This is a genomic window from Clostridium sediminicola, from assembly GCF_050402865.1.
Taxonomy (GTDB): Bacteria; Bacillota; Clostridia; order Clostridiales; family Clostridiaceae; genus Clostridium_AF; species Clostridium_AF sediminicola.
In genome coordinates, this window is sequence record NZ_BAABMF010000001.1 from 115343 (window position 1) to 173013 (window position 57671).

The window sequence follows — 57671 nt, forward strand, 5'->3', positions numbered from 1 at the left end:
CCATCCTCCTACTATTTGTAATAATACAAAAAATTCTCCACTTTCTAAAAAATGAAACATACTAACTAGTTGTGTTTGAATTATTTTTGGATATAAAATATCAACAGACCTATTTGGACCAAATGTAGTTATTAACCCATGCATAGATACAATTTCCATTTGAATAACTATCAGTAGAGCAATTATAATATTTTTTTTTAGTAAATATTTATCTTCAACATAATCTAAAAATGGAAATGTTATAAATATTGTACTATAGAGTGCAAGGGCTTTTATAACTGATAAAATGAAGTTTTTATCTATTCCATTAGCCATTATTGGATAAATATATTTAAAATCTTTATATTTAATTGTTAAAAACGCTAGATTGATTCCTGCAATAAAAATAAAAGTTAATCCTACAATACAAGTGATAATTAAAGCATTCATATTCTTTTTTATTGCAAATAAAGTTGTCAAAAAGAAGAATAATAAATTATACCAAACGGGAGTATTAATTAGGAGGTGATTTTTTACTGAACTACCTTCTACTGACGAACATTCAATAAGCGCTATAAATAAGGTTATTATATAAAAAACTATAAATATAAACCCAATTTTATTACCTAAGGCTCCTTTATAAATTTTTATTAGATTAAAATTATTTGTTTTTAAACATATTTCTACTAGGTATAGAAAATACAGAAAAAAGAAAATTGATGCTACTGCTACAGCAATCCAAGCATCTCTTCCACTTAACATCACAATTAAATTTGGATAAGTTTTTAGTGATACTATAGAAGTACCAAAAATTAGAAACATAAAATGCTTTGAGTTAATATTTTGCAAGAAATCACCTCAATTAGAAAATATTCATAGAGATATTATTTACCAATAACTGAATAATATCCTTTTAACAAAGAAATAATAAATTTAGGTGATAAATATGAATGGGTATATTTTAGATTCTATCAAGAATTCTCTTGAGGGAAGTTTTGATGTTAAATTTCGTGAGTTAGCTATTGAAAGTAATAAAGTAAATTTAATATATATTGATGATTTGACTGATTCAAAATATATTAGTGAGTATATTGTTGAACCCATATTACGAAATAGGAATATTTCAAAGTCTAATGAAATTATAAATAGTGTATTGAATGCGTGCACTATTGGCGATATTTCGGATGATAAAGACGCAATTGCACATATACTTGTGGGGGATGTAGTTATATTATTCGAAAATTCTTCTAGGGCATTATTTGTTGATGCAAAAGGTTTTGTTCGAAGGGGAATTGGGGTTCCAGTTACAGAAGCAAGTTTAAAAGGACCTCAAGAGGGATTTAATGAGGTCTTATTAGATAATATTTCTCTAATAAGAAGAAAAATTCATAATGAAAATCTAAAATTTGAAAATATGATTGTTGGAAAACAGACTAATACTAATGTAACAATTTGTTATTTAAACGGGACTACTCCAGATAAATTAGTTAATTATATTAGAGAAAAAATCAATAACCTTGATATAAACTTTATTTTAGATATTAATTATATTGAAGAAGAGTTTGAGAATAGAAATACATCTTTTAGTACTTTAGGATATAGTGAAAAACCTGATGTTATTTCATCAAAAATTCTTGAGGGGAAAATAGCTATTATTGTTGATGGATCAGCAAGTGTATTATATGCACCTTTCTTTTTTATTGAAAACTTTCAAGTGTCTGATGATTATTATTCAAATAGAGTAACGGCAAATATAACTAGGTGTCAAAGATTACTGGCATTATTTTTAGCTGTATTTACACCAGGGTTATATATTGCACTTACAACACATCATTTTGCTCTTATACCTACGAAATTTGTTTTTAGGTTAAGTTCGTCAAGGGTTGGAGTACCATTTCCAACATTTGTTGAAGTAATATTAATGCTTGGTTTTTTTCAGTTGTTGAGGGAGGCGGGTGTTAGATTGCCCCAACCAACAGGTCAAGCATTAAGTATCGTAGGTGCTTTGATTCTTGGAGATGCAGCTGTTGGGGCAGGGTTAGCTTCACAAAGTACTATAGTTGTTGTTTCGATTTCATCGATTGCTACTTTCCTTATACCAAATTTATATATTTCAGTTATGTTATGGAGTGTTTTAATGGTTATTTTAGCTTCATTTATGGGATTACCTGGATTTTACTTTGGATTTTTTATATTGATACAGCACTTATCCTCTTTAGATAGTTGTGGGTATCCATATTTATTTCCACTAGGTACATTAAGTTCATTCAGTATGAAAGATTTGCTTATGAGAAGAGATTTAAAAGAAATTTCAAATAGTATTTTTGAAAAGGATGATCAGGGTGAAGCCTAAAAAAATCGTTATTGTAATATTATTAATAATTACTTCAATAGTCAATACATCTTGCTTTAGTTATAGAGATATTGATAATGCAATCTTTGCTACAATGTTATTAATAGATATTGATGAGTATAACAATCCAGTACTTTATATTGAAACTTATAAACCAGTTGGTGGAGATGCATCAGAGACACAAAGTGGTAAGAGATTAATATTTAAGGGAGAAGGCAAAACTCTTTTTGAAGCTTTGAGAACGGTTTCTTTGGCTACAAGTTATAAAATAAATTTTACACAAAACAGAATTATAATATTTACTGAAAAGGCAGCTGAAAGTGGATTAGATAGATTTGTGGATTTTTTAGATAGAGATCAAGAGTTGTTAATAAGAGCTTTCGTATGTATAACTAAAGAAGATGCTCAAAAATTAATTGAAACTGAATTTAAGGAAAATAAATATATTGGAGTATTTATTATTAAAATGATAGACAACATTGGAAGTTCTTCCAGGGGAGTGGAGTTAAGTCTTAATAATTATATGAAACAAAGAGTGACAGGAGACAAAACCAGTGTAATACCGTTAATTCAAACAAAAAAAGAAAAAGTAGGAGAAAATAAATTAGAAATAGTTGGTGGTGCAGCTGTAAAAGAAGATAAGATGGTAGGAGTAATAGAGAGAACTCAAGGTCAAGGATTTAATTTTTTGCTTGATAATATTGAGAGTGGTACTCTAGAACCTGAAAATCCAGAAGTGCCTGGCAAATTTTTGTCTTTAGAAATATTGAAGAGTAAAACAAATTCGAAAATAGAATATGACGGAAAAAAAGTTAAGCTTTACAAAAAAATAAAAGTTAATACGGCACTAGGTGAAGTTCAGGGCAAATTTGATACTAATGAATCAAATATAAATAATATAAGAGAAATGACTGAGAAAAATATTGAAAAAGCTTGCAGGGATGTATTTGATAGCTACAAAGAAAAAGGAATTGATATTTTTGATATAACAGAAGAGTTTGAAAGAAAGTATCCTCACGATAAAGTAGAAGATGTTATTAAAATAACAGAATTGAATTTAGATGTTAATGTTAATGTTAATTTTTACAATGAGACCAAAGGTTTTAAATAAATAGTAATGTTTTTTCATTACTATTTATTTTTTTCTTCAAAAATACAATCAAAATATTTTAATTGTATTTCGGGACTATTTTGTTTATTAGTATTATAGGATACATTTCTAAAATGATTTTTTAATTTCAAAGAAATTTCTTCATCTTTTGATATAATATAATCCACTAAATCATTTATCATACTAGCAGACGCATCAACAGCTGATTGGAATAAGTCGAGAAAAGAATCTCTACTCCATTCAGTTAAAGAACAAGGATGAGACCACTTCTTATGGTTAAGATTTAAGTAATCTTTATCATAATTTATTTTATGTGGGTAAATTGCATAAGAGTAAATTAAATCTTTTTTTGTTATACAAGCAAAAGTTTTTAAAGTGATTTTTTTAATACAAAAAGGGTCATGTAATAATTTTAGTACTTTATACATATCTTTTACCGAAGTATCAATAATAGAACTACTTATTTCTATATTATAGACATCTTTAATAGTTTTTTTGTAATAAGAGGGTATTATACCAGGAAGTTTATTATTGATATCGTATTTAACCAAATTATGAATTTTTTCTTTTGAAGATAACTTACCTTTATATTTTTTTAGAATAAAAGAATCTAGTATTATTTCAAATTGTTTATGGTAATTTGAATATTTTTTTGTTTCTTTTGAACCATCACTTATTCCAGAAAAATAGTAAATAAATGGATGTGTAAATCGATCCAAGTTATAATGACAGATTAAACCCATAATATAAGTGAAAAGTTGAAAAAACTCATCTGAATTTTCTTGTTGAGTTAAGTACATAGCACTTAAGTACAAAAAATCCCCTGTTTTTTTATTATGTAGAAGATTTCCTAAAGAATTGAATTCATCTTTTTTCACCCAAGGCCATACTTTATAATACAAAAAAATATCTGGACCCTGGCAACCTATATTTAATAGCAAGGGATGTTTTGCTATTTCAGTTTTAAAAGTAGTATTATTTATTTTTTCAAGAGTTTTTTCACCACACAGTATGTGAGCTATTACATCAGACAAAATTTCACCTCATTTAAAATTGATATATAAATCATTATATATAGTATATATATAGTTTAGTATTTTTTTTATAATTTGTTAAGAAAAATATTAATATTTTTTAGAAGTGTTTTCTTTTAATGTTATTTTTAGTTTAAAAAATATTAATTAATTACAGAGATCAGTTTATTGTGATATTATAATATTAGTGTGGAGCAATTATAAAATTAGTGATTATAAAGAAAAGGGGTGTATTAATGACAAAAAAAGAGAAAAGTTGGATTTTGTATGATTGGGCCAATTCTGCTTTTGCTATGGCAATTTTAAGTGTTATTTTACCGATTTTTTACAAAGATGTTGTCGCAAAAGATTTGCCAACACATTTATCTACTACTTACTGGAGTTACGGTAATGCTATTGCTACTGCGTTAGTAGCATTTTTAGCACCAGTATTGGGGACTATTGCAGCTTATAAAGGATTCAAAAAGAAATTTTTTACTTTCTTTTTAGTTTTAGGCGTTATATTTACTTCTTTATTCTTTTTTGTTAATGAAGGAAATTGGTTTTTATGTATTGTTATTTATATATTTGCTATTTTAGGTTTTTCAGGATCTAATGTTTTTTATGATTCATTTTTAGTTGATGTAACTACAGAAGATAGGATGGATTGGGTTTCATCATTAGGATTTGGATTTGGCTATATCGGAAGTACTATACCATTTATAATAAGTATTATATTTATTATGAAACCTGAATTAATAGGGGTAACAACCCTGCAAGCAACAAAGTTATCATTTTTAATTACTGCAGTATGGTGGTTTATATTTTCTATACCTATGCTTAAAAATGTTAAACAAGTTTATTTCATTGAACCAGAAGGACATGTTATTAAACATAGTTTCGCTACATTATATGAAACATTTTTAAATATTACTAAGTATAAAACTATATTTATGTTTTTGTTGGCTTACTTCTTTTATATAGATGGGGTATCTACTATAATAAAAATGGCTACAATTTATGGAAGAGATGTAGGAATAAAATCTAACGATTTGATGCTAATTTTATTAGCTATCCAATTTGTAGCTTTTCCATTTGCTATTTTATTTGGCAAGTTAGCTAAAAAATATTCAGCAAAAAAAATGATTTTAGTAGGCATTTGTGTATATATTTTTATTACTATATATGCGTATTTTATGACAACAACAATTCAATTCTGGATTTTAGGAATTTTGGTAGGAACATCCCAAGGTGGAATACAAGCTTTGAGTCGTTCGTATTTTGGAAAAATAATTCCTAAAGAGAAAGCAAGTGAATTCTTTGGGTTCTATAATATATTTGGAAAATTTGCTTCAATAATGGGACCTCTTTTAATGGGTTTTGTTACTTATATAACAGGCAATTCAAGATTTGGTATTGTTAGTATAATTATATTATTTATAATTGGTGGAGGACTATTTCTTAAAGTGCCAGAACAAGCTGTGAAGCAATAATTATAAATTGCGAACAAGTTCATGATACCTTTCGTAAACGAAAGCTTTTAATTAAATAAAAGATAAAAAAAATTCCTTTTGCATAGCAAAAGTTCATTGTTCAATCATCGAAGATGATAAAGGTTTAGTTAAAGATTTTCTGCAAGAAAATCATCATTAACTTGTCACTAATTTCTTAGTTTTTTTTATTTCTACAAAGAATAACATGGGAAACATAAATAGTTTTTAAAAAGTATGAAAAAGTAGGGGGATAGAAACATATGATAAAGTGTATACTATTTGATTTTGATGGGACATTAATCGATACAAATGAGGCGGTTATTGAGAGTCTTAAGGATTCTATAGAAAGTTTTACAGGTAGGGTGGTTGATTTTAAAGAGTTGATCCCTATTCTTGGTAAACCAATAGTAGAACAAATGAAATATTTTTCTGAAGAAATGTGCAGTGATATGGTTGAACATTATAGAACTGGATATAGGAGTAGAGAAGAGGAAAAGACTTTTATTTTTGAAAATATTGAAGAAATGTTACGGGTTTTAAAAAGTAAAGGATATAAAATAGGTATTACTTCAAATAAAAGTAGACGAGGCATAAATTATGGATTGAATAGATTTAATCTTGTTAGTTATATTGACTTTATAATAAGTGTAGATGATGTTGAAAAGAAAAAGCCTCATCCTGAATGTATTAATAAGGTTATTAAAGAGAATGGTTATTCTATTGATGAATTAATAATAATAGGGGATAGTCCACATGACATTAATTGTGGTATTAATGCAGGAATAAAAACTGCATTAGTATCTTGGACTTTGTTTCCTATGAAAGAATTTAAAAGTGCTTCCCCTGATTATGTTCTCAAAGACCCATTAGAACTTGTTGAAGTTATAGAAAAAGAAAATACAGTGAGAACAAAAGAATCCAGTTGATAATTGGATTCTTTTTTATGAAAAAAATCATTTAATATAGGAGTGAAGTTTAATTTATGCATATGCAATTGTATATTTAAATATATATAAATGTACTAATAATTAAAAGCTAAAGGACATTATTTTGATGAAATTCAAGAAAAAATTAACATGTATTATCATATTTTTGATTTTGTATACAGTTATTGCTGAAAAATATGATCTATATTATATGGATTCAGAGGAAAAGAATTTAGAAATGAAAGGGACTCTTGCAGGGTCAAATACTGAAGTTAAAAAAGTTGAATTAATAAAGGTAGGGTGGGAATTTATAACTGAAGAAAAAGATACTGAAGGTGAAGGAAAGGAGATTAATACAAAGTTAAGTTTAATATTAAATGGAAACAAAGAAGAAAAAATACTTATTGGAACATATCCTGGAGAAGGATTTGAGATTAATGATCCCAAATTATATGTTCTACCACAAGATTCAGTATTAACTTGTGAAATATTTTCACATGGTTTATATAATGACTTTTCTGTTACTTTTGATAATGAAAATATAATAATTAAAAGAAGAACATCTGACAAATTTAATGAAAATGGCGAAAATGAAACTGGCGAATTAGATGATTATGGGTTTAGTATATTTAAGAAAATACATTATGATCATGATTTTATAATCATAAAATTGAAAGTATAAGGCAGCTATATGGCTGCCTTATTTGAATTAGGAAGAATAATACTTATTTTGGTTCCTGAATTTATTTTACTTTGAACATTAATAGAACCTTTATGCTGAGTAATTATCCATTTAACTATTGCGAGTCCTAGGCCATTACCTGTTGAGTTTTTGGAACGAGATTTATCAGTTGTATAAAATCTATCAAAAATATGAGAAATATCTTCTTTTGAAATTCCAATACCTGTATCAATAATCTCAATTAATATTTTATCTTCTTGAATTAAAGAATTTAGTGTTATTTTTCCTCCTTCAGGAGTGAATTTGAGACTATTTTCAATAAAAATTCTTATAGCTTGTTTTATTAATTTTTTATCACCATAAAAAATTATTCTATGGTTTTTTTCATTTAATATAAGATGAGATGAGTCAATAAGTTTAGTTTCTTTTATCACTTCATCTATCAAATCATGTAAAGGGAAATTAGATTTATTAATATTTTGAGTATGCTTATCTGCTCTAGCTAAAAAAAGCAATTTTTCAATCAGATCCTTCATGCTCTCTGATTCGGATTTTATAGCTAAAATTGATTCATCCAATACTGCAGGATCATTTTTGCCCCATCTATCCAAAAGATTTATATACCCTTGAATTACAGCTATAGGGGTTCTCAATTCATGGGAAGCATCAGAAACAAATTGGTTCTGTTGCTCGTAGGATTTCTCTAACCTATCAAGCATTTCATTAAATGTTTTAGCAAGCTCCTTTAATTCATCTTTAGTACCGGCAACATTTATTCTAGTATCTAAATGGTTTATAGAAATATCTTTCACAGTTTTGTTCATATCCTCAATTGGAAGGAGAATTTTTTTGCTAATATTAGAACCGATTTTTAGTGTTATTAGGAAACCTATAGAATTTACAGCTATCAGCAAAACTAAATATTGATTCTTTATAGATAAATTATTAGATAGTAACAATTTGTCTATAAGATTCAATTTAAAAACAGTTAATATAATTGCACTTGATACAAACATTATAACTGAAAAAATGAAAGCGTATATTATTGTAAATTTAAAAGTTATAGAAAAATAAAATCTGTTTTCTATTTTCTTAAATGCAATTCTAAGGAGTTTAGCTAATGAACACGATAATCTCACAAAATATGCAAAAATATTGAAGCATATTTTCACTATTGAAATTATTATTTTAAAAATCTTAGGTATATTATTCATCTTTTATTGTATAACCTACCCCTCTTACAGTATATATGAATTTTTTGTTAGATAATTTATTGATTTTGCTTCTTAAATATCGTATATAAACATCAACTATATTTGTGTCACCACAGTAATCATATCCCCAAACATGTGATATGATTTTTTCCCTTGATAACACTAAATTTTTGTTTTCAATAAGATATTTAAGTAATTCAAATTCTGTTTTTGTTAATTCAATATTAATGTGGTCATATGAAACAGTATACTTATTTAAATTCATTTCTAACTTTTCAATAATATATATATTTTCAGGTAGCTTAGATATTTTTTTGTGTCGTAAGGTAGCTCTAATTCTCGCGAGCAATTCTTCTATTGCAAAAGGCTTAGTAATATAATCATCTGCACCATAATCTAGACCTGTTACTTTGTCAGATATCTCATCTTTAGCAGTTAAAAGAATAACAGGGATGTCAGAATTCTGTCTTAACCTCCTCAATACTTCTAATCCACTTAATGAAGGTAGCATTATATCTAATAATATTAAGTCAAAATCATTATTTAGTATAAGACTCAATGCTTCTCTACCATCACATACTATAGTTGGATTATAACCCTCATATTTTAGTTCTAGTTCAACAAATCGAGCCAGTTTTAGTTCATCTTCAACAATTAATATTTTTTTTGGCATTATCTCACCTCAGATATATTATAAATAAAAACTATGGGACTTTCCAGTTATTAGATAAATTTTAATGTAATATTAAGAAAAAGCAATGCTCAAAAATTGAGCATTGCTTTTTAAAGCTCGATATTATTTATAATTTCCTCTTTTAATGGGGGGATTTTTCCATCTACTCCTTTTACAAACCAGTCCATTGATTGTAATTGTTCATATGTGGCTGTCTTCTCTTTATTAATTCTGAGAGCTCCTTCTTGATCATATATTGGCCCTGTAAAGGGATGGAAATCTTTTTTTATAATTGTCTTTCTAAAAAACTCCATAAAGACTTTTGTTCTTTCTGGCACATATTTTGATGAGTACACTATGTCCACTATACCTGAATCAATACCAAGCCAGTAATTAACTATATCCGAATTATTAGAAAAGAACTCAGAGAAGTTTGTGGAAGAGGAGTTTAGTAATAAACTAATAAATTTATCATAAAACATTTCCCAATTCAAGATCAAATTAGCATAATGAGAGAAAGCATAACTTTCATCTCGTTTTCTATTACCATCTAAATTACATAAACCAAATTGTAAAGTATCATCTCCAGAAACAGGCAATGTATTGTAGAAAACCAAATCAACATTTTTATCACTAAAGTATTTTTTTACATCATCCTTAATGGATAAGTAATTTTGATCAAGTGTCCATTTTACAACAACTTTAGCATTAGGATTAAGTAACTGAACACCTAGAGCAAAAGCATTTATTTCGGTAATGTTTTCTTTGATAGGATGACCAACTACATATCCAATATTATTAGAATTTGTTAAAATTCCTGCTAATAGACCGATTAAAAATTTTGACTCGTAAATTCTTGCATAGTACATAATAACATGTTTAAATGACGGAGAATTTGAACAATTTAAAAATTTTACATTAGGAAATTCTAGTGCAGCCTTTAAAGTAGCATTTTTAAAAGTAGGATGTGTAGTAATTATAATGTCATTCTTTTCTTTAACTAATTTTTTTATATATTCATATGCTTCTAAAGAAGAAGGGACATTTTCGATGTATGATGTAGTAATTCTGTCCTTATAAATTTCTGCAACATATCTTCTAGCACTATCATGAGCATATGTCCACCCATTGTTTCTTACATTATTTTGATATATAAATCCAATTTTATATTTCTTTTTTGATGATACCAAAGAAGTTAGAGTAGTCATAACATTTTTTTTAGGTTCAAGAATAGGTTCTGAGTAAACTTTTTTTTGATTTACAAGAGAGATGCTTGAAAGTTCACTTACGAAGTCTCTCATAAATTTATCTTTATCATATTCATTAAACTCTTGCGGAATACCATATAGCTTTAAATATTTCAAGATAGCGTCACCAGTTGTAATAGAAAGTATGTCCCCGCCAGCATTTTTGTAAGCACGTCTAAAATTTGCATACACATAATTCTCAAAGTGTTTGTATTTATCATCATAAATTTTTAATCTAGGATGATATTGATTAAAGAGAGAGAGAAGTTCATCAAAATTTTCTGGTTTTGAAAACCATATCCAACGTAAACCTGTTTTTTTTGTGAAATTTAAATATTTATAGTATTTTTTTATTATTGGATTATTTTCATCATATTTAGGTACTAATCTAGTTACATATCCATAAATAGAATAAGCTTCAATTGATTTTAAAACACTTACTCTTTTATTACCTTCAACTACATAATACCAATTTAAATATTCGTATACCTTTATAGGATCTCTAATTCCTTCTTTTAAATGGCTCGCATATAGGGTAACCCATTTTTGATTGAATTCAGTACCTTCATCAAGCAATGGCATAAAGTTGTCAGAAAAGGCCTTAGCTCTTGAATAAGTATAGGTTCCTTTGATTTTGTATAAAGGGACTTCAAACAAACCTGCATAAATTTCAGTTTCAATATTTTTTCTATCTAAAATTTGATCTAAAGAGGTTAAATATCCAGATTCCCCGTTGGAAACTCTTTCTGAAAATCTTGCTTTTGCTTTTCTATTAGCTTTTGCATAATAGATATCATATTCAGTATTAGTCATAAAATTTCCTCCACGAAATTAGTTACATAATGTTATAGTTAAAGTATAGCATTCTAAATGCAATAATCAAATAAAAGTTCAATTATTCTATGTCTAATAATATCTTAAATTAGATTATTATGATAAAATATGAATTAGCAATTATAATAATTACTGGAAGGGTGTTTTAATGGATAAAATTAGGGGATTTGAAAAAATTAGTTTAGATCAGTTTCAAAAAGACTTTAAAAAATATGATTTCGATAATATTGATAATGAATATAGTAGTATTATTTTCCCTAAAAGAGCTACATTAAAATCGGCAGGCTATGATATATATACACTATTTGATATAGAACTTGAGCCTACTGAAGAAATAATAGTTCCTACAGGAATAAAGGCTTATATGCTAGATGATGAGTGGCTATCTATTAGAGTTAGAAGTGGTCACGGTTTTAAATTTAATATTAGAATTAAGAATCAAGTAGGTGTAGTTGATTCTGATTATTATAACAATACAAAGAATGAGGGACATATTTTTATTGCTCTGAAAAATGAAGGAGAAGATAAATTTAGTCTAAAAAAAGGAGAGGCTGTAGCTCAAGCTATTTTTCATAAATATTTGCTTGCTGATGATGATAATGTAGTTAATCAAGTTAGAAAAGGAGGCTTTGGTTCTACATCTATGAAGGGTGAGGATATATGAAAGTTTTGTTGATAGGGGACGTAGAATCAAAATATGTATGGGATTTTTTTGATAAGAAGAATTTTAAAGACATTGATTTTATTGTTTCCTGTGGTGATTTAAAAGCTACGTACTTATCATTTTTAGTGACGATGATAAACAGACCTTTATTTTATGTTCCGGGGAATCATGATAAAAGATATCTGGTTAAGCCACCTGAAGGCTGTACAAATATACATAATAAGTTAATTGAGTATAAAGGAATTAAAATTTATGGATTTGGTGGAAGTAATTGGTATTCTGGAGGACCTTTTCAATTTAAAGAAAATCAAGTAAAAAAAGCTATTAACAAAAATAGATTTAAGTTTTATAGAAATGGTGGTATAGATATTTTTGTATCCCATGCGCCAGCTTTCGGGCTTGGAGATGGGGAAGACAAATGCCATACCGGATTTAAAACTTTTAACAAGGTCTTGGATAAGTATAAACCTAAATATCATTTTCATGGCCATCAACACTTAAATTATGGTCGTGAAGAAAGAATAAGGGTTTATGAAGAAACAACTATTGTTAATGCATTTAGTTATTATATATTAGAATACTAATATATAGATAAACTATTTTATAGATTTATCGAAGGGCATACAATGGTATTTGCAGCAGTGTAATGATAGATATATCTATCATTACACTGTTATAATTGACTTGTCACTTGTCACTTGTCACTTGTCACTTGTCACTTGTCACTTGTCACTTGTCACTTTAAAGATATTTATCTTTCCTATTCAGTTCTCTTGTAACAATTGCGTCTAAAATATCTGCTGTGTCATACATAAGGTCGGTACAACCGTTTTCTTCAGTTCTATAGTTTTCTTTTAAAGGCTCACAGTTTCTATGGCCTAACTTCATTTCAAATTCATTTATAAACTCAACAGTTAAATCTTTAATATAATCACTTTCATGAGCACCTTTGTCAACGAATAAAATTCCTAATACTGCTAATGAACCTGTGATACATCCGCATGCCTCGTTACAATACATTCCACCGCTAAAAGGAGCCATTGCTCTTAAAGTATCTTTTGATAAATCCATATTATACTCTTCATTAGCAGAAGAAAGCATAGTTTCAGAACAGCTCAAATCGTATAATTCTTTATTTCTGTACTTTTCCATTGTTTTTCTCAACATTTGTTTCACTCCTCACGTTTTTATTATATTATATAAGTTCTTTGTTTTAAAGGAATTATTCTATATTAATGATTATATACTTGAAAAGTTAAATCTTAGCTCGCATAATAATATATGAAGTATTTTGAGGAGGTCTAATATGATTGATGAGAAATTTAATGAAAAATCAGAGACTTATTAAAGCGGCATCTGTTGCAATGAAAACATTAGATACATTTTTAGATGGCTCAGGGTTCATAATAATTTTAACAGATAAAGAAGGATGTATATTAAACATAATAGGAGATTCAACTATATTAGAAGAAGCCAATAAGATAGAAATGATTGTAGGAACTTATATGAATAAAGAATGTATTGGTGCAAATTCTATAGAAACAGCTATAAAAGAAGATGCTCCTATACAAATTTCAGCTATAGAACATTTTATTACAGAAGAACATAAGTGGACATGTTCTGCGGCTCCAATTCATGATGAATTTGATTCTATTATTGGAACTTTGAATTTAACTGGTGAAAAGGAGAAAGTTCATTCTCATACTTTAGGACTAGTTATAGCAGCAGTAAATTCGATTGAGGGAAGTTTGATAATCCGAAAAGCAAATAGTAAAATCATTGAGGCATATGACTACTTAAATACTATGATTGATTCAATAAAAGATGGAATCTATGTTGTGGGTAAGGATGGTAGGATAAAAACTATTAATAAGGCTGCTTGTTCAATATTTGGAGTTAGAGAAGAGTTTATTTTGAATAAAAAAGTAGACGATATTTTGCCAAATTGGAAAAATATTTTAAAAACATTGGAAAAAGGCGATTCTTATGAAGATAGAGAGGCAAATTTAAATGGATATATAAAAGGAGTATATCATTTATCAGTAACACCTATTATCTCAGATAAAAAATTGATTGGTATTGTAGTTATACTTAAGGAAATTGACAATGTAATTAATCTGGTTAATAAGTATTCTGGGTTTAGCGCAAAATACACTTTTGAGGACATAGTTTGTGAAAGCAATGAAATGAAGGAAGTAATTGAATTTGCAAAAGTAATTGCAAAAAGTCCGTCTACAGTTTTGATTAATGGTGAAAGCGGTACTGGTAAAGAATTAATGGCCCAATCAATTCATAATCATAGTGATAGAAAGAGTAGAAGTTTTATTGCAGTGAATTGTGGAGCTATTCCTAAAAGTTTAGTGGAAAGTGAGCTTTTTGGATATGTTGATGGTGCATTTACTGGTGCTAGAAAGGGAGGCTGTCCAGGAAAATTTGAATTAGCACATAGAGGCACACTATTTTTAGACGAAATTGGAGAAATGTCTTTAGATATGCAAGTAAAATTACTGAGAGTGTTACAAGAAGGGAAAATTACTCGCGTAGGAGGAGAAAAAACTATTGATATTGATGTAAGGATCATTGCAGCAACGCATAGAGACTTACAAGAAGAGGTAAAAAGAGGTACTTTTAGAGAAGATTTATATTATAGGTTAAAAGTAATACCAATAAAAATTCCTCCACTACGAGATAGAAAAGAAGATATATCAATCTTAATAAGGTATTATTTGAGGAATAAAGCCATGAAATTGAATAAACAAATACCTAGAATAGATGATAATTTGAAAGAAAGCATGTTGAATTACCATTGGCCAGGAAACATAAGAGAACTCGAAAATTATGTTGAAAATCTCGTGAATTTCAATGGAAATTCGTCATACTCTCTTTATACTAAGGAAATTAATAAAAAGAAAGATAAATCAAGGATTGAATGTGAATATATTGACGAAATGTTTTCTTTAGAAGAAGTAGAAAAGGTTCATATTGAAAAATGTTTAAAAAAATTTAATAGAAACATATCAAAAGTAGCGAAAATATTAAAAATAAGTAGAAATACTTTATACAAGAAAATTGAGAAATACAAAATTGAATTTGAGTTATAAGAAGTAAGCTTTGCTAACTTTGCGAACAGTTCATTGTAAAAGGGTGTTAAAAAACAGGACAGTGTCCTGAAAGTGAACACATTTCCGGTGTGATTTATGTTCACTTTTAGGACACTTGTTTTATTATCAACAGAAAACGTTAAAATATAAAGGTTTATTGAGTGTTAAAAAAATTGGCATAGTATTTGCTTATATAATAAATATCAGCTAAAAGAAATTACTAACTCATTAAACACATTAAATATATTTCTTGATAGAAATTCTCATTTGAGAGTTTCTATCTTTTTTTTTGAAAAAGAAGCAAAATAAATTAGAAGTTCTTAGTGAAGTGGAGCGACTTTCTAGCTATATATACCTTTGTTCATTGTATATTCATGTAAAATAATATATAATATATATGCCAGAATTTGATAGGGGGGAGGATATGGCATTCAAAATTCTTATCGCAATAGATTTGATTATAATAGTTTTAAGTGTTTATTTTATGAGGCATTATTTGAAACTGATAAAGGAAAATAAATTGGTTAAAATAAGGAAACTGTATTCAGAAAAAGAGTATGATCTTGCTCTTAATATTATAGAGAGTGAAATTGAAAAAGATGAAAATAACTATCTTTTATTTAATGAAAAAGGTAATTTGTATTTTTCAAAAGGTGTTTATGATAGTGCAGTAAAGGCTTATGAAGTAGCAATAAATATGAATTCTGAAGATAGTATATTATATTTAAATAAAGCACGAACTCATTTGAAAATGAAACAATATACCCATGCACTTAATTGTTGTGATAAATGTTTGTCATTGAACCCAAATTATACGGATTGTCTACTAATAAAAGCTACTTCACTATATAAACTGGAAAGATATGAAAAAGCTTTGAATATTTATAATGATCTTGAGGAGGAAAATGAAGCTTTTAATAAAAAAAGTATGGATAAAGCACTTACTCTTTTTAAGATTAAAAATTATGAAGAATCAATTAAATACTTTGAAATATATTTAAAAGCAAACCCAAAAAATATTATAGCTTATAATTATATAGCTGAAAATTATCATCAATTAAAAAATTATAAAAAAGAAGTGGAAACTTATGAAATAATTATTAAACTACAGTCAAATCTTGATTGGGTTTATTACAATAAAGCAAGTGCACTATGCTATTTGGGAGAATTTGAAAATGCTATAAATGACTTTGATAGGGCTATTGAAGTAAATCCAAAATATGACAAAGCATATTATAGTAAAAGTAGAATACTAGCCTTTTGTAGAGCTAAAGATGAAGCATTCAAATCTCTAAAAATGGCAATTAAATTGAATCCAGAATACAAGAAAATTGCTTGGGAAGACGAAGTTTTGAATAATTTAAAATTGTTTAATGAGTTTATAGAGATAACGCAATGAGGATAAATTGCGAACTATAGCATAGATATAAATATTGTTTTAAAAATAAAGTAAATAATAAAGGGGACGTTATTATGAGTAAGTATTGGAGTGAATTAACAAAAAAATTGGAACCTTATGTTCCAGGAGAGCAACCAAAGGATAAGAAGTATGTAAAGTTAAATACAAATGAAAATCCTTTTCCACCATCACCAAAAGTAAAAGAAGTTTTGGAAAATATGGATTATGATGATTTAAAACTGTACCCTGATCCAAATGCTGATTTATTGAAAGATTCTATTTCTAAATTTTTTGATGTTAATAGAAAGCAAGTTTTTGTTGGAAATGGATCTGATGAAGTTTTAGCTTTTGCATTTATGGCTTTTTTTAATCCTGAAAAACCAATTTTATTTTCTGATATAAGTTATAGTTTTTACGAAGTGTATGCTAATATCTTCAATATTCAGTATAATGGAGTAGAATTGAATGATAATTTTGAAATCCCGGTAGAAGAATTTTATAAAGAAAATGGTGGAATAATTATACCTAATCCTAATGCACCTACAGGTATTGCATTAACATTAGAACAAATAGAGGAAATCCTAAAAAATAATATGGATAATGTAGTAATAATCGATGAAGCATATGTGGATTTTGGAGCGGAAACTGCAATTGGACTTGTAGAAAAGTATCCTAATCTATTAGTGGTTCAAACGTTATCAAAATCTAGATCTTTAGCGGGGATGAGAGTAGGTTTTGCTATAGGTAACGAAGAATTAATAGAAGGTTTGGAAAGAGTAAAAAATTCAGTGAATTCTTATACAATAGATAGAGTAGCAATGGTTGTTGCAAAAGAAGCTATCGAAGACAAAGAATATTTTACATATACGTGTAATAAAATAATCAGTACAAGAGAAAATACCATTAAAGAGTTGAAAAAAATGAATTTTAAAATATGTAATTCTATGGCTAACTTCATTTTTATTTCTCATGATAGAGTAAAAGCAAAGGATTTATTCGTTGAATTGAAAAAAGAAGGAGTATTAGTTAGATATTTTAATAAGAAAAGAATTGATAATTACTTAAGAGTTACAATAGGATCAGAAAATGATATGGAAGTATTTATTGAAAAGATTCAATTGTGTTTAGCAAAATTATAACTTTGTCCATATAATAATATATAACTAATTTTTGGACTGATTTGTATGAAAGATATACTTAAATATTTTTTAATGACTTCAACAGGTATATATTTTGTTTATTTCATCTATGTAGTCCTTGATAAAGGGATAAGAGTCAAAGGCGATAATAGTTGCTCTGAAAGTTTTCTTCTAAATAAAAGTAAATCTAAACAAGAGTCTGATATAAATTTAAGAAAAAACAATAAATAGCAAAAACATCCTATAAAAGTGATTATTAAGAATAATTTTATAGGATGTTTTTTGCATCTAAAGAGAAATACTTGTAAAATCTAAAAAAATTAGATAGAATAAAAAGGACAAAAGATAACAAGAACGTAGGTTCCTTGAAATTAAATGTATTTATTGATTTATATTTTTATTGTTTTTTAAGTGGAGGGTATATATGATTGATAATAATATTAATAAAAATACTTATGATGTAACTGATTTGACCTCATTGGAAAAATTAGAGCCAGTAAGGATAAGACCTGGTATGTATATAGGCTCGACTGGCGTAAAGGGGTTACATCATTGCATATGGGAAATATTAGATAATTCTATTGATGAAATATCTAATGGATACGGTGATAAAATTTGTATTATCCTTAATAAAGATAATAGTGCTACTATTTTAGATAATGGAAGAGGAATTCCTACAGGGATTCATCCTATAAAGAAGAAATCAGGAGTTGAGATGGTATTTACCGAGCTTCATACTGGTGGTAAGTTTAATAATAAAAATTATAAAACTTCTGGTGGATTACATGGGGTAGGAGCAGCAGTTGTAAATGCTTTATCAAAATGGCTCATAGTTGAAGTAAAACAAAAAAAGCAAATATACAGACAACGATTTGAGTATGCATATGATAAAGAAGTTCGTAAAGATATGCCTGGAACACCTATTACAGGCTTAGAAGTAGTCGGCAAAACAAAAGAAACGGGAACAAAGATTACTTTTATGCCTGACGATGAAATATTTAGTACGGTAAAGTTTAAAGATGAATTAATTGATGAAAGATTACAAGAATTAGCATTCCAAAATAAGGGAATTAAACTTCAATTTATTGATGATAGAAAAGACGAGCCCGTTGTAAAAGAATATCTTTCAGAAAGAGGCTTATTGGATTTTATTGAATATTTAAATGAGAGTAAGTCTGTAATCCATAAGGAACCAATTCTATTCACAGGGGAAAAAGAGTTAAATAATTTAAAAGTCTCTGGTGAAATATGTATACAGTTTACTGATTCAACTTCAGAAAACATAGCAAGTTATGTAAACAATATACCTACTACTGAAGCTGGTACTCATGAAACAGGATTTAAGATTGGAATGACTAGAGCTTTTAAAGAGTGGGGTAAAAAATTAAATTTGGTTAAAGAGAAAGATAAAGGTTTTGAAGGTGATGATTTAAGAGAAGGGATGACTGCTATTTTAAAAGTAAAAATCAGTAATCCAATCTTTGAAGGTCAAACAAAGACAAAACTAGGCAATACCGAAGCTAATACTTTGATGAATGAATTAGCTTATTGTAAATTATCTGAATGGATTGAAGATAATAAAGAAGTTGCTTCAAGTATTATTAATAATGCTATTTCTGCTGCAGCTAGAAGAGAAAAAATAAAAAAAATCAATGATGCAGAAAAAAAGAAAGTAGGAAAAGGAACGGCTCCATTAGCAGGAAAGATTTCAGTTTGTACACTTAAAAAATCAGAATTCTGTGAGTTTATAGTGGTGGAGGGTGATTCTGCCGGAGGAAGTGCTAAGCAAGCTCGAGACAGAAGATTCCAGACTATTATGCCTTCAAAAGGTAAAATAATGAATACTGAGAAGCAAAAACTTGAAAATGTTATAGCTAGTGAAGAATTAAGATTATTCAATGCTGCCATAGGAACTGGTGTATTGGATAACTATAATGAAAAAGAATTAAAGTATGATAAAATTATTATTTTAAGTGATGCCGATGTGGATGGATATCACATAAGAACTTTATGGATGACTTACATTTATAGATATATGAAACCTTTAATAACAAATGGGCATCTATATATTGCATTACCGCCTTTATATAAGGTTTATAAAAAGCAAAGAAATGGTGAAAAAATTATATATGCATATAGTGATATGGAACTTGAAAAGGCAAAAAAAGAAATAGGTAAAGGTGCATTAATTCAAAGATATAAAGGTCTTGGAGAGATGAATCCAGATCAATTATGGGAAACAACTTTGAATCCAGAATCAAGAACACTACAAAAGGTTACAATTGATGATGCAGCAAAAGCTGAAAAAATGGTGTCACTTCTTATGGGTGAAGTAGTAGAACCTAGAAGAAACTATATGTATAAATATGCGGAATTTTAAGGAGTCTAAATATGGCAAAAAAAAATTATAAAATACCAGTAGATAAAAACATTGTAAATATTCCAATTTCTGAAGCAATGCCGGACAATTATTTACCCTATGCAGTTGAAGTTGCAAAAGAAAGAGCATTGCCTGATGTAAGAGATGGAATGAAACCTGTACATCGAAGAATTCTATATGGAGCATACAAACTAAAAGCTTTTCCAGATAAACCATATTATAAATCAGCTAGAATTGTTGGAGATATTCTTGGTAAATACCATCCTCATGGCGATACATCGGTTTATGATGCAATGGTAATTTTAGCACAGAACTTCACTACGAGAGCGCCGTTAATTGATGGTCATGGTAACTGGGGAAGTATTGATGGGGATAATGCTGCTGCAATGCGTTATACAGAAGCTAGACTCACAGATTTATCTATGGAAATGCTCCGTGATATAGATATGGATACAGTTGATATGGTAGATAACTATTCTGATACAGAAAAGGAACCTAGAGTATTACCAGCTAGATTTCCTAATTTATTAGTCAACGGTTCTTTTGGAATAGCAGTAGGTCTTGCTACAAATATACCACCACACAATTTAGGTGAGGTTATTGATGGGGCTATAGCATATATCGAAAACAATAATATTACTACTAAGGATTTAATGAATTACATAAAAGGACCTGATTTACCAACTGGAGGTATCTTAATAGGTGCAAATGCACTACATAAAGCATATTCAACAGGGGAAGGTAAAGTAACACTAAGAGCAAAAACTTCTATTGAAACTTTAGACAATGGAAGATTAGCTATAGTAATAACAGAGTTCCCATATAGACGTAACAAAGCAAAGCTATTACAATCCATCTCTGAAATGACAGCTGACAAAAGACACTCTAAGATTTTAGAACCTATTACAGATATAAGAGATGAATCTGATAGAAATGGAATAAGAGCAGTTATAGAGTTCAAAAAATCTGTTGATAAAGATATTGTTGATATAATACTTAAATACTTATTCAAAAAAACTGAATTACAAAATAATTTAAGTTTTAATATGGTAGCAATTTCAGATGAAAAACCTATGACGTTGAACTTAAAAGATATAATTTCAAGTTATGTAAATCATCAAAAAGAGGTTGTTACTAGAAGAACTACAAAAGAACTTATGGTTGCAAAAAAAAGACATCATATTGTTGAAGGATTTATTAAGGCTATTGATGTTATGGACAGAATAATTGCTCTCATCAGAGCTTCGAAGTCAAAAAGTGATTCTGAAAATAATATTATTAAAGAATTTGGTTTTTCAAAAGAACAAGCTCAGGCTATAGTTGAGTTAATGTTATATAAATTAAGTGGACTTGAAATAAAGGCCTTTGAAAAAGAATATAAAGAATTATCAACTAAAATAAGAAGATTAGAAAAAATTCTTAATAGCGAAAAAGAATTATTTAAAGTTATAAAGAAAGAATTAACAGAAATAAAGAACAAATATGCTGATAGCAGAAGAACAAAGATTGTTGAAAATGATGAAGAAGCAAAAATTGAAATTGATGAAATAATAATAGAAGAAGATATAGTAATTACATGCTCTAATGATGGTTTTATAAAGAGGATATCCGAAAAATCTTATAAAAGATCAAATACTAATATAGAAGAAATTGAATATAGAGAAGGAGATTATAATAAATTTTTATTTGAATCAAATACTAAAAATAATATTATAATATTCACTGATGCAGGAAACTTATATAAATTAACTGCTATAAATATTCCAGAGAGAAAGTGGAAAGATAAAGGTGAGAGGTTAGATACATTAATAAAATCTTTGGATTTATCAAATGAAACAATCATTGGAATATTTAATATTGACGACTTTGATAAAAAGAAATATTTCACATTTATCACGGATAAAGGTCACATAAAAACAACAATGTTATCTGAATTTAAAACTAACTATACAAAACTTTTAGCTTTAAAAATGAAAGCAGATGAACATTTGCTTCATATAAAACAATTCGATGTTACTGATGAATACAAATATTTAAAAGTAACAACTAATAACGAATTAGAATTTACAGTGGAGCTACCATCGCCAGAATTTACGGCTAGAAATATAATAGGAAGTAATCTGTTTAATTTACCGCACAATGACAATGTCAAATTTGTTCAGTATACTGAAGAATATGATTACAAAACATTTGTTGTAAATTATAATAGTGAATTATTGAAAGTAAGTAGTAAAAAGCCTTTGAAGGGTATGAAATCTTTAGTAACCAATACTAATAGTAAACTTCTTTTTATAACTAGTATAGGGAATGTATATAAAATTCCAGCATTTCTTATACAAAATATAAACAAAGAAGGTAAAAACATAGAAATAATTTTAGATGGTTATGATAAAAATAAAGAAAAAATAGTAAATGTAATATCTGTTTTGGATTTTGAAAAAAGCGATAGTTTATATTTCCTTACAAAGAAAGGGTTGATCAAAAGAACTGCTTTAAAAGAGTTCTTAACTACTAGTTCTTCAGTTAAAGGATATAAGCTAAAATCAGAAAATGACGAGATAATAAGTATTTTATGTAGCAATGATGAAGATGCTAACAATGTAATAATTCTTACAAGAAATTCCTTTGGTATAAATTTTAAGCTTAATACTGTGAATTTTATGGGAAAAAATGCATCAGGTGTTACGGCTATAAGTTTGAAAGAGGATGATGAAGTAATATTTGTAAAAGAGATTTTTGTAGCGAATGATGAAGATGAGCTTAAATTAGGAGATGATTTTGACAAGAATCTAACATTGTACTCTGCAAACAACAGTGTTAAAGTATTGCATATAGATGAGTTGAAAGAGCAAAATAGAGCAGGCAGAGGTAAGAAGTTAATGCAAATTTCAATAGGTGACTATATTGTAAAAGTTCAATAAAGGAGATTATAATGGAAAATTTAAAAGAAATTATGATGGATAATCCAATAATTGCAGCAGTGAGAAATGATGATGATTTAAAAAAAGCAATTAACAGTAGTTCTAAAATTGTTTTTGTACTTTATGGAAATATAATGAGCATATCTTCCATATGCAAGATATTAAGCGATAATGATAAGATGGTTTTTGTTCATTTGGATTTAATTGATGGTTTAAAAGCTGATTTATCAGGTATTCAATTTATTAAAAAGTATTCCAAACCTTATGGAGTAATAAGTACAAAGACCACTATTATGAAGCACGCAAAGCATGAGGGGTTAGCTACTATACTCAGGATTTTCGCAATAGATTCATTATCTCTTAAAACAGGGATTAAAAATATAAATGATACGAAACCTAACGCTGTTGAAATAATGCCAGGAGTTGCAAATAAAATTATTGAACAATTAAAAGAAAGAGTAAATGCACCTGTTATTGCAGGAGGTCTTATTCAAACGAAGAAAGATATAATAGATTCATTATCTGCTGGAGCTATTGCTGTTTCTACAAATAAATCAATGCTTTGGAAATATTAAAAATAAATAGAGAAAAAAAGCTGAATTTATTTGATTAATATTTGAATTTATTGTATTATATTAATATAGTTTGATAATAAATATATATATTGGCAGAGATTAGAGAGCCATTTTAAAGATTTTCCACGACGGTTAATTTTTAGAATGGTTTTTTTGCATTAATATATTCAAGGGGGTTTTTTTCATGGCAAAGTACATAATGTCGTTGGACCAAGGAACAACAAGTTCTAGATGTATTTTATTTGATAAGGAAGGGCAAATAGTAACTGTAGCACAAAAAGAGTTTACACAAATATATCCCAAAGCTGGTTGGGTAGAACATGATCCTAAGGAAATTTGGGAAACTCAATTAGGTGTTGTAAAAGAAGCATTAAAAAAAATAGATGCAAAAGCTGAAGATATTGCTAGTATCGGTATCACAAATCAAAGAGAAACAACAGTAGTTTGGAATAAAAATACTGGAGAACCTGTATATAATGCAATTGTTTGGCAATGTAGAAGAACAGCTGAATATTGCGATGAATTAAGAGATAGAGGATTAGCTGATTCAGTTAGAAATAAAACAGGATTAGTTTTAGATGCTTATTTCTCTGGAACAAAAATCAACTGGATTTTAGAAAACGTTGATGGTGCAAGAGAAGAAGCAGAAAAAGGAAATTTAATTTTTGGTAATATTGATACATGGTTAATTTGGAACCTAACCGGGGGAAAAGTTCATGTAACCGATTATACTAATGCATCAAGAACTATGATATTCAACATACATGATTTGAAATGGGATGAAGAATTATATGGAGCATTGAATATTCCAGTTTCTATGCTGCCAGAAGTTAAACCATCCAGCTATGTATTTGGTGAAACTGATTCTGAACTATTTGGTGGACCTATTAAAATTTCAGGTGTAGCTGGAGATCAGCAGGCAGCTCTATTTGGCCAAGCATGTTTCAAGGCAGGTATGGCAAAAAACACTTATGGTACTGGTTGTTTCTTATTGATGAATACTGGTAATAAAGCTGTAGCATCAAAAAAAGGGCTAGTAACAACTATTGCTGCATCTACATCTGATGAAGTTCAATACGCTCTTGAGGGTAGTATTTTCATAGGTGGTGCAGTTATACAATGGTTAAGAGATGAAGTTCAATTATTAGAAAGTGCTTCAGAATCAGAAAAATATTGTGAAGCTGTTGAAGATTCCAATGGAGTTTATTTGGTGCCGGCTTTTGTTGGACTTGGAGCACCATATTGGGATTCTTATGCTAGAGGAACTATAGTAGGCTTAACAAGAGGAGCAAAAAAAGAACATATCGTCAGAGCAGCAGTTGAATCTATGGCATACCAAACAAATGATGTATTAAATGCAATGGCTGAAGATTCAGGAATAGAACTTGAAGCTCTTAAAGTTGATGGAGGAGCTACTGCAAATAATTTCTTGATGCAATTCCAATCATCAATACTTGGAAAACCTGTTCAAAGACCAGAAGTAGTTGAAACAACAGCACTTGGTGCTGCATATCTTGCTGGTTTAGCAGTTGGATATTGGGAAAGCAAAGAAGAAGTTACAAACAATTGGGCTGTAGATAGAACCTTTACTCCTGAAATGGATAAAGCAGAAAGTGAGGAATTACTAAAAGGTTGGCATAAAGCAGTTAACTCATCCATGGGATGGTTAAAATAAGAAAGTCAAAAGAAATCTCAGTTATATGAGATTTCTTTTTTGATTATTTTTTCATATAACTTATAATTTGGTTAAACCACAAAAAGTAAGTTGAACTAAAATCAACCACAATATCTACCGCAGATTGATTCGTTCTGACGCTATATATTGCAGATTAAACATTTCTGACAATTCATATTGCAGATTAAACATTTCTGATAATTCATATTGCAGATTGAACATTTCTGACAATTCATATTGTAGTTGAAGTTCAACTAAATTACTTTTTGTGGAATAACCATAATTTATGGTAGAATATATCAAAAGAAAAGATTTGAGGAGAATAAAAAATGATGGAGTTTACATTGAAAAATGGAATGAAAATTATATATATTAAAAGAGAGTCTAATATTACTTCTATGTGCTTCGGTTTAGAAGCAGGGGCTTTTGCTGAGAAAGAAGATGAAATAGGGATAGCTCATGCACTAGAACATCTTCTTTATAAAGAAACGGAAACTATGACTGAAGATGATATAAATAAAAGAATGTCAAGAATTTTTGGAATGACAAATGCAATGACAAATTTTCCTTATGTAATATATTATGGTAGCTGTCTAAAAGAGGATACTGAAGAAGCATTTTTAATTTTTTCTGAAGTACTTAGAAAACCTACTTTAAGAAAAGAACACCTTTATGATGAAGTAAAAGTTATAAATGAAGAATTAAATGAATGGAAAGATGATCCATACCAATACTGTGAAGATAAGTTATATTTTAATGCTTATGAGAAAGCTAGATTAAAATACCCTATCATTGGCGAAAAACAGCACATAGATAAGTTTAATATTGAGAAACTAAGAGAATTTTATAATAGAAACTATACTCCTGATAATTGTGTATTGGGGATAGTTAGTAATCATAGTTTTCAATCTATTTTAGATATAATGGAAGGTTATTTTGGAGATTGGGAAAACCCAATTAAAAAATCTAGAAAACCTTATAAGATTTCTGAACACAATAAAAATTTAAAAAGTATAGATAAAAAAAAGGGTTTATCAGGAGTTAAAATAGAATACTTATTTAAAATTAATAATCTAAGCAAATATGATAAAAAAGCTCTAAGGATATTTAATGAGATTTTTGGAGCTACAGGAAACGGAATTATATATGATGAAATAAGAACGAAATCAGGATTGGCTTACGATGTCTCATCCAGATTAGTATTTGATAAAGGGATAGAACATCTTTTGATAAAGGTTGGAACAAGTAAAGGTAATGAAGATGAAGTTATAAAGAAATTAAATGAATGCATTGAGAGAGTTAAAGAAAATAAATATAAAATTTCTCATTTAGATATTAAAAACGTAATGAAAACCATTGAATTAAAAAACGCTTTAGATAATGAAATGTCTTTGAGATTATGTATAAGACACACAATAAATGAAATTATGTTTAATGATCATAAATCAGTAGAAAGAATTTTTGATGAAAAGGATGAGTTTACCGTAGAATTTATTAATGATTTAGTAAAAAGGGTTTTGGATAAGCCCACTATTCAAGTAATTACAGATTAAAAAATAAAGAAAATCATCCTTGGAGGTAACAAAAGAATGAATACTGTAATAAAACACTATACTGAACTTAAATCCATTTCTAAAAATACAGGTCTTATTGGTAGTTACTTTCCATCAAAGTATAGTTTTTCTCCCTATCGTGCATGTCAGCATGGCTGTAAATATTGTGATGGAAGGGCTGAAAAGTATTACGTAGAAGGAGATTTCGAGAAGGATATAATTATTAGAAAAAATATTCCTGAATTATTAGAAAAAGAATTGAAGAAAGCAAGAGAAATGGGAATTATTTCAATAAGTTCAGGGGTTAGCGATCCATATCAACCTATCGAGATAGAAGAAAAGATAATGCAACAATCTCTTCAGGTTATAGAAAAATATAATTTTCCAGTTAGTATTATGACAAAGTCAGCAATCGCTATGCGTGATATTGATATCTTGGAGAGGATCAATAATAAGTGTGGAGTTACATTAATGGTATCTTTGACTTTTATAGATGATAGTTTGAGAAAGTGTTTTGAACCAGGAGCTAGTTCAGTAGAACAGCGGTTAAAAATGCTTAGAGAATTTAAGAAAAGAGGGATTAATGTTGGAGTTTTGGCTATGCCTTTTATTCCTTTTATTTCGGACACTGAAAAAAATATTTTTAATCTGTTAAAAGAGTTAGAAAATATAGGGGTTGATTTCGTTATGCCTGGTTTATTAACTTTACGTCCAGGAAAACAGAAAGATATATTTATGAATGTTATAAAGAGTAAATATCCAAGCTTATTAGGGCGATATAAAGATCTTTATAGTGAAAATCGTCAGTCTGGAATACCAATCATATCATATTGCCAGGAATCATTTAATAGAATTGATAAGATTGCTAGCAAGTTTTCTTTTGCAATGAATGTGCCTCATTATGTATATCAGAATCAATTTCCACTTTATGACGAAATATATATTTTGTTATGCCACATGAAGCAATTATATGCTAAAAGAGGAATTGACACCTTACCTCTAAAAGAAGGAACAAAGAGATATAGTCAATGGTTGATAAATGAAAAGAAATCCTTTAATCGTAAGAGAAATTTGAATTATACAAATCTTGAACAAAAATTATTATTTTTAATTCATAACAATGAATTAGACAATATCATTAAGAATTGTAAGTTAAGCCAATTTATAAAAGAGATTGTATTAGAGAGGAAGACATTTGATTATAAGAAACTGAAGTTAAAGGATAACTAGATTGTGAAAAAAGTAAGATAATTACAAAGAATATTATCTGGATGTTTTTTATTAAAGCGTATCTGAAAATTTATAATAAAATACTATTTACTCCTGAGGGTCCTTTTGTAGTGAGCAGAACTAGAGCATGCAAAGACAATAACTAATATAAAAAAAGGAAGGATAAAGACTATGAAATATGAAATTATACATTTACCAAGAGATAAATGGAAGGGGACTATAATTCCAATAAAGTACATAACAGATAAATATTATGATGTTATAGTAAATAAAAAAGATAAAGGATTTGCAATTGAGATAGTAAAGAAAGATTTTACAGAACCAGTAACTCATACACCAGAAGAATACGATTTCCCAGATCAGTTATATGAAGATCACTGGGAGAATGCTTATGCTTGGGGAGTGTTAGTTAATGATGAATTAGTTGCTGCAATTGAAACTGATAGAGAATTATGGTCTAATCGTCTAAGAATTACAGAACTATGGGTAGCAGAAAAATATCAAAAGCAGGGAATAGGTCATGCGTTAATTGAAATGGCAAAGGAACAAGCAAGAAGAGAACGTCGTAGAGCTATTATTCTAGAAACACAATCTTGTAATGTTAATGCAGTAGATTTTTATCAGCATGAGGGCTTTACCTTGATTGGTATGGATACTTGTTGCTACAAGAACAATGATTTACAAAGAAAAGAAGTAAGATTAGAATTAGGATGGTTTCTAGAAAAAAAGAAAAGATTAAATCATGAAGAAATAGAAATTAGAATGGAAACAAAGGATGATTGGTATAATGTAGAGTTAATGACACAGCATGCATTTTGGAATAAACATCATCTTGGATGTGACGAACATTACCTTGTACATAAATTACGTCAAGATAAAGACTATCTTCCAGAACTAAGCAGAATAGCAGTAAAGGATGGAGAGGTAATAGGGTGTATAATGTATTCAAAGTCAAGAGTTACTGATGGTGAAGATACACATGAAATTATAACTTTTGGACCTCTTTGTGTAGAGCCTAAATGGCAAGGATGTGGAGTTGGTGAGCTGTTATTAAAAGAAACAATGAACTTAGCTGCAAATAATGGGTATAAAGGTATTGTAATTTTTGGAGAACCAGATTATTATCCTAGAATAGGATTTAAAACATGTGATAATTTTAATATTACAACTGCTGATGGTAAAAACTTTGATGCATTTATGGGAATTGAATTAGCAGAAGATGGTATGAAAGGAATAATAGGGAAATTCTATGAAGCAGAAGTCTTTGAAAATCTTCCAGAGGATGAAGTGGAAGAATATAATAAAAAATTTCCACAACTACAGAAATTAAGATTTCCAGGACAATGGGATTAATTATAGTATCAATAGTGTTATTTTTAAATTTAAAAGTGTAATCCAGTGTAGAAATTATATACTGGACTTTTAGAGTAGTTACTATAATATTTGCAATGTAATCTCATAAACACTAAAAAAATATAGTTTATGTTATAATGTGGATGACTGTAAAAAAAGGATATTTTGGGATATGACTTTGAGCCTGTCTCTTATGTATCCATAAATGATGTCTGGTCTGCTATGAGGTTCGTCATGTAGATTATATAAAGTCTATGAAGAGAAAAACAGCTGTGAGCACCAAGATTTCTATTTTAATTGGAAAGATGAAAAAATCTTATAAGCCTGCAATATATTTAATCAAAATATATTGCAGGCTTTGTTTTAATAGAGTACTTCAGGAATGAACGAATCAATGTTTAAATGATATTGAATGGAAACAGAAAGTGTTACTACTTAGCTAAAAAACTTCACAAAAAATGAAAAATAATGTAGAATACAATATATAAAAGTGAGGAGGTGTACAGTAAAAAATGAAAAAATCAAATACAATAACCTCTGAAAAATATTTAGAAGAAAAGGCTGTACACAAAGCAGAGAAATTAGCCATAATAAAAAAGGAGAATAAAACTATGAAATACAGTGAATTTTACAAAAATGAAATAGCATGTACAGTAGATAGCGAAGTAAAAAACATTCAATATGGTTGCGATGAATGCATTTTGCCTGTGAACTATACTTTTGGCGATTACAAAAAACATGAAGGCCAAACAAAGTGCAAATTCTGTCGTGACTTTAAAGAGCCAGAATTTAAGGGTAAGAAAGAATTTATAAAAGAGGTTAATTTGAAAAAAGGTGAAAAAATAGGCATAACTGTAAGTGGCGGTAAAGACAGTATGTTTGCATGGTACTATCTTGTAAACTGTTTTGGATCAGAAAATGTGGTAGCTTTTAATCATAAAAAAACAGGTCTTGTTCACCCATTGGCAACCAAAAACCTTAATGTCGCAAAAGAAATACTAAAAACTGAGTTAATAGTAATAGAGGATAAGGGTATGTTAACACGATTTAAGAAAAATTTTGAGGCACTGCTAAATAACCCAAGCCCTGAGATGGTGCGCGTTGCTCTTTGTGCAGGCTGCCGTTTTGGTATAACTGAGGCACTGTACTCTAAAGGCGACGAACTGGGGATTAAAAAGTATGTGAGTGCAGCATCATATCTGGAACTTGCCCCATTCAAGGAGGAACTACTGACACAAAAAGGATATGGTGATGATAAGGTAGGTTTGATGGAAGGACTAAAGGTGAATGATTGCTATGACTTTGATGATAACTTGATATATATTTTACGCGACCATGAGTATAAATATAAGGGTAAGTTATCTTGTGGCGATGACAAGATAACTATGTTCAAAAACTACGAGTTGTTTGACTTGGACAAGTACATGGCAAATACTCCACAGCAAATAGAAGAGTTTGTAATCGAAAACCTTAATTGGGTGCGACCTGAAAGAAGCTGGCACTATGACTGCTTAATTGAAGAAATTAAGGATGTATTATACTATGGTATGCTTGGTTATACCGAGTCAGATTTTAAGCTAAGTGCAATGGTACGTCACAAGCTAATTACCAGTGAAGAGGCTAAATACCAGATAGAAATTGTGAGAAGTATGATTAGAAACAGTTTTCCACAAACGGTAGAGTTCTTTCGTAGTGTAGGACTTGATCATCTGGTAGGTAAAATGAGTGAGTTCTATGAGACAAGTAAATACTTGGCATCACCATTTGCATAAAATTATAAGGAAAAATATACGTGGGATATAAATTATATATTACGAGAGGTGAGAAATATGAAAGAATTAACAATATTTATTAAGGATATTGGTTTAGAAACAGGTGTAGTGGTATCAGTACGCCATTTGTCAGCTGTTTTACAGCAAAATAATATTGATTTTGAGGTTGTTTGGTATAAAGATGATTTAGATTTATTGAAGTGCGTAAAAAATTGTAATAGTAAGTGTATCAACATACAGGTACCAAGCTTTAGTGACGAAACAATGAATAAAATTCTACAAATGGATAAAAATATTGTGCTTTCAATTCATTCAACTATGTGCAATTTACAGGTGGAGGGTGAATCCTTGGCACGTATTATCAATTGGAGCAAAAATAAAAATAAAAATTTTAGAATTACATGTCCGTCTCTTTGTGAAACTCAAGGCTTTAATGAATTTTCAAAGGTGGATTTTATATACTTGCCAAACACCTTTTCTTATGAGGTGTATAGTGATGAGCTTGAAAAAAGCATAAATAAAAAATGCAATGAAATGAATCCTATAAAAATAAGTCTTTTTTGTGCATATCGTCCCTTTAAAAATATGATAACTCAGGTAGTAGCAGTTACAAATCTTGCAAAAAAATATCCTATAGAGCTACACATGTTTGAACATAACGGCGAAAATCCTATATATAAGAATATCCTGCAAATTGCAGATCAGTCAGGATTAAAGATTGTTCTGCACCAGCAGTTGCCTAATAGACAGTGTTTTGAGCTAATGAAACAAATGCATGTTGGGCTTCAAGTATCACTTACGGAAACATTCTCATATGTTGCATTTGAACATATGATTTCGGGTGTACCTGTGGTAGGCTCTGACTCTGTGCCTTTTTCAAGCCTCGTGGCAAGATACAGCGATGTTAATGACATGGAGCGTTGTATAGAGGAAATTATCTGCTCAAAGGATGGCTATAAAAAATATGCATTAAATAGTATTAAAACTACAAATGAAATTCTAGAACATAACAAGGTTGATGCACTAAGCGCAGTTAAGCAAATGATAAACAACTAAAAAACGAGGGATTATATGAAAATTTCAAATGAAATACAGCTTTGCTTTAGTCCGGAGGAATATAAAAATAAAAACATAATAGAACAAGAAGTTGTTTGCCAAAACACTTTTACTCAGTGCGGTGAGAATGAACTTATGCTTGACATTGAAGTACAAAGTAGTAATGGAGAAAGTGACGAAAAAACTATAGATTTACAGGTATGTTTTGCAGTTAGTGAAAACATTTTACCAATACAGCTGCTTAAATACTGTTACCCTGCAAGGGAGTTTGTGCTTTCTGAAAAAAACTGTAACTATAACTGTAACTATGGCTATCGTTTTCCTCTTTCGTTTGTAAGCGCCCTTTACAATAATATGGGGGTCACTCTGATTTTTGATGACCAGCAACAGAGTAGCGTGGGCGTACAAAAGCAAAATGATAAATTTCAGTTTATAGTACAATACAATAATATGACTTTGAAAAACGCACAACGAAAAATATTAATAAAATTCCATAGTGGTGATTGGCATCAGGGTTTTAATGGTTATAAAAGTTGGTATAAAAATAAATATAACCAAAATGAAAGGATAGATGAGCGTCTTTCAGGATGTTTCCATATCCGTCGTTATTTTTTTAATCCGCAGTTTTGCAAAAATGCAATTTATAATGGAAAAGATTACTGCTTTAGTCAGCAATATCACGATGATCAAACTGAGGTTGGTGGTGTTGACGTAGCACTTTTATTTGATTATGCATATACTCCACAAAATAATATTCGATGTGGAAATGCACAGCCATTTAAAAATCTTAAAAGCCTTAGCGAGCTTAATAGGCAGCTTCAAGCTTGTAAAAGTGAAAGCAAGCTTGCTGTTTATGCATATTTTGACCCGTATTTGATAAAAGAGGGTAGTGATTTTGATAAGATGTATCGCCACCAGTTACCTATACTTAATGAGAATAATCAAATATACCATATATGGAGCAAAGACCAGTGGCATCCATGTATCAGTACAAATCAGTGGCAAAGCGAAAGCGCTAGTTACCTAGCAAAGGTTGACGAAAAGTTTACTGTAGACGGTTTTTATTTAGATGAAATGGGTAATGGTGAGCAGTTCATTTGCCATAATAAAGCGCATAGTCATTCTATTCCATTAAATCAGAATAACGCAGAGTATAGTTATGTAAGCATGTTAAAGAATAAATTCCCTGAAAAGTTATATATGTGCGAGTTTTTTCCAGCCGACAGTAATATCTCCTTGTATCCATCAGTTTTATCAGATTCTAAAACAATTGTAGATATATGTCGTTTTGCTTTTCCATATAAAAAAATATTTAAAATAATTGACTGTGACCGCCCAATAGGCAACAATACATGGGACATTAATAAAATTTTCTTTAATGGAATGGGCTTGTGGTTGGATAACGATCTACACAGTAGCGAGTGGTATTCGCCTGCGGTTAAAGTGTTGATAAAAAAGCATTATCAAATTTTAAAGAAATATAGCTGGATATTCCAGTCTAATGAGATAGAGGCACTAGTGAATATAAGATCAAGTTCTATTTTGGCAAATAGGTTTACAAGGCAGAAGGAGACTATTTTTACGATTATTAATGTAACTACAGAAAGTGCAGAGTGTTATTTCGCTATTGATGAAAAATATACTGATGTTTACGATATTTATAACAATAACACCTGTAAAATTATTAGTAGAAATGGTACGCGCTGTATAAAATTAGAACTGGGTGCACAAGAAGTAGGGTGTATTTACGCAGTACATATAGTTTAATACCAATGGAATTACATGTATTCTCATGTTTATTAACGCTTTTATTAATCATAAAAAAAATGATCAAAGACAACAAGCAACTTCGACCATTGCACGTCCTCAAAATCTCCTTATTGGGTAATGAAAATTTTGTGAATTTTATATAAACAATGTATAAAATTCGATACGATTAACTTCTAATTATTTATCGAACTCATTCAGTAAGCCTTCATTTGTTTTTGATATTAAGAATAAATATAGAGTAGTTACTATAATATTTACAAAGTAATCTCATAAACACTAAAAAATATAATTTATGTTATAATGTGGGTGACTGTAAAAAGAAGGTGAAGAGATGTATTGTGTAATTCAAAAGGTACAAAATAAGAGAGCAAATACAGATGCCACATTTAAAGAACTAAAGGTAAGTGAAACAACTACCACTATAGAAAATGATACTATAAAGAGATATGGATTTTATTATACTGGTGAAAGATTTGAAAGAGAAAAAAAGGATGCATATAAAATAAGTATCCACAAGAGCTATAGAGAAGAAGGTAAGATAAAAAAGAAACAATGGGTTATATGTACCATGAAGTATTATGACATAACAGATGGTTATACATATATTGGTGATTATACCGTTGGATTAGAGGACAAGCTTCAAGAAATAGGAATTACAGAAGAAAAATTATATGAGATGATATATAAGAAACTTGATTCAATAATTGATGAAATAACAGAAGAGTATAAAAAAACAGAGGAATACAAGACAAATAAAAAGCATAAGGACATAATTAAAATATATAATACTAATAAAAAAGAATTTGAAAAGAATTATGGATATGACACTTACGATTATTGTTATGATGTATTTGGTACACTAAGAAATAAGGAAAAGCTCCATAGTGTTATGAGGAATAAAAGAGAAAAACAAAAGAATAAACGTAGTTACTATGAAAATAATGAAAGTAACTACAATTATAGTGATTTCTCTAGTAGTTACTTTGAAGGGAAACAAAGTAACTACACTAAAGAAGAAAAAGAATATTTGAAAATAATATATAAAGCAGCAGCCATGAAGCTTCATCCTGACATAAAAAAAGATAATGGTGAAGGTATGAAGTTCTTAAATAAGCTAAAAGAAGAATGGAATTTATGATTCATTAAGTTATAATAGATATGATAAAAGATATTTAGGTTCCTATAATTGCTCATCTTAATGAGAAATAAAGGAGGTATTGTTTATGTTAAGACTAAAAACAAAACGACTAAAATTAAGACCATTAGAAACTGAGGATATTGATTCTGTTATGAACTTTTGGGGAAATGAAGAGGTTATGAAGTATTCCGGTGGAGCTGGGAATAAAGAAAGTGAAGAAAGATCTATAGCCTTTTATATTAATCTTCAAAAAGAAAAAGGTTTTTCTCCCTTTATAGTAAGTTTAAAAGAAAATAACCAGATTATTGGTGCATGTGGTTTTAATCCTACCGATAAGGATAGTGAAATTGAATTGATTTATCATTTTAGCAAGGAATATTGGGGACAAGGATATGCTACAGAAGCCGCAGAAGAGCTTATTGCCTACGCTATTGAAAATTTAAAAAAGGAAAAAATCATTGCTTCTACTAGCCCTCAAAATAATCCTTCCATGAAGGTGTTAAAAAAATTAGGTTTTAGCTATGTAGGAATGAAATGGTTTGAAGATACAAAACAAGAAGAACCATGCTTTGAACTTTTTATTCACAGATAAGGTGTGTAATGGCAACTAAAAAAATGACATGAGGTAGAAGCTAATGAAGAAGAATCTAAAAAGAGTTTTCAAATGATTTTTTTTTGATAGATTAAGAAATAAAAATATCTTATTCAAACGGAACAGTAGGTAAAGCAACTGGTTTAAAACCTGGAGTTGAGTAGATTACATAACATATAGTATATCTTTAATACAAGTATATTTAAATCAGGGGGAACAATGGAGAAAATTAATGAAAATAAATCAAATAAAACAATGCAAAAGTTATGGAATCGAATTTCACTTTATTGTTACAAGGTCAACTAGTATCTGTTTTTGATATTGCACTTCGATTTTGGATTCTTGCAAAGACTGGGTCTGTTTATATTAAATATATTTATGAATACTATACGAGGTGATTAATTGAACTTAAAAAATATTAAAAAACATAAATGTAATGACATTTTTAATGACACTCTATGGAGGTTAGTATGAAAAAAATCACACTAATTATTTTAGTATTTCTTAGCTTGCTGACAGGTTGTAGTAATGAAGTGAAGCCTGTTAACGTAGAAAAAACAGAATTTGATTTATTAACTGCTAAAAGCATAATGGAAAGAACATGGAAACCGGTAAATGATTTAACAAATAAAAAACTAGAAACTAGGCCCAATATAGACGTATATACTAAAGAAGAATTCTTTAATAATTATAACTTTAAATGTATGAGTGAAATGATGAAAGATGATATATTTGAAACAATTGTAGATATGGACCAAAATGGCGTAGTAAAGGATAGTGAAGGCAAAATCGTATTTGGTGAAGGTAATATTATAGCATATATTCCTACAATATTTGATGAAGGTGTTTATATTGAGAATGCCTATTTAAAAAAGAGTACTTATAAAGATGAAGATTCAGCATTAAATTCATTTGAATTAGTAATAGAAGAACGTAGTAATGAAGAAATAACCCAATGGGCTTCAAATTTTTCTAGAAACTGTATATTTATTAAGAATAAGAAGGATGAATGGATACTAGATAAAACTGAAGGTATTATAAGTTATAAATGGGAAAGATGATTTTATACATAAAAAAGTACTTATAAATAAGGTATAATTCAGCCATATATTCTCAAAAAATATGCTATAATTACATTATATGAGTAATATTTATATAAGCTTTACAAAATTTTATAGTAAAGGTAGGATTTTATGGGCGAGATAATAACTTATTCATTATGTAAATATAAAGATAATTCTTATAAATATTATGAAGATGTATCAATTTTTACAGATGAGGTAATAATTGAAATATGTGATTCTACTGATATATGGGTAAAGGATTTTGAAAATTTTATTGAAGAAAATAATATAGAAGATATAAGAACAAACGCAGAATATTCCCTTGAACTGCTTATTTTAGGAGTGCTATGGAGAACTTATATAAATAAAGCAGTAAAATTAAAAGAAATACCAAAGGATATACTTATTAAACTATCTTGGTTAAGAGAAAAAAATAATATAAAGAAATTTTCGGATTTTTTTAGAGGAATTATAGGGACATTATTTTTATCTAAAGAAAATGATAAGAGTATAGACTTTACAATAAGTAATATAATAAAATTAATTAATTGGTTATCAGCTACAGGAGAATTTAAGCAAGAAGTTAAAAGATTGAAAAGATGGAGAGAGTATTTATCTTATAAGTCTAACAAAGAAATTTATGATATCATATTAGCATCAGTGAATTTAGGACAATGGTTTGAAATAAAAAGTGAAGAGGCATTAGGAGTTTATACTGAAAATGTTGACAAGTTCCATAACAGTAACTATAAGATACACAAGTGGAAAGAAGATTATATATATACTGGACGTAAAAGAGTGGAATACCATTTAAATATGGTAGGAGCTGAAATAATGAATAGAGCTTACAGAGTTGAATTTCTTAAAATGAAAGAAAAGAAACTGCTTTTGCCTGTTTGTATGAGATTAAATACTGATAATAATTGTAAAGCTATTAGAACTAATGAAGGATATTTATGTACAAATTGTTCAAAATCTTGTAAGGTGAATCAATATTCAAATTTAGGAAGAAAAAATAATTTTAAAGTTAGTATTATTCCTCATGAATCATCAGTATTTACAAAAATAAAAACTGAAAAAAGAAAAATTGGGATAATTGGAGTAGCATGTGTTCTGAATCTTATTTCTGGTGGACTTAAAGCAAAAGATTTAGGGTTTGTTCCACAATGTGTATTATTAGATTATTGTGGATGTAAGAATCATTGGCATAAAGATGGTATTGTTACTGATATTAATATTGATAAGTTATTATCTATTGTTGGAGTCGATTCTCAGTACTTATAATAGTGTACTAAGTTATAAATAAATTTAACTATAAATAAATACAAGGAGTGATTTTATGACTAGAGATGAAGTTAAAGAATATTTTTTGAGTAAAAAAGCTGCTATCGAAGAATTTCCTTTTAATATTTCTGTACCTGTATATAAAGTGGGAGATAAAATGTTTGGATTATTAAATGTTCACGAAGAAAGAGCTAGCTTTAATGTAAAAAATTATAAAGAAGAGAATTTAGTATTACGAGAAATGTTTGAAGAAATTGTTCCAGGATATCATATGAATAAAGCTCATTGGAATACTATCTATTTAGATGGTAATTTAGATGATGATATAATAAAAAAACAAATAGATATATCTTATGAAATTGTATTTAATTCTTTAACTAAGAAAAAACAAAAAGAAATTATGGTAGATAGTAAATAAGTCTACCATAATTTCTTTTTTGTTATAAAGAAACTTTTTAGTTATTTAAACAAAGTATAAAAATGTTAAATAGACCATTATTTCAATTAAATACTGGTTTATTTATCATTTTTTTTATGAAAAAATAATATTAATTGGAATAAACTACTTAGTAGTTTAAAAAAAACATTTATATTTCGACAAATTTCATGGAAAATCAACAAAATGTATTGCGGTTCAACAAAAGTTGTGATAAACTTTCATTGTTGTCTGAATCGTAAAAGTTTTCAGCATGTAGTGGGAAAACGTTTAAAATTTATACTTTTCTAAATGTTGATTAAATGTATTTTCAGACAAAATATTTTTTATATTATCATAGGGGGTAAAAAAGGAAATGAAAAATTTATTAACGAAATGGAATCAATTAAGTTTGGTCAAGCGAATTATAATTGGTCTGGCCATCGGTATTATTTTAGCTATTATATCTCCCGAAGCAGCAAAACCAATTTCTATCTTTGGTTCATTATTTGTAGGTGGCTTAAAAGCTGTTGCACCTATATTAGTATTCTTCTTAGTAATGTCCGCTATTTCTCAACATAAGAGTGGTCAAAAAACTAATATGAAATCAATAGTTGTTCTTTACCTTTTAGGAACATTTTTAGCAGGGCTTATTGCTGTTGTAGCAAGTTTTATGTTCCCAGTTTCATTAAAACTTGGAGCAGGTATTGACAGTATAACACCTCCAGGTGGCGTTGTTGAAGTATTAAAAAAATTACTTATGAATGTAGTAGACAACCCTATCAATGCTCTATCTAATGCTAATTACATTGGTATTTTAGCATGGGCATTACTTCTTGGTCTTGCATTAAAGAATGCACCTGACACTACTAAAACAATGATTAGTAATTTTTCAGATGCACTATCTCAAGTTGTAAGATGGGTTATAAGCTTAGCACCACTTGGTATTATGGGTCTAGTTTTTGATGCTATTGCAACTAATGGTCTTTCTTCTTTATTAAGTTACGGACAATTACTTCTTGTATTAGTTGGTTGTATGATATTTATGGCATTAGTTGTAAATCCTATTGTTACATTTATCGGTATTCGTCAAAATCCATATCCACTTGTACTTAAATGTTTAAAGGATAGTGGTATTACAGCATTCTTTACACGTAGTTCAGCTGCTAATATTCCGGTGAATATGAGCTTATGTGAAGATCTTGGTTTGGACAAGGATACTTATTCAGTATCAATTCCACTTGGTGCTACTGTAAATATGGCTGGTGCAGCTATTACAATCTCTGTTTTAACACTTGCAGCAGTTAATACATTAGGTATACAAGTAGATATTGGTTCAGCATTAATTTTAAGTTTACTTTCAGCAGTAAGTGCTTGTGGAGCTTCTGGAGTAGCAGGTGGTTCATTACTATTGATTCCTCTTGCATGTAGTTTATTTGGTATTCCAAACGATGTAGCAATGCAAGTTGTTGGTGTAGGTTTTGTTGTAGGAGTTATACAAGATTCTTGTGAAACTGCTCTTAACTCATCAACAGACGCACTTTTCACAGCTGTTGCTGAATTTACAAAGTGGAGAAAAGAAGGAAAGAAAATAGTTATTACTAGAAAATAGTATACAGTATTTTTAAACTTAATAAAGTCCTTTATTGTAGTCATAATACTACGATAGAGGGCTTATTTTTATGCATATAATATAAAAAAAATGAGAAAAATAATTCTGATATTTATATGAAATAAATTTTGGGGAACTTAAAAAAATAATTAAGATAAGATGATAAATAATGTAATAAATGTAATAATAGAACTGAAAAATCCTAAAGTAAACGTAATAAATATTATGTTAACTAAATAAAATGTAAACAATAAAAAATTTAGAATAAAACAGTAAATTATTATAATTATAAAAAATATTAAAATAATTTTTAATGAAAAAGAAACACAATATATAAAGAAATAGCTATAAGTTAACAATATAATATACAGTTATCAATCAAATACTTGACACTTCATAAAAAAAGTAATAAACTATAAGCATAACACCCCACAGGGGTAGGGAGGTTTAAATTATGAATGATGAAAAATTGAAAGCAAAAAAGTATTTAAAAACAGCAAGAGGTCAAATAGATGGAATTATTAAAATGATAGAAGAAGACAGATATTGTGTAGACATATCGAATCAAATTATTGCTTCGCAAGGACTTTTAAGAAAATCTAACTCATTGATATTGAAACAACATATAAACCATTGTGTCAAAGATGCATTTTTGAATGATTCTGGTGAAGAAAAAGTTGATGAAGTAATGAAGTTGCTAGATAAATTGATTAAGTAAATGGCTGTATTTTAAAATAGAGTACGAACTAGTTGACTGTTGACTGTAGACTGTCAACCGTCAACTATAGATTGTGAAGCGCTTTTCTTCGCAATTTATAAATATTCTTTAAATAAAGCAAAAAAAAGGAGATGAACTTATGAATAAAACTTTCAAAATCGGGGGCATGACCTGTGCTGTATGTGCTAGAGTGGTTGAAAAAACTGCTAATAAAATATCAGGCATCGAGAATGCAAATCTAAATTTTGCTGCTGAAAAACTTTATGTCGAATTTGATGGGGATAAAACTTCAACTGAAGATATTATAAAGGCTATTGAAAAAGCTGGTTATACTGCAGAAGAAGATAAAGAGATAAAGAAATTATCATTAAGTATTTCAGGTATGACTTGTGCAGTGTGTGCAAAAGCAGTTGAGAAAGCAACAATGAAACTAGATGGAGTTGAAAAATCAGAAGTTAATTTTGCATCCGAAAAATTATATATTGAATATGATACATCTAAAGTTAGACTTTCTATGATTAAAGGAGAAGTTGAAAAAGCAGGTTATGGAGTTATTGATGAAGAAGAGGAGATAGAAGAAGTAGATAGAAAACTTCAAGAACAAAATATTATTTGGAAAAATTTCTTGATTTCAGCATCATTTACAATACCATTATTAATCATATCAATGGGACATATGGTAGGTATGCCTCTACCAAATATAATAAACATGCACCATAATCCTTTAAACTTTGCTATGACACAATTGATTTTGGTAATACCATCTTTAGTAGCTGGAAGAAAGTTTTTTAAATATGGATTTAAAAATATTATAAGGCGTAATCCTAATATGGATTCACTTATTGCTTTAGGAACATCTTCAGCAATATTGTATGGGTTATTTGCAATATACCAAATTGCATCGGGAAATAAGGTGTATGCTGAAAAACTTTACTTCGAATCTGCTGCCACAATTATTACTTTGATTTTACTTGGTAAGTATTTGGAGGCTAAGACAAAAGGTAGAACATCTGAAGCAATTAAAAAATTAATAGGACTTACCCCGAAAAATGCAACACTTATAAAAGATGATAAAGAAATAACAATTTTAATTGAGGAAGTAAGAGTAGATGATATAATTTTAGTTCGTCCTGGAGAAAAAATACCTGTAGATGGAATAGTTGTTGATGGTAATTCATCTGTAGATGAATCTATGTTAACCGGAGAGAGCATTCCAGTAGATAAAAAACAAGATGATGAAGTATTTGGAGCTACATTAAATAAAAATGGAATATTAAAAATCAGAGCTACTAAAGTAGGCAAAGATACATTCTTAGCTCAAATAATAAAACTAGTAGAGAGTGCACAAGGATCAAAAGCACCAATCGCAAGACTTGCAGATATAATCTCTGGATACTTTGTTCCAATTGTTATGGCTATAGCTACCTTATCGGGGTTGATTTGGTTTATATCAGGTAAGGATACAATATTCTCACTAACAATATTTATATCAGTATTAGTTATTGCTTGCCCTTGTGCACTTGGATTAGCAACACCAACAGCAATTATGGTAGGCTCAGGTAAAGGTGCTGAAAATGGTATATTGATCAAAAGTGGAGAAGCTCTAGAAAATAGTTATAAAATTGAAGCTATAGTCTTTGACAAGACAGGAACTATAACAAAAGGAAAGCCGAAGGTAACAGATATCTTAACAGAAAATATAGATAAAAATCAGTTGTTATCTATAGTAGCTTCAGCTGAGAAAGTATCAGAACATCCACTTGGAGAAGCTATTGTTAAAGAAGCCGAAGAAATGAATGTTTCATTCAAAAAAGTGGATAACTTTTTAAGTCACACTGGAATGGGTATAGAGGCTAATATCGAAAGTAACAAAGTTTTTATCGGAAATAAAAGATTTATGAATACACTGAAATTAGATGTTGCACATATTGAGAGTGAAGTTAATAGACTTTCATCTGAAGGAAAGACTGCTATGTATGTTGCAATCAATAATGAGTATAAAGGAATAATTGCTGTTGCAGATACTCTGAAAGAAAATAGTAAAATAGCTATTGAAAAGTTACAAAAAATGAATATTGAAACTGTAATGATTACTGGAGACAATAGAAAAACTGCTGAAGCAATTGCAAAACAAGTAGGTATCAGCAAAGTTTTTGCTGATGTAATGCCAAATGATAAATCTGAGTATGTTAAAAAACTTCAGCAAGAAGGTAAATTAGTCGCAATGGTTGGTGATGGAATAAACGATGCACCTGCATTAGTTCAAGCGGACGTAGGTATAGCTATTGGATCAGGCACAGATATAGCTATGGAGTCAGCAGATGTAGTACTAATGAAAGATGAAATTGTAGATGTATTGGGAGCTATTCAACTAAGTAGGGCAACAATAAGAAATATAAAGCAAAATCTTTTCTGGGCTTTTGGGTATAATACAATTGGAATACCTGTAGCAGCGGGGGTATTAACTCTATTTGGTGGACCACAGTTAAGTCCTATGATAGCAGCAGCTGCAATGAGTTTTAGTTCAGTTTCAGTGTTATTAAATGCTCTAAGATTAAAAAGATTTAAAATAAACCTATAAGATAAAGGAGACAATGAATATGAAAAAAATATTACGAATTGAAGGTATGTCGTGTGGTCATTGCGTTAATCATGTAAAGAATGCATTAATGGATATTGAGGGAGTGGAAAATGTTGAAGTAAGCTTAGATGAAAAAAAAGCTATTGTAGAAGGAAATGACCTTAATGAAGAAAAAATGAAAACTGAAATAGAAGATTTCGGATATACTGTAATAGAAATCGAATAAAAAAGAGCCTTGGGCTCTTTTTTAATTACATTTTTAAAGGTAAAGATCAATCATTTTTTAAAGATTCAATATCAGATTGCTCAAAAAGAAATTCTTCACCATTATTAATTGCTACACAAGGAATTCCTATTCTACCTGATTTTCTAATTTCATCAAATTCAGATCTAGTGTCTCTATACTTGAGAAATTTTTTTAGATAAAGCATACTATCTGTAATATCAAGGTATAAAAATTTAAAATTATTTTTTGAAAGAAACTCTTTCACTGGTTGGCAGTCAGGTCAATGTTTACTGCCGAAGACAATGATTTTTTTCATAACAATCCTCCTAAAGAAAATATATTAAAATTCTAAAATTATAGCTAATGTAATTATATATTGTAATTATCTTATATTCAATAAAATAAAGAATATTAATTTTAAAAATAAGAATAATATATTAATAGAAATGAATATTATAGAACAAATTGTCGAAAAAAATACTGCGATTTTTTCAAAATAGTATAATCAGCTTTCGCTTATTAATATATCATATATAAGTTCATAATTTGATAAATCAACAAATACAAAGGTGCAATATTAACGAATCTATAACTTTTTATTGCGAAAAATGTCGAAATCAATTATAATTAATGTTAACAAGTTTGGGCAATATTTTTGCAATTATTACTATAAGGCAAAATGTTTTAAAAAATCATTAAAAATTATCAAAAATATTGCTTGCTTTTATTATTGATATAAAAACTAACTTGTTAAATTTTATTTTAGGGGAGGATATTATGGAAAATAAAAAACAACAGAGAGAGGTTTTTTCTTCAAAATTGGGGATTATTGCAGCAGCAGCAGGTTCAGCTATCGGATTGGGAAATATATGGAAGTTCCCATACATAACTGGTATTTATGGTGGTGCAGCATTTATTTTTGTTTATTTAATATGTATTGTTTTAATTGGCATGCCAGTTATGCTTTCAGAATTTTTAATAGGACGTAGAGCAAAAAAGAACGCAGTAGCATCTTTTGAAGAACTTGCACCTAGAACACCGTGGTTTTTAACAGGAGGGTTCGGTGTATTAACAGGTTTTATAATATTATCATTTTATGGTGTTGTTGCAGGTTGGACACTACATTATGTCTATACAGCTGTTATAAATGGTTTCAAAGGTCAAAGTCCTGAGCAACTTAACAATATGTTTGGTTCTTTAGTAACTAATCCATGGCAACCTGTAATGTGGCAAGTAATTTTCATGATTTTAACCGCTGTGGTTATTCTTGGTGGAGTTAAAGATGGTATAGAAAAATATGCAAAAATCTTAATGCCTTTATTATTAGTTATAATAATTATATTAGATATAAGAGCAATAACACTTCCTGGAGCAGGAGAAGGGTTAGCATTTTTATTTAAACCAGATTTTTCTAAAATAAATGGAGAAGCAGTGATGGCGGCTTTAGGTCACGCATTCTTTACACTTTCAATTGGAATGGCTGCAATGATTACATATGGTTCATATATTGGTAAAAAAGAAAACCTTGGTGTTACTACTTTGCAAGTTTCATTAGCAGATACTTTTATTGCATTATTATCAGGTTTAGCAATTTTCCCAGCAGTTTTTGCTTTTGGAGTTAAGCCTAATGTAGGTCCTGGTCTTGTGTTTGTTACTTTACCAAATGTATTTAATATGATGCCTGGTGGATATATATTTAGTATATTATTCTTTGTATTACTAGCAGTAGCTGCATTAACATCGTCAATTTCTCTTTTAGAAGTAGTTGTCGCATATTTTGATGAAAGTCTTAATATGTCAAGAAAAAAGGCTACTATTACAGCAGCTGGTATTATAACAATTTTAGGAGCTTTTGAGTCATTAACATATAGCGTTGTTAAATTTAACTTACCATTATTTAAAGGTGGTGAATGGCATACACTAGCTTTTTTGGATTGGATGATTGAATTATCAGATCTTATGTTACCAATTGGAGGGTTCTTCATAGCATTATTTGTAGGATATGTTATGAAAAATAATGATGTTAAGAATGAACTTAATAATGACGGGAAACTTGAACTTTGGTGGTATGGCACATTTAGAGTATTAATAAAAGTATTAGCTCCAATAGCTATATTAATAACTTTTATTAATATGACGTTTGGTATTTTATAAGTAATCAGTAGAAATATTTTGATATATAAACACTAAAAGGTAAGCATTAAAGAACCAACCAATTTTATAGGTTGGTTCTTTTGTAGTCTACAGAATATATAGAAAAGGTTGAGATATCAAAGAAAAATAAAATTAGAATTTTTATAATAGTACATAATAATTATTATGTAAACTATATCTTATGTAAACACTCAAAGTTTCTATTACTATTCTTAAATTTTTATATCAAAAACTAATTAATACAGAAGAAAGAAAATGTTTATAAAATAATATATAATATATAATATCTATTTAAAATATTGTATAATGTTTTAAATAGATATTATATGGTTAAACCACAAAAAGTAAGTTAAACTAAATTACTTTTTATGGAATAACCATTATATAAGACGTAACTTTTTAGTATATTAAGGAGACAATTGAAAATGGATAAGATAATATTATATATAATTGGAGTATTTTTCGTATTGGGAGGTATCGATTATATAATAGGAAATCCTATGAAGATAGGTAAAAAGTTTGAAGAAGGTATAAAAACCATGGGATCTGTAGGATTAGCTATGATAGGAATATATTCTTTAGCTCCAGTTTTCTCTAAAATTTTAGCTATTGTAGTTATTCCTTTATGTAATACATTTAAATTAGATCCTTCTATATTTCCAGCTACTTTTTTAGCAGTTGATATGGGTGGATATCAGCTGGCAACTGAATTAGCTGTTAAACCAGAGATAGGATTATTTTCAGGAATTATTATTGCATCAACTTTAGGTGCTACTATTAGTTTTTCAATACCAGTTGCTATAGGATTAATTTCAAAAGAAGATGAAAAATATTTTTCCAAAGGTGTTATGATAGGAATAATCCCAATTCCTATAGGTTGTTTATTAGCTGGTTTATGGCAAAAAATAAATTTCGAGATTTTATTATGGAATATAATACCTATATTTATTTTAGCTATGATTCTAGTAGCAGGTTTGTTTCTTTTACCAAATACATTAATAAGAATTTTTAGTTTCTTTGGAAAAACTATAATGGGTTTAAGTGTTATAGGATTACTTTTTCAAGGAATTGATGTAATCTTTGGAGTTAAAATTATTTCTGGACTTGCACCTCTTTCAGAAGCAACTCTAATAGTTGGGAAAATCGCATTTATTCTGGGTGGTGCTTATCCAATGTTGGAATTAATTAATAAGGTATTTGGAAATAGTTTAGATAAGATTGGTAGAAAACTTGGAATAAATTCAGTATCTGTTGCAGGAATGTTAGGTAATTTGGCTAGTAATTTATTAATATTTGGTACATATAAAGAAATGAATCCAAAAGGTAAGGTATTATGTACGGCTTTTGGTATAAGTGGAGCTTTTGTTTTTGGAGGACAATTTGCTTTTGTTTCTGGAATAGCCCCTGAAATGATAGGAGGATTTATTATATCTAAACTTACTTCTGGAATCTTAAGTGTATTATTAGCAGTATGGCTATATGAACGAGAATCTAAAAAATTAATAAAAAATAAATGTATAAATGAAACTTTATTTACATCAAAATAAAAAATTATAAATGAAATATTTTTATTTAAAATTAGAAAGGAATCCTAATGAGTAAAAAACATTTTAATTGGTTAATGGTTATATTATGGATGGCATTAATTTTCACTTTTTCTCATCAACCAGGTAATATATCAGATAAAAATAGTAAACTAGTAATATATTTGTTTGACATGCTAGGATTAGATTTAAATGGTTTACTTGGAGAAGTAAGTAATTTTATCGTTAGAAAATTAGCACATTTCACAGAATATTTTATTTTATATATGTTTTTGATTAGAGCTATGAATTATAAAAACTTCAAAATTGAAAACATATTTATTGCAGTAATATATGTTTTTCTTTATGCTGCATCGGATGAAATTCATCAAGCATTTGTTCCTAATAGAGGTCCAGCTATTAGAGATGTGATTATAGATACTAGTGGGGCTATCTTTGCAATGATTATTTATTATTTAAAAACTAAACATAAATTTAATGGATTTATAAATGCGTAAATTAATACTGAATATTTAACATCTAAGAAGAAAGGTAGGCATTATTTATGGAAAGTGTTGGTAAATATATTGAAAATTATGGATTCATTGTTTCTAGCATTACTGATGGAAAGGTTAATGGTTACTATTGCAAAAATGAAATTTCACAAAGTGAATTTATAATTGATTTTACAAAGAAAAACTTGAAAAATCCATCTATAATTTATGATCATTATACAAATATCTATGGCACAAAAATAAATATAGTTTTTTTAATTGAAGTAGATGAAAATATCGATGAAATATTAGAGTTCATAGAAAAAAACAAAAAAAGTGATTTGGTGTATTTAATTTATGATAAGGATGACGAAATAGAATTTTTTTTGAAGGATTTATGGAACACAATAATTAATTTACATAATGGAGTTAATTGGAAAAACTATTAACAAAAAAATAGCGAAAGCTATTTTTTTTTATTTGTTTGTTAAATATTTAAGGTAAAACAAATGATTATATTAAAAAATAGATTAATAGACACAATCAGACATTATACGCTATTGTTAATTATATAACAATTTATTATTGACTTTTATTTAATTTAATTATAATATAATAGTGAATTGATTAACAAATTAATTTTAGGAGGAAGATTGATGAAAAACAAAAGAGGTTTAAGTTTAGTCATTGCTTTACTAGTAATCATAGCTGGAGGTTTTTACGGCTACAAAGCTATCTTTGGGGTTCAAAAGGTTGAAGTAGACAATACTGCACAAGGAAACAAAATACAAGAATATGCAAATCCGGATTCATTTATTACTTCATTACAATTAAAAGGACTTATGGATAAAGAAGCAGATGTTGTTGTTATTGGTGCTTTGAATCCCAAAAAAGGAGATTCTCCAATTGAAGGTTCATTTACTATGTGGCGTTCTGATTATTCAGCAGCAGAAGGAGTTTATAACTTTGGTGGAATGAGTAATACTACTGAAGAAATGGAAGCGATACTTTCTAGCTATGGTGCTACAGCTGATTCAACTATTGTAGTATACGCTGCTAATTCACATCATGATGCAGCTAGACTGTGGTGGCAAATTAAATCCTTAGGACATAAAGATGTAAGATACTTAGATGGTGGTTTAAATGCTTGGGTAGGTGCTGAGTATCCAACTGGTAATGCAAATCCTGAAGTTGAAGCAACTAGCTATAAAGCTCCAAAACCAAGTACTGAAACATTAGCAACATTTGAAGATGTAGCTAATGCTATCGGAACTGACGTTGTTTTAATCGATACTCGTACAGAAGATGAAGAAACAGGTTCTTCAACTAAGAGCGGGGCATTTGGACCTGGTAAACTTGAAGGAGCTACTTGGATTAATTGGACAAACGCTGTTAATGAAGATACTACACTAAAATCTTTAGCAGAATTAAAAGAAATTTACGGAGAGTTTGAAGGAAAAGAAATTATACCTTACTGCCAATCTGGAGTAAGAAGTGCTCATACTTTACTTGTTTTAACTGAAGTTTTAGGTTATGAGAATGTTAAGAATTATGATGGTTCTTGGATAGAGTGGAGTTATGAGTATTATGAGGCTGGTAATGAAAAGGCAAAAACTGAAAACGCAGAATAACTCTAGTAGATAATTGATGATAAAATAACTAATAACTTAATCTAATCTGTTTTAGCAATGGATTAGATTAAGTGCTTTCTATGTAAGGAATTATGACTATTTTTAATAAAATACTCTAGAAAAGGAATGAGTGAATTGGAAAAAGTTAAATTTAGCCAAGCTATTATGGACAATGCACATAAAATTATAGAAGAATGTATGGGACATGAAGATGCTTTTTGTCAAAGTAGATGTCCAATGAGTACAGATGCAAAAGGTTATGTGAATTTAATAGCTGATAAAAAATATGATGAAGCAATAAAGCTTATAAGAGAAAAGTTATTCTTACCAAATACACTTGGAAGAATTTGTGCTCATCCATGTGAAAAGGATTGTAGAAGAGGGGTAGATTTTAACCAACCAATAGCAATAGCCGCACTTAAAAGATTTGCTGCAGAAAAGGCTGATGATGAATCTATTTGGGATTTAACTACAGGTGAAAATACAGGCAAAAAAATTGCTATTATTGGAGCAGGTCCAGCTGGTGCACAAGCAGCTATAGATCTAAGAAGAAATGGACATGCTGTTACAATATTTGAAAAATTAGATGTTCTTGGTGGAATGATGAGAGTTGGTATTCCCGCTTACCGTCTACCAAGAGATATCATAGATTTTGAATATAGCTATTTAGATAAATTAGGTGTGGAATTCAAATTAGGAGTAGAAATCGGAAAAGACCTAAAGTTTAGTGAATTAAGAGAAGAATACGATGTAGTTGTATTAGCTCATGGTGCACATAAGGGCAATATAATTCCTATTCCTGGTCACAAAGCCCAAGGAGTATATCCAGCTACAGAATATCTAAAAGAAATCAGTTTGACAGGTGAATTCCCAAGAGCAGGGAAGAAGATAATGGTTATTGGTGGCGGAGATGTTGCAATGGACTGCGCTCGTTCATCATGGAGAATTGGTGCTGAATCTGTACATCAATGTTCATTAGAAGATGATAAAACATTACCAGCTTCAGAAGAAGAGATCCATGAAGCGAAAGAAGAAGGTGTTTTATTCAATGCAGGCTGGGGTCCTATTGAAATAATCGAAGTTGAAGGTAAAGTAACAGGAATCAAAATTCAAAAGGTTTCATCAATATTCGACAAAGATGGTAGATTTAATCCTCAATATGAAGGAAGCTCAAAAATTGTAGAAGCTGATACTGTAATAATGGCAACTGGACAAGTTGTTGAAGATATAACAGAAGGTTTGTTAGAACAAACTAGAGGTGGTAGATATGTAGTAGATAAAGAAACATTAGCTACTGGCTTAGAAAATGTGTTTGTTGCAGGAGACGCATCTGGTGGAGTAATAGTTATTGAAGCAATGGCTTTTGGAAGAAAAGCAGCTATTAGTATAGATAGATATTTAAAAGGCATTGATTTAAAAGAAGATAGAAATTTTAAAGAAGAATGGTCTTATGATACAAAATTAGATATACCGCTTCCTGAGGGTACTGAAGATAAAGCTCGTATTCATACAAATATGAGAGATGCAGATGAGAGAAAAAAAGATTTCAATCAAGCTGATTTAGGTTTTAGGGAAGAACAGGCTATAGAAGAAGCATCACGTTGTTTAAAGTGTGAATGTAAGCTCTGTATGAAAGAATGCGTTATGATGAACGATTTTGGTAAGTGTCCAAAAGATTTAATGGAAAAACTAGTAAATGATTCTGAAATGGAGTCGCTATTAGCTTATTCATGTAATGCTTGTGATAACTGTACTATTGTTTGTCCACATGAACTTCCTATGAAGAAAATATTTATTGGTTCACGTAAAGACTTTGTAAAAGCTAACAATGGAGAATCTCCAATGAAAGGTCACTCAGCAATAAAAATACATCAATTACTTGGATTCTCTAAATTCTTTACAACAAAGAAAAAGGGAGGAAAAAAATAATGGCTATTAAAGTAGATAAAAATAAACGTTATGGTTTTATGCCGGGATGTAGTTTACCATCCTATAATCCAGAGGCAGTTGCAAAAACTACTGCCTATTTAAATAGTGTATTTCCTAAGTTTTCTGCAATTCAAAAGTGTTGTGGTAAACCTACAAAAGCTGTTGGTCAATATGACTTATTCAAAGAAAGATTCAAGAGTCTTCAAGATGACATGGATGACGTTGGTATTGAAGAAATGGTTGTAGCATGCCAAAGTTGTAAACTTACTTTTAATGACGCAAGTCCTACACCTACCTATTCTTTATGGGAACTATTACCTGTAATTGGGTTACCAGCAGAGTTAAAAGGGAAGGCAAAAAATAGTGATATGGTTTTCACAATTCATGATTCTTGTTCTACCCGTCATGATGCAGCTCTTCAAGATGGAATCAGATGGATATTAGATGAATTGGGTTATAAATATGTTGAGTCTCAGTATTCTAGGGAAAAAACTCGTTGCTGTGGTTTCGGTGGTATGGTTGTACCAGCAAATCCTGAAGTTGCAATGAAAGTTATGAAACGTAGAGTAGAAACTTTAGAAAATAATAATGTAGTAGTTTACTGTGCAGCTTGCCGTTCTTCAATAATAAAAGGTGGATCAAATGCATGGCATATTCTTGATTTAATATGGGGACCTGTTGTAATGAAGGATGATAATTGTCCTATAGATGTTTTAGCTTCACCTGTAAAGTCATGGGTTAATAGATATAAAGCAAAAAAAGGCATACAAAAGGCTGTTAAATAATAGGAGGTCGAAATGAATAAGAAGCTTAAAGTAGCACTCATTGTAGTTGTTTTAGCAGCAGTATTCTATGGAGTATATGCTAGTGGATTATTAGATATTTTAAAAGATTTTGATAAATTTAGAACTTTTATAGAAGAAGCAGGAACTCTTGGATATATTATTTATATTTTCTTATTTATAATTGTTGCTGTGTTCTCATTACCAGCAAGTGTACTAACAATTGGTGGTGGTATAGTATTTGGTCCAATTTTAGGAGCTTTATTAGCTTTAGTTGGTGCAACAGTTGGAGCAATAGTTGCTTTCTTAGTTGCTAGGTATTTAGCAAGAGACTTTATAGTAGGCAAATTTGGTGGCAATGCTATTTTCAAAAAGATTGAAGCTGGTGTTGAGAAAAATGGTAAAGACTTTCTTATTTTAACTAGACTTGTACCAGTTTTCCCATATAACATTCAAAACTATGCCTATGGAGTTACTAATATAAAATTAGGAACTTATTCAATAATCACTTTAATTACCATGGCACCTGGCGCATTTGTTTATGCTTACATGGCTGGAGATATAGCTGCAAACGGAATTTCAACTCAGTTCTTTATAAAGTTGATTGTTGCTGGTGTGATTTTATTTGGAGTTTCTCAATTGCCTAAAATTTTCGCTAAGAAAAAAGGCATAAATATGGATGACATGGGGAAAAATAAATAATCAAATAAATTAAAGAGGTTATTATGAAAAGAATACTAATAGTGATTTGTTCAATAGTTCTGTGCACTCAATTTTTAATTGGGTGTGCAGATAAAAAAACCGAAGAAAAAATCGAGAACCAAGATTGGGATGTTATCCTCCAACTGGCAGAAGACACTACTGTGACTTTTTATGGGTGGGGTGGAGATGAAAACATCAACCAATGGATTGACTCAGTTGTAGCAAAAGAATTAAAAGAAAAATATAATATCAATCTAAAAAGAATACCTATGATTCCTAATGAATATATTCCTAAGCTTTTAAATGAAAAGCAACTAGATAGTGAAGGTACCATTGATATTGTTTGGATAAATGGGGAGAATTTTTATAATGCAAAGGTAAATGACTTACTTTTTGGACCTTTTACAGAAAAATTGCCTAATTTCAATCAATATGTAAATCAAGATTCTACAGATATACTATATGATTTTGGACACAGAGTAGATGGATTTGAATCTCCTTATGGAAAAGCTCAGATGGTTTTTATAGGGGACACAGATAAAGTTGAATTTTTACCTAAAGGTCATGAAGAATTATTTCAACTCGCAAAAAAATACCCTGGAAAAATAACATATCCAGATATCTCTGACTTTACAGGTAGCGCTTTTATTAGGAATGTTATTTATGATTTAGTTGGATATGAAGCGTTCATTGATATTCAAGCAGATAAGGATATTGTAAAGACAGCAATTAAACCCGCTATGGAATATCTAAAAGATCTAAAACCTTACTTATGGAGAGAAGGAGAGACTTATCCTGCAACATTGGCACAACTAGATAATATGTATTCAGATGGTGAAGTTTTTTTAACTATGAATTATTCACCTTTCCACATAGCTACAAAGATACAGGAAGGAAGCTTCACAGAGTCATCAAAGTCCTTTGTGTTTGAAAAAGGTACTATTGGGAATACACATTTTTTAGCGATACCATTTAATGCACCAAATAAGGCTGCAGCACTTGTGACTATTAATCATATTTTATCGCCTGAAATTCAAGTCACAAAGTATGACCCAAAAGTTTGGGGTGATCTTCCAGTAACAGAATTTAGTTCATTAACGGATACTCAAAAAGAGTTATTTAATAATATAAAATTAGGAAAAGGTGTTATTTCACAAGAAAAATTATTAGATAAAAGATTACCTGAAATGAGAGCTGAGTTAGTTCCTATTATTGAAGAAATATGGAGAGAAGAAATTTTAGAGAATGAATAAAAAAACAGGAATATTTAAACCATATTTATTGCTAATACCTGTTTTAGTTTTTATAGTGGGGATTTTCCTAATGGGTATAGTTTTTGGATTACTCCAAAGTTTTGGGTACTTCCCTGCTATAGGACTTAAAACTTTTACACTTAAATATTATATAAATATTATTTCAGATAAAAATTTTGTTTCATCACTAAAGTTTAGTTTATATACATCTTTTGTTTCGTCTTTTATATCTGTAATACTAGGAATAATACTATCTTATGCATTAATTAGAGATAAAAAAAGTAAACTAGGAACCTTTGAAAATATCTACAAAGTGCCTATAATGGTACCTCATACCATAGCTGCACTCCTTGTTTTTATTTTATTCACTCAGAGTGGATTGACTGCTAGAATTCTACATTTATTAGGACTATTAGGAGACATGAATGATTTTCCGCCTCTTATATTTGATAAATGGGGCTTTGGAATTATATTCGCTTATCTATGGAAAGGGATACCTTTTATAACATTAGTTACATATGATATTATGAAAAAGATTAATAAGAATTATTCCAAGATTGCTGCAAATTTAGGAGCAAATAAGCTTCAGATATTTTGGCATATTCTTTTACCTTTGACCATGCCAACTATTGCATCTGCCTTTGTTATAATATTTGCTTTCTCTTTTGGAGCTTTTGAAATACCCTATTTATTGGGGCCATCAAACCCTAAAGCATTACCAATACTATCTTATATATATTATAATAGTGTTAATCTAGCAGATAGACCTAATGCTATGGTGATCAATATGTGTATTACCTTGTGTTCTTTAGTTTTAGTAGGTTTGTATTTATTGGCTTTTCAATTTATAAAAAAATATAACAGCGAAGAGTAACTCAATAAATAATGAAAGTTGAGGTTTATAATTTAGTGAGTATAAAAGCAATTTTCCGAAATATTGTAATATTTATATTGTTTTCCCCATTGGTGATAATGATAGGTTGGAGTATTTCAAGTTCATGGCCATGGCCAAATGTATTACCAAAAACTTTGACTTTAAGAGGATTTAATTACGCAATAAGCCCTTCTGCTGAAGGGTTTATTGTTCTGTTAAGAAGTGCTTTTCTTTCACTTTCTGTCACAATAATAACATTAGTTGTAAGCGTCCCTGCAGCAAAAGCTTTAGCTTTTTACCAGTTCAAAGGCAAATCATTAGTAAAAGTTTTGATTTTACTTCCATTAATGGTACCAATGATTAGTGTTGCTATGGGCGTTCATATATCTTTTATAAAATTAGGAATTGCAAATACTTGTTTTGGTGTAGTGTTAATTCATGTTTTACCTGGAATACCTTATGGGGTAAAAATACTGATGAATGTGTTTGAAATAATTGGAGATAAAATTGAACATCAGGGAAGAGTACTTGGAGGAAGTCCTATTCAAGTAATGGTATACATTACTTTGCCATTACTTACACCTGGGTTGATTATAGCTGGAAGTATGATATACATTATTTCTTTTAGTCAATATTTTATAACATTTTTAATAGGTGGCGGACGGGTAGTAACATACGCAATGCTTTTATTCCCTTTTATAGAATCTGGTGATAGGACTGTGGCATCAGCACTTAGTATAGTCTTTTTAATATCAATAATTTTGGTCTTATTTATTTCTGAAAAACTTGTTGGTAATTTATATAAAAACATGAGTAAATATTATGTTTAAAAAGTGAGTGGATTTTATGGGAAAAGTACAGCTTAAAAATATTTCTAAAAAATATGATGGAAAAGAAGTGTTGAAAAATATTAATATAGCTATTGAAAGTGGAGAATTGGTTGCTCTTTTAGGTTCTAGTGGATCAGGTAAGACTACAATTCTTCATGGAATAACTGGTATTATTCATTTTGATAAAGGAAATATTATAATTAATAACAAAATGATAGATAATGTTGCTATAGAAAAAAGAGGGGCTGTTTTAGTTGACCAAAATTTACTATTATTTCCCCATATGACAGTTGAATCTAATATTGCTTTTGGTTTGCGAATAAGAAAAACTAGTAAATCAATTATTAAAGAAAAAGTAGCTGAGTTAATAGAACTGCTTGAATTGGTCGGACATGAAAAAAAATATCCAAATCAACTCTCTGGAGGTCAAATGCAGAGGGTTGCGCTTGCAAGAGCTTTAGCAATAGAACCTAATGTTTTGTTACTAGATGAACCATTTTCTAAATTAGATATCAGTTTGAGAAAAAATATGCAATTTTTTGTTAAGGATCTTCAAAAGAAACTTAACATGACAACTATCCTGGTAACCCATGATAAGGAAGAAGCTCTTTCTATGGCTGATAAAGTTGCTTTGTTAATTGATGGAGAAATAAAACAGTTTTCAACACCGAGAGAAATATACGAAAAACCTATCTCAAAGCAAGTTTCAGATTTTTTTGGAAAGAGAAATTATATTAGTGGGAAAATAATAGATGGAAAATTTATTAGTAAACTGGGGATTTTCAAAACAAATGTTAAAGATTCCAGAAGTATAACATTTATGTTTAGACCAGAGGAAATATATTTTGGAGATAAAGAAGAGGGCAGTATTATAGGGACTGTAAAATCCAGAATATACTCTGGAGATAAAATCAACTATACAATAAAAGTTTTAGATGAAGAAATCTATTGTTCTACTCAAAATAATATTCAGATTGATGAAGAGGTATATTTTAATCTTGATTTTAACGATAGAGTTTATTTTAGTTAGGAATATATGTAATTAGAATATTAACAAAAGGAGAACATTAAATGCTAGATACTAATGCTAGAAAAATAGTTCAGCCTTTAATAGAAAAAACGGCTGATACCTTTATAAGATTAAATCTAAGCGCAAATAAAGTGACTGTCATTGCTCTAATAGTTGGGTTATTACCTTCAGTTTTTATTTTCGCAGGAAATTATAATGTTGTTGCTGTAATTATTCTATGGTTTTCGGGATATTTAGATGCAGTTGACGGCACTATTGCAAGAAAAACAAACTCTTCATCTCTTTTCGGCACAATAATGGATATAACTTTTGATAGAATTGTTGAGATTTCATTAATTTTAGTTTTATCATATAAGTATTCTAACAATCAATTTATTTTTATTCTTTTAGCTTCAAGTATAATTTTATCTATGACAATATTTTTAACTGTTGCTGCTGCATCTGAAAAAAAGAGTGAAAAGACCTTTTATTACCAACCAGGTCTTGCTGAAAGAACAGAAGGTTTTGTTATGTTTTCTCTAATGATGATTATCACTAAATATGTTGATTTTATTTGTGTTATTTTTGTTATCATGATTTTATATACTGCATTACAGAGATTCATCGAAGCTTATAAGTACTTTCATAAGATGAAATAATTAAAAGCTTAATTGCTAAAACTTTGAAATCTAATACTTTACATAAAACACTTAACTAATTCTGAGTTAAGTGTTTTACTCTTTAGAA

Annotated in this window: 50 protein-coding genes (1 of these 50 cut by a window edge); 43 read left to right on the forward strand and 7 right to left on the reverse strand. The window is 29.1% G+C overall.

All coding sequences use genetic code 11. From position 1 onward, the window contains the following. Positions 1 to 828, reverse strand: the 5' portion of a protein-coding gene (locus tag ACQ3F0_RS00530) for an endospore germination permease (protein WP_428863035.1). The gene continues 252 nt to the left of window position 1, outside the view; the window shows 828 of its 1080 coding nt (coding positions 1-828); its start codon is at positions 826 to 828; its stop codon lies beyond the left edge, outside the window. 97 nt (positions 829 to 925) lie between these two features. On the opposite strand from ACQ3F0_RS00530, the gene ACQ3F0_RS00535 reads away from it, so the two are divergent. Further along, the gene (locus ACQ3F0_RS00535) at positions 926 to 2332 is read left to right on the forward strand and encodes a spore germination protein (RefSeq protein WP_428863036.1); all 1407 of its coding nucleotides are present in this window, start codon (positions 926 to 928) and stop codon (positions 2330 to 2332) included. Further along, positions 2322 to 3443, forward strand: a complete 1122-nt coding sequence (locus ACQ3F0_RS00540) for a Ger(x)C family spore germination protein (RefSeq protein ID WP_428863038.1) — start codon at positions 2322 to 2324, stop codon at positions 3441 to 3443. The genes ACQ3F0_RS00535 and ACQ3F0_RS00540 overlap by 11 nt, the downstream gene beginning before the upstream one ends. A gap of 20 nt (positions 3444 to 3463) precedes the next feature. Here the strand turns inward: ACQ3F0_RS00540 and ACQ3F0_RS00545 are convergent, their stop codons facing one another. After that, a complete protein-coding gene (locus ACQ3F0_RS00545; RefSeq protein WP_428863039.1) occupies positions 3464 to 4477 on the reverse strand; it encodes a zinc dependent phospholipase C family protein in 1014 nt (337 codons plus the stop codon). A 236-nt stretch (positions 4478 to 4713) separates the two neighbouring features. Here ACQ3F0_RS00545 and ACQ3F0_RS00550 point away from each other — a divergent pair, with 236 nt between their 5' ends. The 3 genes from ACQ3F0_RS00550 (at position 4714) to ACQ3F0_RS00560 (ending at position 7557) form a co-directional block, all read left to right on the forward strand. Next, positions 4714 to 5949 (forward strand): MFS transporter, encoded by a 1236-nt coding sequence (locus ACQ3F0_RS00550; protein WP_428863040.1) that lies wholly within the window; start codon positions 4714 to 4716, stop codon positions 5947 to 5949. 260 nt (positions 5950 to 6209) lie between these two features. After that, positions 6210 to 6875 (forward strand): HAD family hydrolase, encoded by a 666-nt coding sequence (locus tag ACQ3F0_RS00555; protein WP_428863041.1) that lies wholly within the window; start codon positions 6210 to 6212, stop codon positions 6873 to 6875. 127 nt (positions 6876 to 7002) lie between these two features. Further along, a complete protein-coding gene (locus ACQ3F0_RS00560; protein ID WP_428863042.1) occupies positions 7003 to 7557 on the forward strand; it encodes a hypothetical protein in 555 nt (184 codons plus the stop codon). A gap of 5 nt (positions 7558 to 7562) precedes the next feature. Here ACQ3F0_RS00560 and ACQ3F0_RS00565 read toward each other — a convergent pair whose 3' ends face one another. From ACQ3F0_RS00565 to ACQ3F0_RS00575, 3 genes are all read right to left on the reverse strand, one after another. After that, on the reverse strand, positions 7563 to 8771 hold the full coding sequence (locus ACQ3F0_RS00565; protein WP_428863043.1) for a sensor histidine kinase: 1209 nt from the start codon (positions 8769 to 8771) through the stop codon (positions 7563 to 7565). Beyond that, positions 8764 to 9447: a response regulator transcription factor gene (locus ACQ3F0_RS00570; protein ID WP_428863702.1), complete on the reverse strand. Its 684-nt coding sequence runs from the start codon at positions 9445 to 9447 to the stop codon at positions 8764 to 8766. The genes ACQ3F0_RS00565 and ACQ3F0_RS00570 overlap by 8 nt, the downstream gene beginning before the upstream one ends. Positions 9448 to 9554: 107 nt before the next feature. Continuing rightward, positions 9555 to 11504 (reverse strand): BMP family ABC transporter substrate-binding protein, encoded by a 1950-nt coding sequence (locus ACQ3F0_RS00575; protein WP_428863045.1) that lies wholly within the window; start codon positions 11502 to 11504, stop codon positions 9555 to 9557. Between the two features lie 169 nt (positions 11505 to 11673). Here ACQ3F0_RS00575 and ACQ3F0_RS00580 point away from each other — a divergent pair, with 169 nt between their 5' ends. Continuing rightward, entirely contained in the window at positions 11674 to 12189 is a 516-nt protein-coding gene (locus tag ACQ3F0_RS00580) for a dCTP deaminase/dUTPase family protein (protein WP_428863046.1), read from the forward strand. After that, entirely contained in the window at positions 12186 to 12773 is a 588-nt protein-coding gene (locus ACQ3F0_RS00585; RefSeq protein ID WP_428863048.1) for a metallophosphoesterase family protein, read from the forward strand. The genes ACQ3F0_RS00580 and ACQ3F0_RS00585 overlap by 4 nt, the downstream gene beginning before the upstream one ends. Before the next feature lie 157 nt (positions 12774 to 12930). On the opposite strand, the gene ACQ3F0_RS00590 is transcribed toward ACQ3F0_RS00585, so the two are convergent. Continuing rightward, complete coding sequence (locus ACQ3F0_RS00590; RefSeq protein WP_428863050.1) at positions 12931 to 13356, reverse strand: C-GCAxxG-C-C family (seleno)protein; 426 nt, start codon at positions 13354 to 13356, stop codon at positions 12931 to 12933. 146 nt (positions 13357 to 13502) lie between these two features. Here ACQ3F0_RS00590 and ACQ3F0_RS00595 point away from each other — a divergent pair, with 146 nt between their 5' ends. The 23 genes from ACQ3F0_RS00595 (at position 13503) to ACQ3F0_RS00705 (ending at position 43743) form a co-directional block, all read left to right on the forward strand. Then, on the forward strand, positions 13503 to 15290 hold the full coding sequence (locus tag ACQ3F0_RS00595) for a sigma 54-interacting transcriptional regulator (protein WP_428863703.1): 1788 nt from the start codon (positions 13503 to 13505) through the stop codon (positions 15288 to 15290). Positions 15291 to 15714: 424 nt separating this feature from the next. Continuing rightward, complete coding sequence (locus ACQ3F0_RS00600; RefSeq protein ID WP_428863051.1) at positions 15715 to 16689, forward strand: tetratricopeptide repeat protein; 975 nt, start codon at positions 15715 to 15717, stop codon at positions 16687 to 16689. Between the two features lie 74 nt (positions 16690 to 16763). Next, the gene (hisC, locus tag ACQ3F0_RS00605; RefSeq protein ID WP_428863053.1) at positions 16764 to 17828 is read left to right on the forward strand and encodes a histidinol-phosphate transaminase; all 1065 of its coding nucleotides are present in this window, start codon (positions 16764 to 16766) and stop codon (positions 17826 to 17828) included. A gap of 45 nt (positions 17829 to 17873) precedes the next feature. Next, a complete protein-coding gene (locus ACQ3F0_RS00610) occupies positions 17874 to 18059 on the forward strand; it encodes a hypothetical protein (protein WP_428863054.1) in 186 nt (61 codons plus the stop codon). A gap of 193 nt (positions 18060 to 18252) precedes the next feature. Further along, on the forward strand, positions 18253 to 20208 hold the full coding sequence (locus tag ACQ3F0_RS00615; protein WP_428863056.1) for a DNA gyrase/topoisomerase IV subunit B: 1956 nt from the start codon (positions 18253 to 18255) through the stop codon (positions 20206 to 20208). Positions 20209 to 20219: 11 nt separating this feature from the next. Next, positions 20220 to 23129 carry a DNA topoisomerase IV subunit A gene (locus ACQ3F0_RS00620; protein ID WP_428863058.1) on the forward strand — a complete coding sequence of 970 codons (2910 nt, stop codon included), beginning with the start codon at positions 20220 to 20222 and terminating at the stop codon, positions 23127 to 23129. An 11-nt stretch (positions 23130 to 23140) separates the two neighbouring features. Continuing rightward, entirely contained in the window at positions 23141 to 23704 is a 564-nt protein-coding gene (locus ACQ3F0_RS00625; RefSeq protein WP_428863060.1) for a glycerol-3-phosphate responsive antiterminator, read from the forward strand. A gap of 184 nt (positions 23705 to 23888) precedes the next feature. Next, positions 23889 to 25379 (forward strand): glycerol kinase GlpK, encoded by a 1491-nt coding sequence (glpK, locus tag ACQ3F0_RS00630; protein WP_428863061.1) that lies wholly within the window; start codon positions 23889 to 23891, stop codon positions 25377 to 25379. Positions 25380 to 25708: 329 nt separating this feature from the next. Continuing rightward, positions 25709 to 26932: a M16 family metallopeptidase gene (locus ACQ3F0_RS00635; protein WP_428863063.1), complete on the forward strand. Its 1224-nt coding sequence runs from the start codon at positions 25709 to 25711 to the stop codon at positions 26930 to 26932. Positions 26933 to 26968: 36 nt separating this feature from the next. Continuing rightward, positions 26969 to 28162, forward strand: coding sequence for an SPL family radical SAM protein (locus tag ACQ3F0_RS00640; RefSeq protein ID WP_428863064.1), 1194 nt, complete (start codon positions 26969 to 26971; stop codon positions 28160 to 28162). Between the two features lie 171 nt (positions 28163 to 28333). Next, complete coding sequence (locus ACQ3F0_RS00645; protein WP_428863065.1) at positions 28334 to 29515, forward strand: GNAT family N-acetyltransferase; 1182 nt, start codon at positions 28334 to 28336, stop codon at positions 29513 to 29515. Between the two features lie 512 nt (positions 29516 to 30027). Continuing rightward, on the forward strand, positions 30028 to 31287 hold the full coding sequence (locus tag ACQ3F0_RS00650; RefSeq protein WP_428863066.1) for an adenine nucleotide alpha hydrolase family protein: 1260 nt from the start codon (positions 30028 to 30030) through the stop codon (positions 31285 to 31287). A gap of 57 nt (positions 31288 to 31344) precedes the next feature. After that, on the forward strand, positions 31345 to 32343 hold the full coding sequence (locus ACQ3F0_RS00655) for a glycosyltransferase family protein (protein WP_428863068.1): 999 nt from the start codon (positions 31345 to 31347) through the stop codon (positions 32341 to 32343). Between the two features lie 15 nt (positions 32344 to 32358). Beyond that, positions 32359 to 34110 (forward strand): hypothetical protein, encoded by a 1752-nt coding sequence (locus ACQ3F0_RS00660; protein WP_428863069.1) that lies wholly within the window; start codon positions 32359 to 32361, stop codon positions 34108 to 34110. 334 nt (positions 34111 to 34444) lie between these two features. Then, a complete protein-coding gene (locus ACQ3F0_RS00665; protein ID WP_428863071.1) occupies positions 34445 to 35251 on the forward strand; it encodes a transcriptional regulator in 807 nt (268 codons plus the stop codon). A gap of 85 nt (positions 35252 to 35336) precedes the next feature. After that, complete coding sequence (locus ACQ3F0_RS00670) at positions 35337 to 35843, forward strand: GNAT family N-acetyltransferase (protein ID WP_428863072.1); 507 nt, start codon at positions 35337 to 35339, stop codon at positions 35841 to 35843. A 470-nt stretch (positions 35844 to 36313) separates the two neighbouring features. Then, the gene (locus tag ACQ3F0_RS00675) at positions 36314 to 36904 is read left to right on the forward strand and encodes a hypothetical protein (protein WP_428863073.1); all 591 of its coding nucleotides are present in this window, start codon (positions 36314 to 36316) and stop codon (positions 36902 to 36904) included. 132 nt (positions 36905 to 37036) lie between these two features. Beyond that, positions 37037 to 38191 carry a DUF116 domain-containing protein gene (locus tag ACQ3F0_RS00680; protein ID WP_428863075.1) on the forward strand — a complete coding sequence of 385 codons (1155 nt, stop codon included), beginning with the start codon at positions 37037 to 37039 and terminating at the stop codon, positions 38189 to 38191. 55 nt (positions 38192 to 38246) lie between these two features. Beyond that, entirely contained in the window at positions 38247 to 38609 is a 363-nt protein-coding gene (locus tag ACQ3F0_RS00685; protein WP_428863077.1) for an MmcQ/YjbR family DNA-binding protein, read from the forward strand. Positions 38610 to 38982: 373 nt separating this feature from the next. Further along, positions 38983 to 40218, forward strand: a complete 1236-nt coding sequence (gene sstT / locus ACQ3F0_RS00690; protein ID WP_428863078.1) for a serine/threonine transporter SstT — start codon at positions 38983 to 38985, stop codon at positions 40216 to 40218. A 454-nt stretch (positions 40219 to 40672) separates the two neighbouring features. Then, on the forward strand, positions 40673 to 40936 hold the full coding sequence (locus tag ACQ3F0_RS00695) for a metal-sensing transcriptional repressor (protein WP_428863080.1): 264 nt from the start codon (positions 40673 to 40675) through the stop codon (positions 40934 to 40936). A 139-nt stretch (positions 40937 to 41075) separates the two neighbouring features. Then, positions 41076 to 43517 (forward strand): heavy metal translocating P-type ATPase, encoded by a 2442-nt coding sequence (locus ACQ3F0_RS00700; protein WP_428863082.1) that lies wholly within the window; start codon positions 41076 to 41078, stop codon positions 43515 to 43517. Between the two features lie 19 nt (positions 43518 to 43536). Next, positions 43537 to 43743, forward strand: a complete 207-nt coding sequence (locus ACQ3F0_RS00705; RefSeq protein ID WP_428863084.1) for a heavy-metal-associated domain-containing protein — start codon at positions 43537 to 43539, stop codon at positions 43741 to 43743. Positions 43744 to 43789: 46 nt separating this feature from the next. Here ACQ3F0_RS00705 and ACQ3F0_RS00710 read toward each other — a convergent pair whose 3' ends face one another. Beyond that, positions 43790 to 44008, reverse strand: a complete 219-nt coding sequence (locus ACQ3F0_RS00710) for a glutaredoxin domain-containing protein (RefSeq protein WP_428863086.1) — start codon at positions 44006 to 44008, stop codon at positions 43790 to 43792. Positions 44009 to 44520: 512 nt separating this feature from the next. On the opposite strand from ACQ3F0_RS00710, the gene ACQ3F0_RS00715 reads away from it, so the two are divergent. From ACQ3F0_RS00715 to ACQ3F0_RS00775, 13 genes are all read left to right on the forward strand, one after another. Beyond that, positions 44521 to 45897: a sodium-dependent transporter gene (locus ACQ3F0_RS00715; RefSeq protein ID WP_428863088.1), complete on the forward strand. Its 1377-nt coding sequence runs from the start codon at positions 44521 to 44523 to the stop codon at positions 45895 to 45897. Between the two features lie 425 nt (positions 45898 to 46322). Continuing rightward, positions 46323 to 47444 (forward strand): ethanolamine utilization protein EutH, encoded by a 1122-nt coding sequence (gene eutH, locus ACQ3F0_RS00720; protein ID WP_428863090.1) that lies wholly within the window; start codon positions 46323 to 46325, stop codon positions 47442 to 47444. Positions 47445 to 47491: 47 nt separating this feature from the next. Then, positions 47492 to 47938, forward strand: a complete 447-nt coding sequence (locus ACQ3F0_RS00725; RefSeq protein WP_428863092.1) for a VanZ family protein — start codon at positions 47492 to 47494, stop codon at positions 47936 to 47938. A gap of 47 nt (positions 47939 to 47985) precedes the next feature. Then, a complete protein-coding gene (locus ACQ3F0_RS00730) occupies positions 47986 to 48363 on the forward strand; it encodes a hypothetical protein (RefSeq protein ID WP_428863094.1) in 378 nt (125 codons plus the stop codon). A 207-nt stretch (positions 48364 to 48570) separates the two neighbouring features. After that, entirely contained in the window at positions 48571 to 49545 is a 975-nt protein-coding gene (locus ACQ3F0_RS00735; RefSeq protein WP_428863096.1) for a sulfurtransferase, read from the forward strand. 135 nt (positions 49546 to 49680) lie between these two features. Next, positions 49681 to 51474 (forward strand): FAD-dependent oxidoreductase, encoded by a 1794-nt coding sequence (locus ACQ3F0_RS00740; RefSeq protein ID WP_428863097.1) that lies wholly within the window; start codon positions 49681 to 49683, stop codon positions 51472 to 51474. Next, the gene (locus tag ACQ3F0_RS00745) at positions 51474 to 52259 is read left to right on the forward strand and encodes a heterodisulfide reductase-related iron-sulfur binding cluster (RefSeq protein WP_428863099.1); all 786 of its coding nucleotides are present in this window, start codon (positions 51474 to 51476) and stop codon (positions 52257 to 52259) included. The genes ACQ3F0_RS00740 and ACQ3F0_RS00745 overlap by 1 nt, the downstream gene beginning before the upstream one ends. 12 nt (positions 52260 to 52271) lie before the next feature. Next, complete coding sequence (locus tag ACQ3F0_RS00750; protein WP_428863101.1) at positions 52272 to 52958, forward strand: TVP38/TMEM64 family protein; 687 nt, start codon at positions 52272 to 52274, stop codon at positions 52956 to 52958. 23 nt (positions 52959 to 52981) lie between these two features. Further along, positions 52982 to 54211, forward strand: coding sequence for an ABC transporter substrate-binding protein (locus ACQ3F0_RS00755; RefSeq protein WP_428863103.1), 1230 nt, complete (start codon positions 52982 to 52984; stop codon positions 54209 to 54211). A gap of 70 nt (positions 54212 to 54281) precedes the next feature. Beyond that, positions 54282 to 55085, forward strand: coding sequence for an ABC transporter permease (locus ACQ3F0_RS00760; RefSeq protein WP_428863105.1), 804 nt, complete (start codon positions 54282 to 54284; stop codon positions 55083 to 55085). A 35-nt stretch (positions 55086 to 55120) separates the two neighbouring features. Next, positions 55121 to 55915 carry an ABC transporter permease gene (locus ACQ3F0_RS00765; RefSeq protein ID WP_428863107.1) on the forward strand — a complete coding sequence of 265 codons (795 nt, stop codon included), beginning with the start codon at positions 55121 to 55123 and terminating at the stop codon, positions 55913 to 55915. A gap of 16 nt (positions 55916 to 55931) precedes the next feature. Then, positions 55932 to 56945 (forward strand): ABC transporter ATP-binding protein, encoded by a 1014-nt coding sequence (locus ACQ3F0_RS00770; protein ID WP_428863109.1) that lies wholly within the window; start codon positions 55932 to 55934, stop codon positions 56943 to 56945. Positions 56946 to 56986: 41 nt separating this feature from the next. Continuing rightward, positions 56987 to 57583, forward strand: coding sequence for a CDP-alcohol phosphatidyltransferase family protein (locus ACQ3F0_RS00775; RefSeq protein ID WP_428863111.1), 597 nt, complete (start codon positions 56987 to 56989; stop codon positions 57581 to 57583). The last annotated feature ends 88 nt before the right edge of the window (positions 57584 to 57671 follow it).

Bases quoted from the DNA above. Each gene is read 5' to 3' on its own strand.
- ACQ3F0_RS00535 (WP_428863036.1), top strand. From the start codon at position 926: ATGAATGGGTATATTTTAGATTCTATCAAGAATTCTCTTGAGGGAAGT.
- ACQ3F0_RS00550 (WP_428863040.1), top strand. From the start codon at position 4,714: ATGACAAAAAAAGAGAAAAGTTGGATTTTGTATGATTGGGCCAATTCT.
- ACQ3F0_RS00555 (WP_428863041.1), top strand. From the start codon at position 6,210: ATGATAAAGTGTATACTATTTGATTTTGATGGGACATTAATCGATACA.
- ACQ3F0_RS00560 (WP_428863042.1), top strand. From the start codon at position 7,003: ATGAAATTCAAGAAAAAATTAACATGTATTATCATATTTTTGATTTTG.
- ACQ3F0_RS00565 (WP_428863043.1), bottom strand. From the start codon at position 8,771: ATGAATAATATACCTAAGATTTTTAAAATAATAATTTCAATAGTGAAA.
- ACQ3F0_RS00575 (WP_428863045.1), bottom strand. From the start codon at position 11,504: ATGACTAATACTGAATATGATATCTATTATGCAAAAGCTAATAGAAAA.
- ACQ3F0_RS00580 (WP_428863046.1), top strand. From the start codon at position 11,674: ATGGATAAAATTAGGGGATTTGAAAAAATTAGTTTAGATCAGTTTCAA.
- ACQ3F0_RS00585 (WP_428863048.1), top strand. From the start codon at position 12,186: ATGAAAGTTTTGTTGATAGGGGACGTAGAATCAAAATATGTATGGGAT.
- ACQ3F0_RS00590 (WP_428863050.1), bottom strand. From the start codon at position 13,356: ATGTTGAGAAAAACAATGGAAAAGTACAGAAATAAAGAATTATACGAT.
- ACQ3F0_RS00595 (WP_428863703.1), top strand. From the start codon at position 13,503: ATGAGAAATTTAATGAAAAATCAGAGACTTATTAAAGCGGCATCTGTT.
- ACQ3F0_RS00600 (WP_428863051.1), top strand. From the start codon at position 15,715: ATGGCATTCAAAATTCTTATCGCAATAGATTTGATTATAATAGTTTTA.
- hisC (WP_428863053.1), top strand. From the start codon at position 16,764: ATGAGTAAGTATTGGAGTGAATTAACAAAAAAATTGGAACCTTATGTT.
- ACQ3F0_RS00610 (WP_428863054.1), top strand. From the start codon at position 17,874: ATGAAAGATATACTTAAATATTTTTTAATGACTTCAACAGGTATATAT.
- ACQ3F0_RS00615 (WP_428863056.1), top strand. From the start codon at position 18,253: ATGATTGATAATAATATTAATAAAAATACTTATGATGTAACTGATTTG.
- ACQ3F0_RS00620 (WP_428863058.1), top strand. From the start codon at position 20,220: ATGGCAAAAAAAAATTATAAAATACCAGTAGATAAAAACATTGTAAAT.
- ACQ3F0_RS00625 (WP_428863060.1), top strand. From the start codon at position 23,141: ATGGAAAATTTAAAAGAAATTATGATGGATAATCCAATAATTGCAGCA.
- glpK (WP_428863061.1), top strand. From the start codon at position 23,889: ATGGCAAAGTACATAATGTCGTTGGACCAAGGAACAACAAGTTCTAGA.
- ACQ3F0_RS00635 (WP_428863063.1), top strand. From the start codon at position 25,709: ATGATGGAGTTTACATTGAAAAATGGAATGAAAATTATATATATTAAA.
- ACQ3F0_RS00640 (WP_428863064.1), top strand. From the start codon at position 26,969: ATGAATACTGTAATAAAACACTATACTGAACTTAAATCCATTTCTAAA.
- ACQ3F0_RS00645 (WP_428863065.1), top strand. From the start codon at position 28,334: ATGAAATATGAAATTATACATTTACCAAGAGATAAATGGAAGGGGACT.
- ACQ3F0_RS00650 (WP_428863066.1), top strand. From the start codon at position 30,028: ATGAAAAAATCAAATACAATAACCTCTGAAAAATATTTAGAAGAAAAG.
- ACQ3F0_RS00655 (WP_428863068.1), top strand. From the start codon at position 31,345: ATGAAAGAATTAACAATATTTATTAAGGATATTGGTTTAGAAACAGGT.
- ACQ3F0_RS00660 (WP_428863069.1), top strand. From the start codon at position 32,359: ATGAAAATTTCAAATGAAATACAGCTTTGCTTTAGTCCGGAGGAATAT.
- ACQ3F0_RS00665 (WP_428863071.1), top strand. From the start codon at position 34,445: ATGTATTGTGTAATTCAAAAGGTACAAAATAAGAGAGCAAATACAGAT.
- ACQ3F0_RS00670 (WP_428863072.1), top strand. From the start codon at position 35,337: ATGTTAAGACTAAAAACAAAACGACTAAAATTAAGACCATTAGAAACT.
- ACQ3F0_RS00675 (WP_428863073.1), top strand. From the start codon at position 36,314: ATGAAAAAAATCACACTAATTATTTTAGTATTTCTTAGCTTGCTGACA.
- ACQ3F0_RS00680 (WP_428863075.1), top strand. From the start codon at position 37,037: ATGGGCGAGATAATAACTTATTCATTATGTAAATATAAAGATAATTCT.
- ACQ3F0_RS00685 (WP_428863077.1), top strand. From the start codon at position 38,247: ATGACTAGAGATGAAGTTAAAGAATATTTTTTGAGTAAAAAAGCTGCT.
- sstT (WP_428863078.1), top strand. From the start codon at position 38,983: ATGAAAAATTTATTAACGAAATGGAATCAATTAAGTTTGGTCAAGCGA.
- ACQ3F0_RS00695 (WP_428863080.1), top strand. From the start codon at position 40,673: ATGAATGATGAAAAATTGAAAGCAAAAAAGTATTTAAAAACAGCAAGA.
- ACQ3F0_RS00700 (WP_428863082.1), top strand. From the start codon at position 41,076: ATGAATAAAACTTTCAAAATCGGGGGCATGACCTGTGCTGTATGTGCT.
- ACQ3F0_RS00705 (WP_428863084.1), top strand. From the start codon at position 43,537: ATGAAAAAAATATTACGAATTGAAGGTATGTCGTGTGGTCATTGCGTT.
- ACQ3F0_RS00715 (WP_428863088.1), top strand. From the start codon at position 44,521: ATGGAAAATAAAAAACAACAGAGAGAGGTTTTTTCTTCAAAATTGGGG.
- eutH (WP_428863090.1), top strand. From the start codon at position 46,323: ATGGATAAGATAATATTATATATAATTGGAGTATTTTTCGTATTGGGA.
- ACQ3F0_RS00725 (WP_428863092.1), top strand. From the start codon at position 47,492: ATGAGTAAAAAACATTTTAATTGGTTAATGGTTATATTATGGATGGCA.
- ACQ3F0_RS00730 (WP_428863094.1), top strand. From the start codon at position 47,986: ATGGAAAGTGTTGGTAAATATATTGAAAATTATGGATTCATTGTTTCT.
- ACQ3F0_RS00735 (WP_428863096.1), top strand. From the start codon at position 48,571: ATGAAAAACAAAAGAGGTTTAAGTTTAGTCATTGCTTTACTAGTAATC.
- ACQ3F0_RS00745 (WP_428863099.1), top strand. From the start codon at position 51,474: ATGGCTATTAAAGTAGATAAAAATAAACGTTATGGTTTTATGCCGGGA.
- ACQ3F0_RS00750 (WP_428863101.1), top strand. From the start codon at position 52,272: ATGAATAAGAAGCTTAAAGTAGCACTCATTGTAGTTGTTTTAGCAGCA.
- ACQ3F0_RS00755 (WP_428863103.1), top strand. From the start codon at position 52,982: ATGAAAAGAATACTAATAGTGATTTGTTCAATAGTTCTGTGCACTCAA.
- ACQ3F0_RS00760 (WP_428863105.1), top strand. From the start codon at position 54,282: ATGGGTATAGTTTTTGGATTACTCCAAAGTTTTGGGTACTTCCCTGCT.
- ACQ3F0_RS00770 (WP_428863109.1), top strand. From the start codon at position 55,932: ATGGGAAAAGTACAGCTTAAAAATATTTCTAAAAAATATGATGGAAAA.
- ACQ3F0_RS00775 (WP_428863111.1), top strand. From the start codon at position 56,987: ATGCTAGATACTAATGCTAGAAAAATAGTTCAGCCTTTAATAGAAAAA.